Annotated in this window: 35 protein-coding genes and 1 pseudogene (1 of these 36 only partly in view); 25 read left to right on the top strand and 11 right to left on the bottom strand. The window is 68.2% G+C overall.

Going from position 1 to position 45,178, the window contains the following annotated elements; genetic code table 11:
• Positions 1-162 precede the first annotated feature (162 nt).
• The 12 genes from murB to bmt all read left to right on the top strand — a co-directional run bounded on the left by murB (position 163) and on the right by bmt (position 13,355).
• The gene (murB, locus tag DQ229_RS05305) at positions 163-1,113 is read left to right on the top strand and encodes a UDP-N-acetylmuramate dehydrogenase (protein ID WP_114965226.1); all 951 of its coding nucleotides are present in this window, start codon (positions 163-165) and stop codon (positions 1,111-1,113) included.
• 42 nt (positions 1,114-1,155) lie between these two features.
• The gene (locus DQ229_RS05300; RefSeq protein ID WP_114965225.1) at positions 1,156-2,076 is read left to right on the top strand and encodes a D-alanine--D-alanine ligase; all 921 of its coding nucleotides are present in this window, start codon (positions 1,156-1,158) and stop codon (positions 2,074-2,076) included.
• Complete coding sequence (locus DQ229_RS05295; RefSeq protein WP_114965224.1) at positions 2,064-2,981, top strand: cell division protein FtsQ/DivIB; 918 nt, start codon at positions 2,064-2,066, stop codon at positions 2,979-2,981. The genes DQ229_RS05300 and DQ229_RS05295 overlap by 13 nt, the downstream gene beginning before the upstream one ends.
• Entirely contained in the window at positions 2,978-4,312 is a 1,335-nt protein-coding gene (gene ftsA, locus DQ229_RS05290) for a cell division protein FtsA (RefSeq protein WP_114965223.1), read from the top strand. Before DQ229_RS05295 ends, ftsA begins: the two co-directional genes overlap by 4 nt.
• Positions 4,313-4,480: 168 nt before the next feature.
• Positions 4,481-6,172, top strand: coding sequence for a cell division protein FtsZ (ftsZ, locus tag DQ229_RS05285; RefSeq protein ID WP_114965222.1), 1,692 nt, complete (start codon positions 4,481-4,483; stop codon positions 6,170-6,172).
• 256 nt (positions 6,173-6,428) lie between these two features.
• Positions 6,429-7,349 (top strand): UDP-3-O-acyl-N-acetylglucosamine deacetylase, encoded by a 921-nt coding sequence (lpxC, locus tag DQ229_RS05280; RefSeq protein WP_114965221.1) that lies wholly within the window; start codon positions 6,429-6,431, stop codon positions 7,347-7,349.
• A gap of 387 nt (positions 7,350-7,736) precedes the next feature.
• On the top strand, positions 7,737-8,579 hold the full coding sequence (locus DQ229_RS05275) for an outer membrane protein assembly factor BamD (RefSeq protein WP_114965220.1): 843 nt from the start codon (positions 7,737-7,739) through the stop codon (positions 8,577-8,579).
• 75 nt (positions 8,580-8,654) lie between these two features.
• Positions 8,655-10,334, top strand: a complete 1,680-nt coding sequence (recN, locus tag DQ229_RS05270) for a DNA repair protein RecN (protein ID WP_114965219.1) — start codon at positions 8,655-8,657, stop codon at positions 10,332-10,334.
• A gap of 126 nt (positions 10,335-10,460) precedes the next feature.
• Positions 10,461-10,778: a hypothetical protein gene (locus DQ229_RS05265; RefSeq protein ID WP_114965218.1), complete on the top strand. Its 318-nt coding sequence runs from the start codon at positions 10,461-10,463 to the stop codon at positions 10,776-10,778.
• Positions 10,779-11,020: 242 nt separating this feature from the next.
• Positions 11,021-11,806, top strand: a complete 786-nt coding sequence (locus tag DQ229_RS05260; protein WP_114965217.1) for a DUF2189 domain-containing protein — start codon at positions 11,021-11,023, stop codon at positions 11,804-11,806.
• Between the two features lie 106 nt (positions 11,807-11,912).
• Positions 11,913-12,227, top strand: a complete 315-nt coding sequence (locus tag DQ229_RS05255) for a DUF1476 domain-containing protein (protein WP_114965216.1) — start codon at positions 11,913-11,915, stop codon at positions 12,225-12,227.
• Positions 12,228-12,332: 105 nt separating this feature from the next.
• A complete protein-coding gene (gene bmt / locus DQ229_RS05250; RefSeq protein WP_238380964.1) occupies positions 12,333-13,355 on the top strand; it encodes a betaine--homocysteine S-methyltransferase in 1,023 nt (340 codons plus the stop codon).
• A gap of 25 nt (positions 13,356-13,380) precedes the next feature.
• Here the strand turns inward: bmt and DQ229_RS05245 are convergent.
• Positions 13,381-14,466, bottom strand: a pseudogene (locus DQ229_RS05245) (PA0069 family radical SAM protein).
• Between the two features lie 253 nt (positions 14,467-14,719).
• On the opposite strand from DQ229_RS05245, the gene DQ229_RS05240 reads away from it, so the two are divergent.
• The 3 genes from DQ229_RS05240 to DQ229_RS05230 all read left to right on the top strand — a co-directional run bounded on the left by DQ229_RS05240 (position 14,720) and on the right by DQ229_RS05230 (position 16,327).
• Positions 14,720-15,427 carry a corrinoid protein gene (locus DQ229_RS05240; RefSeq protein WP_114965241.1) on the top strand — a complete coding sequence of 236 codons (708 nt, stop codon included), beginning with the start codon at positions 14,720-14,722 and terminating at the stop codon, positions 15,425-15,427.
• Between the two features lie 79 nt (positions 15,428-15,506).
• Positions 15,507-15,689: a hypothetical protein gene (locus DQ229_RS05235; protein WP_114965215.1), complete on the top strand. Its 183-nt coding sequence runs from the start codon at positions 15,507-15,509 to the stop codon at positions 15,687-15,689.
• Complete coding sequence (locus DQ229_RS05230; protein ID WP_114965214.1) at positions 15,689-16,327, top strand: DUF1638 domain-containing protein; 639 nt, start codon at positions 15,689-15,691, stop codon at positions 16,325-16,327. Before DQ229_RS05235 ends, DQ229_RS05230 begins: the two co-directional genes overlap by 1 nt.
• Positions 16,328-16,590: 263 nt before the next feature.
• On the opposite strand, the gene DQ229_RS05225 is transcribed toward DQ229_RS05230, so the two are convergent.
• From DQ229_RS05225 to DQ229_RS05215, 3 genes are read right to left on the bottom strand one after another with little or no spacing between them, the layout of a single operon-like run.
• Positions 16,591-18,402 carry an acetate/propionate family kinase gene (locus DQ229_RS05225; protein WP_114965240.1) on the bottom strand — a complete coding sequence of 604 codons (1,812 nt, stop codon included), beginning with the start codon at positions 18,400-18,402 and terminating at the stop codon, positions 16,591-16,593.
• Positions 18,399-21,170 carry an HAD-IC family P-type ATPase gene (locus DQ229_RS05220; protein ID WP_114965213.1) on the bottom strand — a complete coding sequence of 924 codons (2,772 nt, stop codon included), beginning with the start codon at positions 21,168-21,170 and terminating at the stop codon, positions 18,399-18,401. The genes DQ229_RS05225 and DQ229_RS05220 overlap by 4 nt, the downstream gene beginning before the upstream one ends.
• Before the next feature lie 42 nt (positions 21,171-21,212).
• Positions 21,213-21,971, bottom strand: a complete 759-nt coding sequence (locus tag DQ229_RS05215) for an SDR family NAD(P)-dependent oxidoreductase (protein WP_114965212.1) — start codon at positions 21,969-21,971, stop codon at positions 21,213-21,215.
• Between the two features lie 251 nt (positions 21,972-22,222).
• On the opposite strand from DQ229_RS05215, the gene DQ229_RS05210 reads away from it, so the two are divergent.
• The gene (locus DQ229_RS05210; RefSeq protein ID WP_114965239.1) at positions 22,223-23,002 is read left to right on the top strand and encodes a gamma-glutamyl-gamma-aminobutyrate hydrolase family protein; all 780 of its coding nucleotides are present in this window, start codon (positions 22,223-22,225) and stop codon (positions 23,000-23,002) included.
• A 427-nt stretch (positions 23,003-23,429) separates the two neighbouring features.
• On the opposite strand, the gene DQ229_RS05205 is transcribed toward DQ229_RS05210, so the two are convergent.
• Positions 23,430-24,782: an NAD(P)/FAD-dependent oxidoreductase gene (locus DQ229_RS05205; RefSeq protein WP_114965211.1), complete on the bottom strand. Its 1,353-nt coding sequence runs from the start codon at positions 24,780-24,782 to the stop codon at positions 23,430-23,432.
• A 123-nt stretch (positions 24,783-24,905) separates the two neighbouring features.
• Between DQ229_RS05205 and speB the strand changes: the two genes are divergently transcribed.
• The 5 genes from speB to DQ229_RS05180 all read left to right on the top strand — a co-directional run bounded on the left by speB (position 24,906) and on the right by DQ229_RS05180 (position 29,371).
• Complete coding sequence (gene speB, locus DQ229_RS05200; protein ID WP_114965210.1) at positions 24,906-25,880, top strand: agmatinase; 975 nt, start codon at positions 24,906-24,908, stop codon at positions 25,878-25,880.
• The gene (locus DQ229_RS05195; RefSeq protein WP_162300753.1) at positions 25,877-26,347 is read left to right on the top strand and encodes a DUF1499 domain-containing protein; all 471 of its coding nucleotides are present in this window, start codon (positions 25,877-25,879) and stop codon (positions 26,345-26,347) included. Before speB ends, DQ229_RS05195 begins: the two co-directional genes overlap by 4 nt.
• 81 nt (positions 26,348-26,428) lie before the next feature.
• On the top strand, positions 26,429-27,502 hold the full coding sequence (prfA, locus tag DQ229_RS05190) for a peptide chain release factor 1 (RefSeq protein ID WP_114965209.1): 1,074 nt from the start codon (positions 26,429-26,431) through the stop codon (positions 27,500-27,502).
• The gene (prmC, locus tag DQ229_RS05185) at positions 27,499-28,365 is read left to right on the top strand and encodes a peptide chain release factor N(5)-glutamine methyltransferase (protein WP_114965208.1); all 867 of its coding nucleotides are present in this window, start codon (positions 27,499-27,501) and stop codon (positions 28,363-28,365) included. Before prfA ends, prmC begins: the two co-directional genes overlap by 4 nt.
• Positions 28,366-28,597: 232 nt before the next feature.
• Complete coding sequence (locus DQ229_RS05180) at positions 28,598-29,371, top strand: DUF4167 domain-containing protein (protein WP_114965207.1); 774 nt, start codon at positions 28,598-28,600, stop codon at positions 29,369-29,371.
• A 255-nt stretch (positions 29,372-29,626) separates the two neighbouring features.
• Here DQ229_RS05180 and rsmA read toward each other — a convergent pair whose 3' ends face one another.
• The 6 genes from rsmA to lptF are packed head-to-tail and all read right to left on the bottom strand — an operon-like array spanning position 29,627 to position 37,159.
• The gene (rsmA, locus tag DQ229_RS05175) at positions 29,627-30,475 is read right to left on the bottom strand and encodes a 16S rRNA (adenine(1518)-N(6)/adenine(1519)-N(6))-dimethyltransferase RsmA (RefSeq protein ID WP_114965237.1); all 849 of its coding nucleotides are present in this window, start codon (positions 30,473-30,475) and stop codon (positions 29,627-29,629) included.
• A gap of 4 nt (positions 30,476-30,479) precedes the next feature.
• Complete coding sequence (pdxA, locus tag DQ229_RS05170) at positions 30,480-31,481, bottom strand: 4-hydroxythreonine-4-phosphate dehydrogenase PdxA (protein ID WP_114965236.1); 1,002 nt, start codon at positions 31,479-31,481, stop codon at positions 30,480-30,482.
• A gap of 17 nt (positions 31,482-31,498) precedes the next feature.
• Positions 31,499-32,707 (bottom strand): peptidylprolyl isomerase, encoded by a 1,209-nt coding sequence (locus DQ229_RS05165; protein ID WP_114965206.1) that lies wholly within the window; start codon positions 32,705-32,707, stop codon positions 31,499-31,501.
• 44 nt (positions 32,708-32,751) lie between these two features.
• Positions 32,752-34,896 (bottom strand): LPS-assembly protein LptD, encoded by a 2,145-nt coding sequence (locus DQ229_RS05160; protein ID WP_114965235.1) that lies wholly within the window; start codon positions 34,894-34,896, stop codon positions 32,752-32,754.
• Entirely contained in the window at positions 34,896-35,990 is a 1,095-nt protein-coding gene (lptG, locus tag DQ229_RS05155; RefSeq protein ID WP_114965234.1) for an LPS export ABC transporter permease LptG, read from the bottom strand. Before lptG ends, DQ229_RS05160 begins: the two co-directional genes overlap by 1 nt.
• The gene (lptF, locus tag DQ229_RS05150; protein ID WP_114965205.1) at positions 35,987-37,159 is read right to left on the bottom strand and encodes an LPS export ABC transporter permease LptF; all 1,173 of its coding nucleotides are present in this window, start codon (positions 37,157-37,159) and stop codon (positions 35,987-35,989) included. The genes lptG and lptF overlap by 4 nt, the downstream gene beginning before the upstream one ends.
• Positions 37,160-37,374: 215 nt before the next feature.
• Between lptF and DQ229_RS05145 the strand changes: the two genes are divergently transcribed.
• The 4 genes from DQ229_RS05145 to DQ229_RS05130 all read left to right on the top strand — a co-directional run.
• Positions 37,375-37,830 carry a DNA polymerase III subunit chi gene (locus DQ229_RS05145; protein ID WP_202909511.1) on the top strand — a complete coding sequence of 152 codons (456 nt, stop codon included), beginning with the start codon at positions 37,375-37,377 and terminating at the stop codon, positions 37,828-37,830.
• A gap of 591 nt (positions 37,831-38,421) precedes the next feature.
• The gene (locus DQ229_RS05140; protein ID WP_114965203.1) at positions 38,422-42,096 is read left to right on the top strand and encodes a vitamin B12-dependent ribonucleotide reductase; all 3,675 of its coding nucleotides are present in this window, start codon (positions 38,422-38,424) and stop codon (positions 42,094-42,096) included.
• Between the two features lie 453 nt (positions 42,097-42,549).
• Positions 42,550-43,824, top strand: a complete 1,275-nt coding sequence (locus DQ229_RS05135) for a hypothetical protein (RefSeq protein ID WP_238380963.1) — start codon at positions 42,550-42,552, stop codon at positions 43,822-43,824.
• Positions 43,821-45,178, top strand: partial view of a cytochrome P450 gene (locus DQ229_RS05130; RefSeq protein WP_114965201.1) — the 5' portion only. The gene runs 22 nt beyond the window's last position; the window shows 1,358 of its 1,380 coding nt (coding positions 1-1,358); it begins with the start codon at positions 43,821-43,823; its stop codon lies off the right edge, out of view. Before DQ229_RS05135 ends, DQ229_RS05130 begins: the two co-directional genes overlap by 4 nt.

Here is a 45,178-nt window from a genome sequence, read left to right as displayed (position 1 = left end):
GGGATCGCTGCCGACAGCATCATGACATAAATCCCAGAGACAGGGTCGGGCGCGGCCCGGGCTTGCAGCCCGTGCCAGGCCTTTGGCTGGCGTGCGCAGGGGGCAGCAGCAGGCTTCCGTCAGCGGGCTTGAGCATTGCCCGTGGCCGGAGTAACCGGGGGCATGGCACAGCGGCAGATTGATCCATCGCGAATAGCCGTGCGCGGCACGCTTACCCCCGACCGCCCGCTTGACGGGCTGACCTGGCTGCGCGTGGGCGGCCCGGCCGACTGGCTGTTCCAGCCCGCCGACGAGGACGACCTGGCTGCGTTTCTGGCGCAGCTTGACCCGCGCGTGGCGGTGTTTCCCATGGGCGTGGGATCGAACCTGATCGTGCGCGATGGCGGCATCCGGGGCGTGGTGATCCGGCTGGGGCGCGGCTTCAACGGCATCGCGGTCGAGGGCGCGCGCGTCACCGCCGGGGCGGCGGCGCTGGATGCGCATGTGGCGCGGCGGGCGGCGCAGGCCGGCGTTGATTTGACCTTCCTGCGCACCATTCCTGGCGCCATTGGCGGCGCGGTGCGGATGAACGCGGGCTGCTATGGCACCTATGTCGCCGACCGGCTGGTATCTGTCCGGGTCGTCACCCGCGCGGGCGCGGTACAGGAACTGCCCGCGCAGGCGCTCAACCTGCGTTACCGGCAAAGCGACCTGCCCGAAGGGGCGGTGATCGTGGGGGCGGTGTTCGAAGGCCCGCGCGGCGCGGCCGAGGAACTTGAGGCGCGTATGGCCGAACAACTTGCCAGGCGTGACGCCACCCAGCCGGTCAAGGCGCGCAGCGCCGGCTCGACATTCCGCAACCCGGCCGGGCGCAGCTCGACCGGGCGTGCCGATGACAGCCATGACCTCAAGGCCTGGTCGCTGATCGACGCCGCCGGGATGCGCGGCGCGCGGCGCGGGGGGGCGCAGATGTCGGAGATGCATTGCAACTTCCTGCTCAACACCGGGGGCGCGCGTGCCGCCGATCTGGAAGGCCTGGGCGAAGAGGTGATAAAAAGAGTTTTCCAACACAGCCAAATCCGGCTAGAGTGGGAAATCATGAGGGTCGGCGAACCGGCCCCGGATAACCAGTAACAGGCAGGGCCACACCAAAAAGGCCCGCATGAGGCGGCAGACGTGGGCAAGTCGGGCAGGACAGGCCCCCGCATCGCGGTACTGAAAGGCGGAGTCTCGGTCGAGCGCGAGGTTTCGCTTTCCTCCGGGCGTGAATGCGCCGGGGCGTTGCGGGAGGCGGGTTTCGACGTGATCGAGATCGACGCGGGCACGGACCTGTGCGCGCGCCTTTCCGATGTCGCGCCTGACGCTGTTTTCAACGCATTGCATGGCCGCTGGGGCGAGGATGGCTGCGTCCAGGGGCTGCTGGAATGGCTGCGCATTCCCTATACGCATTCGGGGGTTCTGGCCTCGGCGCTGGCGATGGACAAGGCCCGCGCCAAGGAGGTGTTCCGCGCCGCCGGCCTTCCGGTGGTGGAAAGCCGCATCGTCCCCGCCCGCGAAGTCGAGGCGGCCCATGCCTTGCCCCCGCCCTATGTGGTCAAACCCAATAACGAGGGCTCCTCGGTCGGCATCTATATCGTGCACGAGGCCGCCAACGCCCCGCCCAAGCTGGGCCCCGAGATGCCCGAGCAGGTGATGGTCGAGGCCTTCGCGCCGGGCCGCGAGCTGACCGTGAGCGTGATGGGCGATCGCGCGCTGACCGTCACCGATATCGTCACCGAGGGCTGGTATGACTACGCCGCGAAATACACCCCCGGCGGGTCGCGCCATGTGGTGCCGGCCGATCTGCCCGCGGCGGTTTTCGGTGCCTGCATGGACTATGCGCAGCGCGCCCATGACGCGTTGGGCTGCCGGGGGCTGACGCGCGCCGATTTCCGCTGGGACGCGGCGCGCGGGGTCGACGGGCTGGTGCTGCTTGAGGTCAACACACAGCCCGGCATGACGCCCACCTCGCTGAGCCCCGAGCAGGCGGCGCATGAGGGCATCGCCTTTCCCGATCTGTGCCGCTGGCTGGTGGAGGATGCCTCATGCAACCGTTGACGGGGCAGCATCGCGGCCATGCGGGCCAGACGGGCGCCGCGCCCGCCCGGCGCGATCCGGCGCCTAGTCGGATTGCCTATCGCCTGCACCGGCTGTGGTTGACGCCGCTCTTTCGGGCGCTTTTGCGGGTGGGGCTGCCTGCCTTCGCGCTGGTATTCGCGCTGGGGGCGGTATTCTCCGACGCCGAGCGGCGCGCGCAGGTGGTCGGCGTCTGGCAGGATCTGCGCGACGCGGTCGAGGCGCGGCCCGAGTTTCAGGTCACACGGATGGAGGTGCGCGGCGCCTCGCCCACCGTCGAGGCGGCGATGCACGCGCTGGGGCCGCAGGCGTTTCCCGTCAGTTCCTTTCACCTGGACCTGGCCGGGCTGCGCGCCGAGTTCGAGGCGCTGGATGCGGTGGCGCGCGCCGATCTGCAACTGCGTGCCGGCGGGCTTCTGGATGTGCGTATTGCCGAGCGCGAGCCGGCCATCGTCTGGCGCAGCCGCGAAGGGCTTGAACTGCTGGATGCCGAAGGGTTCCGCATCGCCCGGTTGCGCAGCCGCGCGGCGCGGGCCGATCTGCCGCTGATCGGCGGCGATGGCGCGGATGCCGCGGTGCCCGAGGCGCTGGCGCTGATCGCGGCCGCCGCGCCGCTGGGCGCGCGCGTGATCGGGCTGACGCGGATGGGCGAACGGCGCTGGGATCTGGTGCTGGACCGCGACCAGCGGGTGATGCTGCCCGAGCGCGAGCCAATCGCCGCGCTTGAGCGGGTGATCGTCCAGACCCAGACACAGGAACTGCTGGAACGCGACGTGGAGGCGGTGGACATGCGCAATCCGGCCCGCCCCACCGTGCGGCTGAGCCAGCAGGCATTGAGCGAATTGCGGCGCATCAGGGCGCTGGAACAGGGAGCACGCAACCGATGACCGATCTTTTTCGCAAGCAGCAGGCCATGCGGCAGATGCGGCGCGCGGCGATGCAGCGCGGCGTGATCGCGGTGCTGGATGTCGGCACCTCCAAGGTGGCCTGTCTGATTCTCAGGTTCGACGGGCCGGAACGCAACCGCGAGATGGATGGTGTCGGCCCGATGGCGGGGCAGTCGAGCTTTCGTGTGATCGGCGCGGCCACGACCCGCTCGCGCGGGGTGCGCTTTGGCGAGATTTCCGCCATGCAGGAGACCGAGCGCGCGGTGCGCACCGCGCTTCAGGCCGCGCAGAAGATGGCCCAGATGCGGGTCGATCATGTGATCGCCTGCTTTTCGGGGGGCGGGCCGCGGTCTTATGGGATGGCGGGCGATATCGGGATCGAGAATGTTGCGGTGGGCGAACCCGACATCGCGCGGGTGCTGGCCGCCTGCGATGTGCCCGATATCGGCACCGGCCGCGAGGTGCTGCATGCCCAGCCGGTGAATTTCACGCTCGATCACATGACCGGGCTTTCCGACCCGCGCGGCCAGATCGGCAACCGGCTGTCCTGCGACATGCACCTGCTTTCGGTGGATGAGGCGGTGATCGGCAACCTGATTCACTGCATCCGCCGTTGCGACCTGGAGCTGGCGGGGATCGCCTCCTCGGCCTATGTGTCGGGCGTTTCCAGCCTGGTCGAGGATGAACAGGAACTTGGCGCCGCCTGCATCGACCTGGGCGGCGGTGCGACCGGTGTGTCGATCTTCATCAGAAAGCACATGATCTATGCCGACAGCGTGCGCATGGGCGGCGACCATGTGACTGCCGATATCTCCAAGGGGCTTCAGGTTCCGATGGCGGTGGCCGAACGGATCAAGACCTTTTACGGCGGTGTGGTCGCCACGGGGCTGGACGACCGCGAGATGATCGAAATCGGCGGCGACTCGGGCGATTGGGAGCGTGACCGGCGCTCCGTCAGCCGCACCGAACTGATCGGAATCATGCGCCCCCGGGTCGAGGAGATCCTGGAAGAGGTGCGCGCGCGGCTCGATGCGGCCGGGTTCGATCATCTGCCCAGCCAGCAGGTGGTGCTGACCGGTGGCGGCAGCCAGATACCCGGCCTTGACGGGCTGGCGGCGCGGGTGTTGGGCCAGCAGGTGCGGCTGGGCCGGCCGTTGCGGGTGCAGGGCTTGCCACAGGCGGCCACCGGGCCGGCCTTTTCCAGCGCCGTGGGGCTGAGCCTTTTCGCCGCGCATCCGCAGGACGAGTTCTGGGATTTCGAGGCCCCGGCCGACCGCTACCCGGTGCGTTCGCTGCGCCGGGCGGTGCGCTGGTTCCGGGACAACTGGTAAACACCATATCGAGTGGGAGTCGGCAAAATGCCGCTTAATGATGAAAAAATCCTCCCATATTTTGTGGGAAAATGGTGTTTTTTTGATGACCTGAGGGGTAAGCCCCTGTAAGATGCAGGGAAAATGCGGACAACCGGCAACGTCCGGCAATTTACAGGCGGGAAAGCAATGGCACTCAATCTTATCATGACCGAGCGCGAGGAACTTACGCCGCGGATTACCGTTTTCGGTGTCGGCGGCGCCGGCGGAAACGCCGTGAACAACATGATCGAACAGAGCCTTGAAGGGGTCGAGTTCGTCGTTGCCAACACCGATGCGCAGGCGCTTCAGCAAAACCGGGCGCAGGCGCGCATCCAGATGGGCGTCAAGGTGACAGAGGGGCTGGGCGCCGGGGCGCGCGCCAGCGTCGGCGCCGCCGCGGCCGAAGAGGCGATCGAGGAAATCATCGATCACCTGGCGGGCGCGCATATGTGCTTCATCACCGCGGGCATGGGGGGCGGCACGGGCACCGGTGCGGCCCCGATCATCGCCCAGGCCGCGCGCGAACTGGGTGTGCTGACCGTGGGTGTGGTGACAAAGCCCTTCCAGTTCGAAGGCGCCAAGCGGATGCGCCAGGCCGAGGAAGGTGTCGAGGCGCTGCAGCAGGTGGTGGACACGCTGATCATCATCCCCAATCAGAACCTGTTTCGCCTGGCCAACGAAAAGACCACCTTCACCGAGGCCTTCGCCCTGGCTGACGACGTGCTGTATCAGGGCGTCAAGGGCGTGACCGACCTGATGGTGCGGCCCGGCCTGATCAATCTCGATTTCGCCGATGTGCGCGCGGTGATGGACGAGATGGGCAAGGCGATGATGGGCACCGGCGAGGCCGAGGGCGAAGAGCGCGCCATCCAGGCGGCTGAAAAGGCCATCGCCAACCCGCTGCTCGACGAGATCAGCCTGAACGGCGCGCGCGGCGTGCTCATCAACATCACCGGCGGCCATGACCTGACCCTGTTCGAGTTGGACGAGGCTGCGAACCTGATCCGCGAAAAGGTGGACCAGGATGCCAATATCATCGTTGGCTCCACACTCGACCCGACCATGGAGGGGCGGATGCGTGTCTCGGTGGTGGCCACGGGCATCGACGCCTCGCAAGTGGCGGTCGAGACCCCGGTGCCGCGCCGGCGTCTGGCCGAGCCGCTGCAACCCATGACCCTGGGTGCAGGCGATGGCGTCGCCAGTCAAGAACATGCGAACGAAGAGTTCGCCGCACCCGAAGAACCGCAGCACGAAGAAGTGGCGCAGGATGTGGCCGAGCCCACGCTGTTCGACCCGGTCGGCGAATATGACCAGGGCGCCCATCAGCAAGCCGGATACACGACAGGCGGTTACGAGACCGGCGCGCCGCCGGCCCGGCCCCGGCAGGCCGCCGATGATCTGCCGCCGCCGGCGTACAATCCGCAGCAGGCCGCACCCCGCCCCGCAGCCGCGTCGCACGAAGATGACGCTGCATCGTTTGTTGCGCCGCGCCCGCGTGCCCCCGGCGCCCCTTCGCCCGAGGCGCTGGCCCGGCTGCGCGCTGCGGTCAGCAAGGTGCCCGGCGAGGAAGGTGGGCAGCAACGCCCAGCCGCCGCGCCGGCACAGGCACCGGCTGCCGGGGGCGCTGCAGGTGACAAGTCGCGCTTTGGCATCAATTCGCTGATCAGCCGCATGACCGGGCAGGGCGGTGGAGAGGCCGCGGCAGGCGCCCGCGCCCAGCAGCCGGGATACGCACGCCAGCAGCCGCGCCTGAGCGGCCACGAGGAAGAAGACGAGGAGATGAGCGCCGAGCAGGAGCGCATTGAAATCCCCGCCTTCCTGCGCCGCCAGGCCAACTGAGCTACCCCGCGCCCGCCGTGATCGCGGCGGGTGCATCCCCTTCTCCTCCCAGGGGTTAAAGGCCGGGGTTTTGCCCCGGCTTTTTCTTTTTCATCAGGCAATTGCGCGCTGCCGGGCCGGATCGGCGGAACCTTGCCGATGTCCCGCGCCGAATGTTTCAACGAGTCGTAAAGTTTGAATTGTGGCAGGGGCACGCAGGGATTAGCTATTTGTCAAGATTTACGATTTTGGCCGTGTTGCGGCAGTGTGAGGCAAGGTGCAGACGACAATCGGATCCGCGGTTTCCTTTTCAGGTGTCGGATTGCATTCCGGCAAGCGGGTGCGCATGTCCGTGCGTCCGGCTCCGGCTGATCACGGCATTCGCTTCCGGCGCACCGATGCGGCCGGGCAGGGCGCCGAGATTGCCGCGCTCTGGAAAAATTCCCAACCCGCCGCGCTCTGCACCCGCATCGAGAATGCGCGCGGTGTCGGCGTCTCGACCATCGAGCATGTGATGGCGGCCCTTGCGGGCTGCGGCATCCACAACGCACTGGTCGAGCTGGACGGGCCGGAAGTGCCGATTCTCGACGGCAGTGCTGCGCCTTTCGTGACCAAGTTCATGGTTGCCGGGGTGCGGCGGCTTGCGGCGCCGCTGCGCGCCATCCGCCTGCGCGCCCCGGTCGAGGTGCAGGCCGGCGCCGCCTGGGCGCGGCTCGACCCGGCCGAGACGCTTGAGATTGCCTTCGCCATCGATTTCGAGGATGCCGCCATCGGCCGCCAGCAGAAATGCCTCGAGCTGAGCAACGGCGCCTTCGTTCGCGAGTTGAGCGACAGCCGCACCTTCTGCCGCCTTGGCGATGTCGAGGCAATGCGTGCGCAGGGCCTGGCCCTGGGTGGAAACTTCGAGAACGCGGTCGTGATCGATGGCGCGCGGGTGCTCAGCCCCGGCGGGTTGCGCCACCGCGACGAACCGGTGCGCCACAAGATGCTTGATGCCCTGGGCGACCTGGCCCTGGCGGGCGCGCCGCTTCTGGCGCGGTATTCCGGGCACCGGGCGGGCCATGCGCTGACCGGGGCGCTGCTGCGCGCGCTGTTCGCGCGCCCCGATGCCTGGGAAGTGGTGACGCTGGACGAGGCCGCGCTGCGCCGCCAGCCGGGCGCGGGGATCTGCGCGCAGGATCTTCTGGCCATCGCCTGATTTGCTTCTGAAAACGGGTTTTCTGACTGGTATGTGCCCGCCCGCTATGGCGTGTTGCGGCCAATCGGGTTCAGTCTTTCCCCGTCGCGCAGCGACGCGGATGCTCATGCCCGGGCAGCAAGCGGCCCGGGCGGAGTGAAAAAGATCAAACGCGACACGCTTTGGCGGCCAGCACGCCCTTTGCCGGGAACTCGGTGTATCCGATCTGACACACCGCCCCCGCCCCGTGCTCTTTGTGCAGCGGCAACAGCGCAGCCGCAACCGAATTCCGCCATCCTTGATTTGTGCTTATTGGCCTTTTGCGCACCCCGGTTTACTGTGCTAGGAGACAGGAAAAGGCACGGGGGAAACCCCGGGCATATCCGCAAGGCGATGGGGTAGAGGGACATGGCAGTGCGCAGCTTGGCGATACGCGGCGTTGGTGGGGTCATGCTGGCAGCCGTGTTGCTTGCAGGATGCGGCACCGGCAGTTCCGAGCCGGATCTCGAAGGCTTCTCGGCCGAAGAAATCTACAAGCGCGGCGAATACGAACTGGAAGCCAGCAGCAGGGGCCGCAACGCGATCCGCTATTTCTCTGAGGTCGAGCGGCTTTACCCCTATTCCGAATGGGCCAAGCGGGCGCTGATCATGCAGGCCTATGCCCATCACCGCGACCGCGATTACGAAGAGGCCCGCGCCACCGCGCAGCGGTTTATCGACATCTATCCGGGCGACGAGGATGCGGCCTATGCGCAGTATCTGCTGGCACTGTCCTATTACGACCAGATCGACCGGGTGGGCCGCGACCAGCGCCTGACCTTCCTGGCGTTGCAAGGCCTGCGCGATGTGATCGAGCGCTATCCCGATACCGAATACGCGCGCTCGGCGGTGCTGAAATTCGACCTGGCCTTCGACCATCTCGCCGCCAAGGAGATGGAGATCGGCCGTTATTACCTCAAGCAGGGGCATTACACCTCGGCGATCAACCGGTTCCGTGTTGTGGTGGAAGATTTCCAGACCTCGACGCACACGCCCGAGGCGCTGCACCGTCTGGTCGAATCCTACCTGGCGCTCGGCCTGCATGACGAGGCGCAGACGGCGGCAGCGATTCTGGGCTACAACTTCCAGGGCAACCCGTTCTATGACGACAGCTACCGCCTGCTGACCGGACAGGGGCTGGCGCCGGATGCGGCGGGCGAAGGCTGGCTGCGTGATATCTACCGTCAGGTTGTGCAGGGGCGCTGGCTCTGAGCGCCGGAATGCGGTTCTGCTGCGCCGATCACGCCGTGGCCCGAGGGCCGCGCCTGCCGAGGGGGTGAGTGCGCCATGCTGCGCGGGCTGGATATCCGCGACATGCTTATCATCGACCGGCTGGAGCTGGACTTCCGGCCGGGGTTGAACGTGCTGACCGGGGAAACCGGCGCGGGCAAGTCGATCCTGCTGGATTCGCTGGGCTTCGTGCTGGGCTGGCGCGGGCGCGCCGATCTGGTGCGCGCAGGCGCCGGGCAGGGCGAGGTGGTGGCCGAGTTCGCGCTCTCGCCCGGCCATCCGGCCCGCGAGGTGCTGCAGGAGGCCGGGCTTCCCGACAGCGACGAGCTGATCCTGCGCCGGGTCAACACGCCCGAGGGGCGCAAGACCGCCTGGGTCAATGACCGCCGCGTATCGGGCGATGTGCTTCGGCGGCTTTCCGACACACTGGTCGAGTTGCACGGCCAGCAGGATGATCGCGGGCTGCTCAACCCGCGTGGGCACAGGCAGATGCTCGATGCTTTCGCCGGGGTCGAGGCCGAGCTTGCCGCCTGCCGCGCCGCCTGGCGGCAGCAAAGCCGCGCCCGCGCCGCGCTCGACGAGGCCCGCGCGACGCTTGAACAGGCCCGCGCCGAGGAGGAATTCCTGCGCCATGCCGTGGCCGAGCTTGACGCGCTCGATCCGCGCCCCGGCGAGGAGGCCGAGCTGGACTCCCGCCGCCGCCTGATGCAGGGGGCCGAGCGCACCCGCGCCGATATCGCGCGCGCCCATGCCGCGCTGAGTGCCGAAGGGGCCGAGCGGCTGCTGGTCGATGCCATGCGCTGGCTCGAGGGCGCGGCCGAAGGGGTCGCGGGCCGGCTTGACGAGCCGGTTGCGGCCCTGGGCCGCGCGCTTGATGAGCTGGGCACGGCGCAGCAGGGGGTCGAATCCTGCATCGAGGCGCTTGAATTCGACCCTTCCGATCTGGAAGCCACCGAAGAGCGGCTTTTTGCCCTGCGCGGGCTGGCGCGCAAGCACGGGGTGCTGCCTGACGACCTGGGCGACCTGGCTGAGGATCTGCGCGCGCGGCTTGCGGCGATCGATGGCGGCGCGGACCGGATCGCCGTGCTCGAGGCCGATCTGGCGCGGGCCGAGGCCGCCTATGACAGGGCGGCGCAGGCGCTGGGGGCGGCCCGGCGCGCGGCGGCGGCGCGGCTCGATGCGGCGATGGCCGCGGAACTGGCGCCCTTGAAGATGGAGCGCGCGGTCTTCACCACCGAGATTGCCGATGGCGAGCCTGGCCCCTCGGGGCAGGACGCGGTGGCCTTCCAGGTGGCGACCAACCCGGGCGCACCGGCCAGGCCGCTCAACCGCATCGCCTCGGGCGGGGAGCTTTCGCGCTTTCTGCTGGCGCTCAAGGTCTGCCTGACCCAGCAGGCCGTGGGGCTGACCATGATCTTTGACGAAATCGACCGCGGTGTGGGCGGGGCCACCGCCGATGCGGTGGGGCGGCGACTGGCGGCGCTGGCCGATGAGGCGCAGGTGCTGGTGGTCACGCATTCGCCGCAGGTTGCCGCATTGGGCGATCATCACTGGCGGGTCGAAAAACAGGTGAGAGGGGAAGAGACGCTTTCGCGGGTCACGCCGCTTGACCGCGCGGCGCGGGTGGACGAGATCGCCCGGATGCTGGCCGGCGAGCGGGTGACGGAAGCCGCGCGCGAGGCGGCGCAGGCGTTGTTGAGCGGTTCGGCCCGCGCCCCGGCGCGCAGCACCGGCTAGGCGGCGCGGTTTTTGCGGCAGAAGGGTTTACCTGACCCGCTGCTGCGCCATACTGGAACACGAGGGCAAGAGGCCGGGCAGCGCGCCAGGGCGAGCCGGCACAAGCGACAGGAACGGAGTGATCGGATGAACAAGATTTCCCTGCTGGCAATGAGCTTTCTGCTGGCCTCTTGCGGGGCGCTCGACTGGGTGCGCCCCGGCGCGACGGGGGACACAGGGGGCAGTATCGTCAATCGCAGCGCCGCCGAACGCGCCTGCTTTGCCGCCGCGCAGGAGGCGGGCTTTGACGTGCGCCGTGTCGTCAGCAGCCGCGAAGTGCCGGGGGCGGGCGGAATCATCACCGGCCGCGATGTCATACTTCTGGTGCGCAGCGGCGCGGACGCGTTCGAGCTGCGCTGCAGCTATGCGACCGCCACGGACGAGGCCCGCATCATGGCGCTTTGAAACAGGCGCGCGGCCAGAGAGTTTCATGCCTCCGGCGGGGATACTTTAGCCAAGAAGAAGTTCAGGAAGTTAGGTTTTATCAAACGCTTGGCGCGCGAGTTTCATGTGGCGCATCAGATCCGCGCCGATGCCTGGCCGGGTCGGGCGGCGCGCCGCGAAGTGCGGTGCGTGCAATTTTCTTGCCTGCGCGCGGGGCGATCGCATAGGTTTTGCAAAAGAGCATGACAGCAGCAGAGGTTGCCATGACCGACCAGAGCCATGCCCCGCCATCCCCGATCCCCGAGATTCGCCGGGTCGGCATCGGTGATATTCGCGCCTGCCTCATGCTGGGGTGGCGCGATTTCCGCCGCGCGCCGGCCTTCGGCATCTTTTTCAGCGCCGTCTATGTGCTGGGGGGCGTCGTGCTTTACCTGGTGCTGGTCGCGACCGGGCAGACCTGGTGGCTGATTCCGCTGAGCGCGGGGTTTCCGATTCTCGCGCCTTTTGCGGCGGTGGGCCTTTACGAGGTCAGCCGGCGGCTGGAGCAGGAAGCCCCGCTCGATTTCAACGCTGTGTTCGGCGTGGTCTGGCGTCAGCGCGACCGGCAGGTGCCCTCGATGGCGGTGGTGATTCTGGTCTTCTTCATGTTCTGGGTCTTCGTGGCGCATACGATTTTCGCGTTGTTCTTCGGGATGCAGGCCTTTCGCGGATCGCTCTACGAGATGCTGTTTTCGCCCAGCGGGATGGCGATGCTGGCGGTGGGCACGGTGATCGGCGGTGCGATGGCGGCGCTGCTGTTTTCGCTCACGGTGATCAGCCTGCCCCTGCTGCTGGACAAGGAGCTGGATTTCGTGACCGCGATGATCACCTCCTTTGACGCGGTGCGGTTGAGCCCGGTGGCGATGGGCTATTGGGCGGCGACCATCGCGGTGTTGCTGTTTCTCGCCATGCTTCCGGTTTTTCTGGGGCTTTTCATCGTGTTGCCGCTGCTTGGTCATGCGACATGGCACCTTTATCGCCGGGTTCTGCCCGACGGGGAGGCCGGCTGAGCACAGCGCGCGACCGGGCGCGACCGGAAGCGGCCGGCGGGGCTTGCGGGCCGGGGCTGTCGCGGTCATATGGGAAGCAGACACACAGGATCAGCCGGAGGCCCCGATGAGCACCTTTGAAGAACGCCTGCGCGCATTCGAGAACAAGTTCGCCCATGATGCCGAGATGCAGTTCAAGGCAGTGGCGCGACGCAACAAGCGCCTGGGCCTTTGGGCGGCGGAGCTTCTGGGCAAAACGGGAGAGGCGGCCGAGGCCTACGCAATGGAAGTCATCCGCGCCGATTTCGAGGAAGCCGGGCATGAGGATGTGTTCCGCAAGGTCGCGGCCGATCTGGGGACGCGGGCGACCGAGGCCGAGATTCGCGCCAGGATGGAAGAGCTGCTGGCCGAGGCGAAAGCCGAGCTGTTCGAACACGGCTGAGCCTGAGCGCCACGCCGCGCCCTACCCCGCGCCCTGTGCGCAGGGCGCCACACCGCCGGGCCGAGGGCGCGCGCACTCCCCAGACCCGACAGGAAGCTGGCAGACATGATGGACCCGCAAGGCGCCGACCCCCTTTCACAGCTGCTTGCCAGCCGCGACTGGCTGCTGGCCGACGGGGCGACGGGCACCAATCTTTTCAATCAGGGCCTGGGCGCGGGCGACCCGCCCGAGTTCTGGAATATTGAGCGCCCGAGCGACATTGCCGCGCTTTACCGCGGCGCGGTGGAGGCGGGGAGTGACCTGTTCCTGACCAACACCTTCGGGGCCAATGCCGCGCGGCTCAGGCTGCACGGGGCGACGGCGCGGGTGGCCGAGCTCAACCGTGCCGGCGCCGAGATCGGGCGCGAGGTGGCTACCGGGGCCGGGCGGGCGGTGATCGTGGCGGGTTCCATGGGGCCGACGGGCGAGATCATGGCGCCGATGGGCACCCTGACCCAGGCGGAGGCTGTGGAGATATTCCACGAGCAGGCCGAGGCCCTGAAGGAGGGCGGCGCAGATGTGCTCTGGGTCGAGACAATCTCGGCCGGCGAGGAGTTTCGCGCCGCTTCCGAGGCCGCGCGCCTGGCCGGGATGCCCTGGTGCGGCACCATGAGCTTCGATACCGCCGGCCGCACCATGATGGGGTTGACCTCGGCCGAACTGGTGGCGCTGGTCGACAGGCTGGCGCATCCGCCGCTGGCTTTTGGCGCGAATTGCGGGGTAGGGGCCTCGGACCTGCTGCGCACCGTGCTGGGAATGACGGCGCACGCCCCTGAGCGGCCGGTCATCGCCAAGGGCAATGCCGGCATCCCCAAGTATCATGACGGGCATATCCATTACGATGGCACCCCCGCGCTGATGGCCGATTACGCCGTGCTGGCGCGCGATTGCGGCGCGCACATCATCGGCGGGTGCTGCGGCACGACGCCCGATCACCTGCGCGCCATGCGGGCCGCGCTGGAGGAGCGCGCGCGCGGCCCGCGCCCGGCGCTGGAGGCAATCACCGCCGCGCTGGGGGCGTTTTCCTCGGCATCGGATGGCACAGGCGATGATGTGCCCGCACGCCGGCCGCGCCGAAGGCGGAGCTGAAAGGCCCCGTCGCCCGGTGCCGTATTCAGAACAGGGAAAGCTGGTCGCCCTTGCGCGGCGGCGGAGCAAAGGCGGTGCGGTCAAGCGGGGCGCCGCGCCGCGAAAGGCCGTGGCGTCGACAGGCCAGGGCAAAGCGCTTTTTCAGAAGCTCGGCATGGGGGCCGGTGCCGCGCATCCGGTGCTGCCAGGCGGCGTCATAGTCTTTCCCGCCATGCATAGCGCGCAGCCGGTTCATCACCGCTACCGCGCGGCCCGGCGCGTGCCGTTCGAGCCAGTCGCGAAAAAGCGGCGCGACCTCATGCGGCAGGCGCAAAAGCGCCCAGCTTGCGCATTGCGCCCCGGCCCGCGCTGCGGCGGCCAGCAGTGCCTCCACCTCGTGATCGGTCAGCGCGGGGATCACGGGCGAGATCATGGACCGCACCGGCACGCCTTCCGCGGCCAGTGCCCGAATGGTTTGCAGCCTGCGCGCGGGCGCCGGCGCGCGCGGCTCAAGCCGGCGCGACAGGTCCGGGTCGAGCGTGGTCAACGACAGCCCCACGCGAATCAGGTCGGCCCGCGCCATCGGGGCAAGGATGTCCAGGTCCCGCTCGATCAGCGTGCCGCGGGTCAGGATCACCGCCGGGTGGCGGAAATCGCGCAGCACCTCGAGCACCTGGCGGGTGACCCGGCGCTGCGCCTCGATCGGCTGATAGGGGTCGGTCGCGGTGCCGATGACGATGGGGCGCACCCTGTAGCCCGGCGCGCGCAGTTCCTGCGCCAGCAGTTCGGGCGCGCCGGGCCGCGCGATCAGCCGGCTTTCGAAATCCAGCCCAGGTGACAGCCCCAGCCAGGCGTGGGTGGGCCGCGCATAGCAGTAGATGCAGCCGTGCTCGCAGCCGCGATAGGGGTTGAGCGATTGCTCGAACGGCAGATCGGGCGAGGCATTGCGGGTGATGACGCGGCGCGGGCGTTCCTCGGCGATTTCGGTGCGCAGGGTTTGCGCGGGTTCGGGGATGTCCCAGCCGTCGGCCTACGCCGCGCGCGTGCAGGTCTCGAACCGCCCGGTGATTGCCAGGCCCGCCCCGCGCCCGCGCGGCGCATGCCAGGGCGGCAGGTCGCTGCCCGCGTGCAGCGGGCGTGGCGGTGTGCGGCGCGGTGCCTCAGGGTCGGGGCGAGGGGTGCGACTCATGCGCCCAAATTAGAACAAGAGAAGAACATTTGCCAGAAAATCCGCCAGCCCCGCCGCGGCGCAGGGCAGCGGGCGGGCCGCGCGTCGTTGCTGGAGCGGGCGATGTCGCAATCCGCCAACCTCGGGCAGGCCGCATGACGCATTGATGCGCAGGAATCCGGGCGAGTGGCGCGCCCGGCAGGGCGGAGAAACGCGCATGTCCGACGAAGACGAAATCATCCTCTCCGATCTGCCCGATGACGAGCTTGTCCTGCAGATGCACGACGATCTTTACGACGGGCTGAAGGACGAGATCGAAGAGAGCGTGCAGATCCTGCTTGCGCGCGGCTGGGCGCCTTACCGCGTGCTGACCGAGGCGCTGGTGGCCGGCATGACCATCGTCGGCAAGGATTTCCGCGACGGGATCCTCTTCGTGCCCGAGGTGCTTCTGGCGGCCAATGCGATGAAGGGCGGGATGTTCATCCTCAAGCCGCTGCTGGCCGAAACCGGCGCGCCACGGCAGGGAAAGATGGTGATCGGCACCGTCAAGGGCGACATCCACGACATCGGCAAGAACCTGGTGGCGATGATGATGGAAGGCGCGGGGTTCGAGGTGGTCGATCTGGGCATCAACAACCCGGTCGAGAACTACCTCGAGGCGCTGGAGCGCGAGCAGCCAGATATCCTGGGCATGTCGGCGCTGCTGACCACGACCATGCCCTACATGAAGGTGGTGATCGACACGATGGTCGAAAAGGGCCTGCGCGAGGATTACATCGTGCTTGTGGGCGGCGCCCCCCTCAACGAGGAATTCGGCCGCGCCATCGGCGCCGATGCCTATTGCCGCGATGCCGCCGTGGCGGTCGAGACAGCCAAGGACTTCATCGCGCGCAAACACAACCGGCTGGGGGCGGCAGCCGGGTAAGGCGCGCGCGGTTGACGCCCGGGCCTCGCGGCGCCACTTGATGAATCGGGCGCAAACCGAACAACCGGAGAGGCCGCACATGACCCCGCGCGCACGTTTCATGCTGATGCTGGTGGCCGGGGTGATTGCCGCCGGGGCGATTACGGTCGCTCTTGGAACGGCGTTTTCGGTGAATCTCGGGGGTGACGGGGCCGCGCCGGCGCTGCTGATGGTGGTGCTGCTGGCGGCGGTGGTCGCCCTCTGGCTGCTGCGGCGGCGGTGATGCGCCCCGATGACACCACCCTGACCGAACGCGGCCTGCCCCCCGTGCAGGCGCGCGGGCGCATCCTGCTGATCGCCTGCGGGGCGCTGGCGCACGAGATCCTGGCGCTGAAGGCGGCGAATGGCTGGCACCACGTGGAACTCATGTGCCTGCCCGCCAAGCTGCACCTCTGGCCCGAGCGCATCCCCGACGCGGTCGAGGCCGCCGTCACGCGCCATCGCGACGATTTCGAGGCCATCTATGTCGTCTACGCCGATTGCGGCACCGGCGGGCTTTTGCAGGCGCGCTGCGCCGCGCTCGGAGTCGAGATGATGCCGGGGCCGCATTGCTATGCCTTCTTCGACGGAAATGCCGAATTCGCCGCCCGCGCCGAGGATGAGATGCGCGCCTTCTACCTGACCGATTTCCTGGTGCGCCAGTTCGATGCCTTCGTCTGGCGGCCGATGGGGCTGGACCGCCACCCGGAGCTGCGCGATGTCCTGTTCGGCCAGTATGAACGGCTGATCCACCTGGCCCAGACTGAGGATGCCGCGCTTGACGCCAAGGCCGCCGATTGCGCCACACGGCTGGGCCTGCGCTATGAGCGGCGCTTCACCGGCTACGGCGATCTGGCCGCGGAATTGGCCCGGCTGGGCTGAGGCGGGCGGCTGCCGGCCCCCGCGCGCGCCCGGTCGCTTCCGCAAAGGCGCGCGACACTGCGTCTTCTCTGTAAAAGAAACATCTCTGCCGGAGGCACTGGCGCAGTTTCCTTCGCACCCCGAAAACGCAGGCTTTCTCTTCTTCTTGGCAAAAATATCCTCGCCGAAGGCATGGCGCGGAACAAGGGCGAAGCCCGCCGCGCCCCCTGACCAGGCCGCCCCCCCTCGGCCCTTCGATGTCCGGTCCGCCGTCAATCGCCGCCCTAGCGTCCCGGCAGCGGCGTCGCGCCGTGCTCGGGGGCCAGCGCGCCTTCGCCTTCCACCCGGATACCGGCGGCGTTGGCCTCGTCGGTGTCGATATGCATCTCGGTGAAGGCCTTCTCCTGCACCCGCACCAGCGTGCGCGAGAATGTCAGCCCGCGGGCCGCGTCGCCAACATGCACATCGACGAAATGCCCGTCTTCGAGCCCCATTTCGCGCGCGTCCTCGGGGTTGATATGGATATGCCGCGCGGCCACGATCAGCCCGTCGGTCACGATCTGGCCCGCGGGGCCGATCAGGGTGATCTCGGGCGTGCCGTCAAGCTGGCCGCTTTCGCGCACCGGCGCATCCACCCCCAGTGCGAAACTGTCGGTGCGCGACACCTCGATCTGGGTGCGGGCACGTTCGGGGCCGAGGATCGCTACATTCTCCAGCCGCCCGCGCGGGCCCTCGATGGTGACGCGTTCGCGCGCGCAGAAGTTTCCGGGCTGGCGCAGGTCATGCGCCGGCGTCAGCTGATAGCCCGGGCCGAACAGCGCCTCGACCGCCGCGCGCGACAGATGCACATGGCGCGCCGACACGGCCACGGGCAGGGCGCGGGGCGCACGCGTGGCCGGACGGCGTTGCAGCCGGGCGGCCACCTCGCGGGCAATCATCAGCTGCTCGGCGGTCTCGGTCACGATCACCCGCACCTTGGCGCCGTAGGCCTGGATCTGCGGCGCGGCCATGCCGGAAAGGTCGATCCCCTGGTTGCGGTCATGGTCGAGCTTGAGCCCCATGAACTCCAGCCCGTCGCAGATCCGCCGCCGCATCGAGGCCGAGTTTTCACCGATGCCGCCGGTAAACACCACCGCATCCACCCCCCCCATCGCTGCTGCGTAGGCGCCGATATACTTTCGGGCGCGATAAGCATAGATGCCGATCGCAAGCTGGGCCTCGGCGCAGCCCTCTGCCGCGCGTTCCTCGACCGCGCGCATGTCTGACAGCCCGGTGAGCCCCTTCAGCCCGCTATCAGTGTAAAGCGCCTCTTCGATTTCCTCGATACCCAGGCCCAGCTGGCGGTGCAGATAGCCGAAGGCGCCCGGGTCCACATCGCCCGAGCGGCTGCCCATCACCAGCCCCTCGAGCGGGGTCATCCCCATCGAGGTATCCATGCTGTGCCCGCGGTTGATGGCGCAGACGCTGGCGCCATTGCCCAGATGCACGCTGATGATCTGCAAGTCGGAAAGCGGTGCGCCGATCTCCTGCGCGGCGCGTTCGGCCACGTATTTGTGCGAGGTGCCGTGAAACCCGTAGCGCCGCAGCCCGGCCTCGCGCCAGGCCTTGGGCACCGCATAGGTGGTGGCGCGCCTGGGGGCGGTCAGGTGAAAGGCGGTGTCAAAGACGGCCACCTGCGGCAGGTCGGGCCATTGGCCCTGCGCCAGGCGCACCGCGTGCAGATTGGCGGGGTTGTGCAGCGGCGCAAGCGGGGTCAGCGCATCGAGCCGCTCCAGCAACGCCGCGTCGATTACGGTGGCCTCGGCCAGATCCTCGCCGCCATGCACGATCCGGTGGCCCACCGCATCGGGCGCGCCAAGCCCGCGTGCCTCCAGCACGGCAGGCACATCGGCGATGGCGGCGGCGATGTCGTCCAATGGCGCGCTGTCTTCCCGCACCGGGCCATCCTCTCCGGTCAGGCACCGGGTGCAGGCGCCGTTCTCAAACCTCTCATAGCTGCCCTTGAGGATATGGCGCGCGCCCGCGGGGTGATCGGACATCTCGAACAGGCCGAACTTGAGGCTGGAGCTTCCGGCGTTGAAGACGAGGATCTTCATGCGCGCATTTCCTTCCATTTCAGGGCGGCGCGCTTGTCGCATTCAAGCACCAGCAGCACCAGCACGCCGGGTATGATGCATTGCGCGAGCTGCCAGGGGCTCAGCGCCGTGGTCCCGAACAGCACCTGCATGAAGGGCAGATAGGTGAAGGCCGATTGCAGCACCACCACCAGCCCCACCGCAATCAGAACGGCGGGGGTGCCGACGATCGCCTCGCGGGTGAAGATGCTGCCCAGCCGCTTGCGCACCGAGAAGAGGTAAAACACCTCCATCGCCACCAGCGTGTTGACCGCCATGGTGCGCGCCACCTCGATCGAGGCGCCGCCCGCCTGCGCCAGCAGGAACTGCCCGAATATTCCGGCCGAGAAGAGCAGCGAGACCAGAAACACCCGCCACAGGATATAGCGCGACAGGATCGGCGCATCGGGCTTGCGCGGCGGGCGCTGCATGACCTCGCGCTCGGGTGGCTCGAAGGCCAGGCTCATGGCCAGCGCAACCGAACTGACCATGTTGACCCATAGTATCTGCAACGGCGCGATCGGCAGCATCAGCCCGAACAGCACCGCGATCACCAGGCTGAGGCTTTCGCCCCCGTTCACCGGCAAAAGAAAGGTGATGACCTTCTTGAGGTTGCCGTAAACCGTGCGACCGCGCCGCACCGCCTCGGCGATGGAGGCGAAATTGTCGTCGGCCAGCACCAGTTCCGACGCCTCGCGCGCGGCTTCCGAGCCCTTGATGCCCATGGCGATGCCAGCATCCGCGCGCTTGAGCGCCGGGGCGTCATTGACGCCGTCGCCCGTCATGGCGACGACCGCGCCTTCGGCCTGCAATGCCTTGACCAGCCGCAGCTTGTGCTCCGGGCTGGTGCGGGCAAAGACATCGACGCGGCCGGCGGCCTCGCGCAGGGCGTCGTCGTCCATTTCCTCGATCTCGGCGCCGGTAAGCACTTCGTCGCTGTTGTGCAGCCCGATCTGGGCGGCGATGGCAGCGGCGGTGCCCTTGTGATCGCCGGTGATCATCTTCACGGCGATTCCGGCACTGTGGCAATCGGCGATGGCGTCGATCACCTCGGCGCGCGGCGGGTCCATCAGCCCGGTGAAGCCCAGAAGCGTCAGCCCGCCCTCAACATCGTCATGATCGAGGCTGTCGCCCTCGTGGCTGCGCTGTGCAAGCGCCAGCACGCGCTGGCCCTTGGCGGCGATCTCGTCGGCGCGGGCCTGCCAGTAATCGGGATCGAGCGGTTGCGGGCCATCCTCGCCCAGCTGGTTCTCGCAGCGCTCGAGCACGGCCTCGGGCGCGCCCTTGAGCAGGATCATGGCGCCGTCATCAGTGTCGCGCAGCACCGCCATGTAGCGATAGCGCGCGTCAAACGGGATGGTGGCGCGGGCGCGGCCCCGTTCGCGCCAGGGCTGGCCGGCCTTGCCCGCGAAGGCCAGCAGCGCGCCCTCCATCGGATCGCCCTCGACCCGCCACGCGCCATTGTCGTCCTCGACCCGCGAGGTGCCGTTGTCACCTGCGGTCTGCGCATCACCGTTGTCGCTGTCTTCGGGGGCGCCTTCGGCGGCCTCGTCTTCCTGGCTGCCCCGGCGCAGGCTGGCGCCGTTGCACAGCCCCGCCACGCGGCCCATCGCGGCGACCACGGGGGCGGGGTCGTTCAGGGCCGCGCCCTCGCGACTGATCTCGCCCTCGGGGGCATAGCCCTCGCCGGCGACCTCGTAGATGCCATCGGCCGTGACCAGCGTGGCGACGACCATTTCGTTGCGCGTCAGCGTCCCGGTCTTGTCGGAACAGATGGTGGAAACCGCGCCCAGCGTCTCGATCGCGGGCAGGCGGCGGATGATCGCGTTGCGCCGCGCCATCATCTGCACGCCGATGGCCAGCGTCACTGTCAGCACCGCCGGCAGCCCCTCGGGGATCGAGGCCACGAAGATCGCCACGATCACCATGAAGGCCTCGGCAAAGGCCATCTCGCGCACCAGGATGGTAAAGGCCAGGATCGCCGCCGCCGCAGCCATGATGAAGCCGGTCAGATAGCGGGCGAACTGGTGCATCTGGCGGATAAGCGGGGTGGTCAGTTGCTCGACGTCGCCGACCATGCCGCTGACGCGCCCGATCTCGGTATCGGCGCCGGTGGCCACGACAACGCCGGTGGCGGTGCCCTTGGTCAGCATCGTGCCGCTGAACATCATTGCGCCCCGGTCGCCCAGCGATGCATCGGGTTCGCTCGGATCGGTGTCCTTGTCCACCGGGACGGATTCGCCGGTCAGGATGGCCTCGTCCACGGCTGCGCCGGCCAGCTCGATCAGCCGCAGGTCGGCGGGCACCTTGTCGCCTGCCTCCATCAGCACGATATCGCCGGGCACCAGATCGGCGGCGGCAAGGGCCACACGCTCGCCATCGCGCAGCGCGGCGGCGCGCGGGGCCAGCATGTCGCGCAGGGCCTCGAGCGCGGCCTCGGCGCGGCCCTCCTGCACGAAGCCGATCAGCGTGTTGATGATGACCACCGCCATGATGACGCCGGTATCCACCCAATGGCCCAGGGCGGCGGTAATCGCCGCCGCCGCGATCAGCACGAGAATCAGGAGATTGTTGAGCTGCCGCGCCAGCCGCCTCAGCGCCGAGGGGCGTTCGGGCGCGGGCAGGCTGTTGGGGCCGTGTTCGGCCAGCCTGCGCGCGGCCTCATCGCTGCTCAGGCCCTTGGGAGTGGTCTCAATCTGCTCCAGAACCTTTTCTGCCGGTTCCGCCCAGCTTTTCTCGACAGGCTGCATGGGTGGGGCTTTCCTTGTGGCTGGCGCCTCGGCGGTGCGCGATCACTGCGCCGTGTAGGCACCATCGACCAGATGGTAACTGCCGGTGATGAAGCTTGCCCGCTCCGACAGCAGAAAGCAGACCAGCGCGGAAACCTCCTCGGGCCGCCCGATCCGGCCGATCGGGTGCAGCGCGGCAAGCCCGTCCAGCGCCTCTTGCGAGAGGTTCTTCGACAGAAGCGGTGTGTCGATGAAAGCCGGGCCGACCGCGTTCACCCGCACCCCCTTGGCGGCATATTCCATGGCCGCGGTGCGGGTCAGCCCCTGCAGCGCGTGCTTGGCCGCGACATAGGGGCTGGCATTGGCAAAGCCAACCGAGCCCAGGATCGACGAGATATTGACGATGGCGCCGCCGCCAGCGGCCAGCATCGCGGGGATCTGGTAGCGCATCCCGTAGAACACCCCGTTGAGATTCACGTCTATGACCTGTCGCCAGCCATCGAGCGGATACTCCCCCACCGGCGCCGATGGCCCGCCAATGCCGGCATTGTTCACCGCCAGGTGCAGCGCGCCGGTTTCCCTGACCGCGAAATCGGCCAGCGCCTCCATCGCGGCGGCGTCGCTGACATCGGCGGCGAAAGCCGCCGCCTTGCCGCCCGCCTGGGATATCTGGCCAGCGATTTCGCTTGCCGAGGCTTCCTCCAGGTCAGAGACGATCACATGCGCCCCGCGCGCGCCCAGCTCCAGCGCGATGGCCGCCCCGATCCCCGAGCCGCCCCCTGTGACAATGGCCGTTTTTCCCTCGAAATCGCGCTCGGGCATGGATGCCTCCCTTGAAAAATGGTTTGCGGCGTATCGTGCTTGCCGCGATGCAGCGTATCGTCAGAAAGATGGCCATGCCAAGGCCCGGTTGCAATGCGCGCCCGCACGGGAACGCCGGCGGCCCAGTGTCGCATCGCGCGCCTTGTCGCGATAGCCATGCTTTGCGGCTGAGCACGATAGCACCCTTCACCCCGTGCGGGGGAAGCTCTATGTTCATCTTTGCAAGGCGCAGCGAACACGAAGGATCCCTCATGGCGCGGCCCGTCGTCGGCATCATCGGCAACAGCTATCTGATGAATAACCAGTATCCTGCCCACGCCGGAGGCAAGATGAACAGCGAGGCGATTGCCGAGGTGGCCGGTTGCCTGCCGTTGGTGATCCCGTCCGATCCGCGGCTGGTGCAGGTGGCGGAACTGCTGGAGGTTTGCGACGGCTTCCTGTTCACCGGCGGACGCCCCAATGTCCACCCCGAGGAATACGGCGAGGCCGCGACCGAGGCCCATGGCGCGTTCGACCGCAACCGCGACGCAGTGGCGCTGCCGCTCATACGCGCCTGCGTGGAGCGCGGGCAGCCCTTCCTCGGGGTCTGCCGTGGCTTTCAGGAGGTGAACGTGGCGATGGGTGGCACGCTCTACCCCGAAATCCGCGACCTGCCGGGCCGGATGAACCACCGCATGCCCCCCGATGGCACGCTTGAAGAGAAATTCGCCCTGCGCCACGCCGTGCGCCTCACGCCGGGCGGGGTGTTTCACCGGCTGTTCGGCGCTGAAGAGGTGATGACCAACAGCCTGCATGGCCAAGGCGTCAAGACACCCGGCCGGCGCATCGTGATCGATGGCTGGGCGCCCGACGACACGCCCGAGGCGCTGTATGTGGAGGGCGCGCCGGGCTTCACCCTCGCGGTGCAGTGGCACCCCGAATACAACGCCGCCAACGATCCCGTCTCGCGCCCGCTTTTCGCTGCCTTCGGCGCGGCGGTTCATGCCTGGGCGGCGGGCGAGGCCGCCGCGCGCCCGGCGCTGACTGCCTGAGCGGGGCGTGGCCCTTGGCGCGCCCCGTTCAGGCGGTAAGCGCGGGGGCGAGATTAAACCGGTCAAACGCGACACGCCCTGGCGGGCTGCTGAAAAACGCATCCGGGCTATCAGTAACCGGGAAACTGTTCTTCGCCCCAACGTCGCCCTCCGCACGGTGAGGGCCGCGCCCGAGCCTGGGAGGGCGCTTCGTAACGCCTGTTCAGAGCGGTGCACTCAAAAGCATCAGTGTCGCCAGTGTGATGCGCGGCATCGCCAGAGCGCCCTCCCGGGGGGAGGGGAGGGCGCGGCCCGGGGCAGATCCCGGGCCAGACCTGTGGCTGGCGCGGTGCAGAACAGTTTCCCGCTTCCGCGTTTGCCGCCGGTGGTCTGGACGACTTTTCACCAGCGTGCGAGCATTGCATCGAAACCGCAACTCAACAGCCTGCTACGCTTTCCTGCCACCTTGCGCGGGCGCGGGCGCGGCGCGCACCGGGCCGTCACGTAATGCCAGCCCGGCATAGGCAAGCCGCAGCCACAGCCGGCGCAGGCGCGGCAGGGGAAAGCGGCGCGGCACCATCTGCATTAGCGCCGGCGCGGGGTTGGGCTGCCCGGCCATGGCCGCCGCAATACGTCGCCCGCCTTCGCTGGCCGGCGCCACCCCGTTTCCGTGCCAGCCAAGGGCCGCAAATAGCCCCGGCGCGCCAGGCACCTCGGCGCAGAAGGGTGCGAGGCTGCCGGTCAGGCACACCAGCCCCGACCAACGGCTTTCGGTCTCGACATGCGCCCAGGCGGGAAACAACCGCTCGAAGTGCCGCCGGGCCTCGGCCTCCAGCACGCGCAGACGGACCGGATCGGCCGAAAGCCCGCCGCGCATCCCGAACAGAAAGCGCCCGCAAGGCAGCAGGCGGAAATAGTGCAGCAGGTGGCGGCTGTCATAGGCCATCACCTGGCCAGTCCAGCCTTGCGCGGCCTGCTCCTGCGTGCTCAGGGGGCGCGTGACCATGATGCAGGAAAGCGCGGGCATGTAGCGCCCCCTCAGCCAGGGCGGCAGATCATCGGCGCTGTAGCCATTGGTGGCGACCAGCACGCGCCGCGCGTCAAGCTGGCCCTGCGGGGTCGTCAGCCGCCAACCATGCCCTGCGCGCGCAAGGCCGGTTACGGGGCTGTCGCCACAGATGCGCACCCCGGCATTCAGCGCAGCCTGCGCCAGCCCGCGCGCGTATTTCAACGGGTGCAGCGGGAACCCTTGGGGCTGGAGCACCCCGCCGTGAAAGCCGGGCGCAAACAGCCCCTCGCGGCGCAGGGCGTCGCGGTCACGCAACTGCGCGGCGGGTGCCTCGCGCTGCATCCTTGCCCAGGCGCGCGCGCTGTGCGCCAGCAGTAATTCGCCTTCGGGGCCGCGGTCGGCGTCGATGCCGTAGCGGTGCAGGTTATCGGCCACGCGGGCAATCGCGGCGTTCTGGAAATCGTGAAACGCGGCCAGCCCGTCGGCCCCGCAGCGCCGGGCGATGGCGGCATCATTCAGCTTGGTGCCGCCTGCGCAGGCAAAGCCGCCATTGCGCCCCGACGCGCCCCAGCCGGGCTGCCCGGCGTCGAGCACCATCGCGCGTGTGTCGAATCGCTCGGCCAGTTCCAGCGCGGCGTTGAGCCCGGCATAACCCGCGCCGATGATCGCCACCTCCGCCTTCTCGTGGCCGGTCAGCGGCGGGCAGGGCAGCAGCGGCGGGGCCGTGCGCGCCCAATGGCTGTCGGGCCATTGCCCGGTGTCATAGGCTTGTGCTTCATAGAGGCGTTGCATCGAGAGGGCCGCGTTGGTTGCCGGGGCTGGCCTTTCGGCCTTGCTCAGCTAATGTCTGTCGCAAGGGGGCGTCAATCGGATTGCGCCCCGACAGGCGCAACCAGACAGGGGGAGTGCAGGCGCATGGCGCTGGAATATGCCAAGGACCAGGTGGATATGGCCTTCACCCGCGAGGACCCGCGCGGCATGGCCTTCGAGAACACCTTCGGCGGGGCGGTCAGCTTTCTGCGGCGGCGATACAGCAAGGATCTGGCCGGGGCCGACCTGGCGATTCTGGGGGTGCCCTTCGATCAGGCCGTCACCAACCGCCCCGGCACAAGGCTGGGGCCGCGCGCCATCCGCGAGGCAAGCTGCCTGCAGGCTTTCGATGCGCCCTATGGCTGGGGCTACAACCCTTTCGAGCAGTTCGCCATCATCGACAATGGCGACCTGGCTTTTGACTATGCGCGCGTGGCCGAGTTTCCCGAGGCGCTGACAGCGCGGGTGCGCGGCATTCTGGGCGCGGGCGCTGCCAGCATCGCGCTGGGCGGCGATCACTACATCAGCTTTCCGATCCTGCGCGCCTATGCCGAAAAATTCGGCCCGCTCTCGCTGGTGCAGATCGATGCGCACAGCGACACCTGGCGCGACGACGACATGGCGCGGATCGACCACGGCACGATGTTCTACAAGGCGGCCAATCTGGGGCTGGTGGACCCTGCGCGTTCGGTCCAGATCGGGATTCGCACCGACAACCCCGACACGATGGGTTTCAATATCCTTGACGCGCGCACAGTGCATGAGCGCGGGCCCGCAGCCATCGCCGCGCGGGTGCGCGAGATCGTGGGCGATCACCCTGTCTACCTGACATTCGACATAGACGGGCTTGACCCGGCCTTCGCGCCCGGCACCGGCACACCTGTGTGGGGGGGGCTGAGCTCGGCGCAGGCGGCAATCCTGCTGCGCGACATGGCGGGCATCAACCTGGTGGGCGGCGATGTGGTCGAGGTCTCGCCCCCCTTTGATACCACCGGCGCCACCGCCATCGCCGCCGCCCATGTCGTGACCGAGCTGATCTGCCTGCATTTCTGGAACCGCCGCGCCGGTGTCACCGGATGATCAAGCTGGCGGTCATTCTGGCGCTGGTCGCGCTGGCGGCGGTGATGGCCTATGTGCGGCTGACCCCGTCCGACCCGGCCGTGTGGCATCTGGACCCGCGCGCCATATCCAAGCCGCAGGGCAGCAATCACTGGCTGATCCGCCCGGTGGGGGGCGATGCGCGCGCGCCCAACTTTGCCCTGCCCGCGCCTGATCTGGCGCAGGCCGTCGATGCGCTGATGCTCTCCATGCCGCGGACCGAGCGCCTTGCCGGTTCGGTCAGCGCGGGCCATATGACCTATGTGACGCGCAGCAAATGGATGGGCTTTCCCGACTACACCTCGATCCGGGTCTACAGCACCGAGGCCGGAGCGGGCCTTGCGGCCTTTGCCCGCGCGCGGTTCGGGAGGTCAGACCTGGGTGTCAACCGCGCCCGGCTCGAGGCCTTGATGCAGGCCCTGAGCGCGCTGCCCGGGGGCGATGGCTGACGCGCGGGGCAAGCGTGCCCATGTGAGACAGACCGCGCCCGTGGCTTGACGCCGTGCGGCGCTTGCGCAAGAGACAACCCCATGCTGCCCCGCGACACCCTTGAACAGATCACCCGACGCTTCCAGTTTCTGGAGGCGAAACTGGGCGAGGCCCGCAACCCGGCCCAGATCGCCGATCTGAGCCGCGAATACGCCAGCCTCAAGCCCGTGGTCGCGACTATCGGCGAATACGAGGCCGCCCGGCGCGCGCTCGATGAGGCCGAGGCGATGCTGGACGACCCCGAGCTGCGCGGCGAGCCCGATATGCGTGCCCTGGCCGAGGAAGAAGCCGAAGCCCTGCGCGCCCGCCTGCCCGAGCTTGAGCAGGCGCTTCGCCTTGCGCTTCTGCCACGCGACGCCGCCGATGAGCGCGCCGCCATTCTTGAAATCCGCCCCGGCACCGGCGGCGAGGAGGCCGCGCTCTTTGCCGCCGACCTTCTGCGGATGTATCAGCGCTATGCCGAGGCGCGCTGCTGGGAGTTCCAGGTGATCGACCTCAGCCAGACCGAGCTGGGCGGCGTGCGCGAGGCGGTCGTGCGCATCAATGGGGCAGGGGTGTTCGCGCGGCTGAAATACGAATCCGGCGTGCATCGCGTGCAGCGGGTGCCCGAAACCGAATCCGGCGGGCGCATCCATACCTCGGCGGCGACGGTGGCGGTGCTGCCCGAGGCCGAAAGCGTCGATATCAGCATCGACCCGGCCGATATCCGCATCGACACCATGCGCGCCAGCGGTGCCGGCGGGCAGCACGTGAACACCACCGATTCAGCGGTGCGGATCACCCATATCCCCACCGGCATCGTCGTCACCAGCTCGGCCAAGTCGCAGCACCAGAACCGCGCCATCGCCATGGAGGTGCTGCGCGCGCGGCTTTTCGATGCCGCCCGGCGCGACAGCACCGCCGCCCGCGCCGCCGACCGGCGTGCGCAGGTGGGCAGCGGCGACCGGTCCGAACGCATCCGCACCTACAACTTTCCGCAGGGGCGGCTTTCCGATCATCGGATCAACCTCACGCTTTATCGGCTGGATTCGGTCATGCAGGGCGACCTCGACGAGGTGATCGACGCGCTGATCGCCCATGACCAGGCCCTGAAACTCGCCGAGATGGAAGGATGAGCGCGGCGCGCGGCATTGGCGGCCCCGGCAGGGAATCCGTCGGTCAGGCCCTCGCCAGGGCAGTGGGCCGCCTGCGCGCCGCCGGGGTCGAGACGCCGGGCACCGATGCGCGGCGGCTTCTGACTGCGGCGCTGGGCATCGCGCCCGACCGGCTGACCCTGCAAATGCCCGAGCCGCTGCCGGCTGCGGCAGCCGCGCGCTTCGCGGGGTTCATCGCGGCGCGCTGCCGCCGCCAGCCAGTGGCGCAGATCCTGGGCGAGCGGCTCTTCTGGGGGCGGCGCTTTCGCGTGACGCCCGATGTGCTCGACCCGCGCCCCGATACCGAAACGCTGGTCGAGGCCGCGCTGGCCGCGCCGTTTGTCAATGTGCTCGATCTTGGCACCGGGTCGGGCTGCATCCTGATCTCGCTTCTGGCCGAACGGGCGCTGGCGCACGGGCTGGGCGTGGATATCTCGGAAGCTGCGCTCGAGATCGCGCGCGCCAATGCCGAGGCGCTGGGCGTGGCCGCGCGGGCCGAGTTCCGGAAAGGCGATTGGTGCGCCGGGCTGAGTGGCCCCTATGATCTGATCGTGTCGAACCCGCCCTATATCGCCGAGGATGAAATGCCCGCGCTCGCGCCCGAATTGCGCGTGTGGGAGCCGCGCGCCGCGCTGACCCCGGGCGGCGACGGGCTGGACGCCTATCGCCGCATTCTTGCGCAGGCACCGGCGCTGCTGTCAGCGGGCGGGCGCCTGATGGTCGAAATCGGCGCGGGGCAGGGCGACGCGGTCGCCGCGCTGTTCGAGGCCGCGGGGCTGGAAGGCGTGAAAATCCTCAAGGATATCGACGGCCGCCCGCGTGTGGTTGCCGGGCGCAAGCCGTGACCCGGGGGCAACGTCCTGGCCCGCCACACGGATTTTACAGCGAATTCCCGCACATTTATGCAGATTCCCCTTGTCACCCTGCCGGCAACATGTTTAGTCGGGTCTTGCAAGTCGAACGAAATGACCTCGTTCACTGCACTTGAAAACCGTAATAGCGATTCGGATCCCAGCCAGACCCGCGGGACGCGGAACGCTACGGTGCAATCCAGATCAAGACTGGCCAACAGCAAGCATGAGATCATCCAAATCACGTTCGCGTTCGAAATCGAACCGCCCGCGTCCGCTCGGCAATGTCATCAACCGGGTGTTTGACAGCTCGGGCCCCGATGGCAAGGTGCGCGGCACGCCGCAGCAGATCATCGACAAGTACCTGGTGCTGGCGCGCGATGCCCAGCTCGCCAATGACCGGGTGGCTGCCGAAAACTTTCTGCAGCATGCCGAGCACTATACTCGCGTCCTGGCCGAGGCCCAGGCCGAGGTGAATCGCGAGGCCGAAGCCCGGCGCGAGGCGCAGGAGGCGCAAGCCCGCCAGCAGCAGGAATCCCAGGCGCGCCGCACGACGCAGGGCCGGGGCGAGGGCGACGGTGGCGAAGGGCGCGGCGGCCACGAGGGCCGGAATGCCCGCGAAAACCGCAATGGCGACCAACGGCACACCGGCGCTGACGGCGCGCAGGGGCAGGACGCCCCCGGTGTTTCCGGCGGGAACGATAGCAAGACATCGCAAAAAGGCGCGGACGACGAGGCGCCACGGGGTTCCGCCGCCGTGATCGAGTTCGAGGCCGAGCCTGACAGCGGGCTTGTCGAAACCCCCGAAAGCCGCCGCAAGAAGCCCGCGCGCAAACCCCGCGCCGCCGGCAACGCCGCTGGCGGAGATGCCGCGGGCGATGACAGCAATACCGGGGATGACAAACCCGCGCCAAAGCGGCGCAGCCCGCGCAAGCCGAAACCCGCCCCGGAGGCCGGGCAGGAGACGCAAACGCGCAGCTCCGAAGAGCAGAACACCTGAACACCATGCACGGCGCCGGTTCTCGGATCGGGCCGGCGCTTGCGTGAAAACCGGCCGGGCCTCCTGCCCGGCCTTTTTCGTTCTCTCCGGGTCGGGAGCGGAAACTGCAGCAGGATACCAGGCCACCCCACCTGCTCCGGCTTGCACCCTCCTGCATCTTCTTGGCAAAAATATCCTCGCCGAAGGCCCGCGCCCGCCTGTCTTGCCGAAGGCATGGCAGGCGGGCGAGGTGAAACGGTTCTCTCCGGAGTTGCCTTACCCCCCCCGGCGCGGGGCCAGGATACGCGCCAGCGCGCAGAACTGTTCAAGCCCGATCTCCTCGGCCCGCGCGGTGGGGGCGATGCCGGCGGCGCGCAGCTTGTCCTCGATATCGGGGGCCAGGCCGCGCAGGCTGGCGCGCAGCATCTTTCGGCGCTGGTTGAAACCCGCCGCCACCACCCGCGACAGCACGCCTGGATCGGCGGGAAAGCGTGGCGCATTCAGCCGGGTCAGATGCACCACCGCCGAGGAAACCTTGGGCGGCGGCGTGAACGCCTCGGGCGGCAGGCGCAGCACGATCTGCGCCTGAGTGCGCCATTGCGCAAGGATCGCCAGCCGCCCATAGGCCTTGCTGCCGGGCTGCGCGACGATACGTTCCGCCACCTCGCGCTGGAACATCAGCGTCAGGCTTTCCCAGAACGGCGGCCAATCGGGCGGGGTGAGCCAGCGCACCAGAAGCTCGGTGCCTACATTATAGGGCAGGTTGGAGACCACGCGGATCGGGGGCGTCAGATGCGCCAGCGGGTCGATCTGCAATGCGTCGCCCTCGATCACCTGCAGCCGGCCCGGCCAGGCGGCGGCGATCTCGGCCAGCGCGGGCAGGCAGCGTTTGTCTTTCTCGATCGCCAGCACCCGCCGCGCGCCGCTGGCCAGCAGCCCCCGCGTCAGCCCCCCGGGGCCGGGGCCGACCTCCAGCACGTCGCAGGCGCTCAGATCCCCCGCCGCGCGCGCGATGCGCGCCGTCAGGTTGAGGTCGAGCAGGAAGTTCTGGCCAAGGCTCTTGCGCGCGGCCAGCCCGTGGGTGGCGATCACCTCGCGCAGGGGGGGCAGGCTGTCGATGCTCATGGCGTCACGCGGCCCCACCGGCCTGCTGCGCGCGCCGCGCGGCAAGCCCGGCGCCCAGGCGCAGCGCGGCGATCAGGCTGGACGGGTCGGCCAGGCCCTGGCCCGCAATATCGAGCGCGGTGCCGTGATCGGGCGAGGTGCGGATGAACGGCAGCCCCAGCGTCACATTCACCCCGCCGGCGAAATCGAGCGTCTTGATCGGGATCAGCGCCTGATCGTGATACATGCAGACCGCCACGTCATATTGCGCGCGTGCCTCGGCGTGAAACATCGTGTCTGCCGCCAGCGGGCCGCGCAGGGCAAACCCTTCGGCGCGCAACTCGTCCAGCACCGGGGCGATCAGGTCCAGCTCTTCGCGGCCCATATGCCCGCCTTCGCCGGCATGCGGGTTCAGCCCGCTCACCGCGATGCGCGGGGCCGGCAGGCCGAAATCGCCGATCAGGGCGGCATGGGTGAGCCGCAGGGTGCGGCGCAGCAGGTCGGCGCTCAGCCGTGCCGGCACCTCGGCCAGCGGGATATGGATGGTCACCGGCACGACCCGCAGCGCCGCGCAGGCCAGCATCATCACCACGTGATCCACCCCCGCCAGATGGGCCAGGTATTCGGTATGGCCGGGAAAGGCAAAGTCCGCGCCCTCCTGCAGGGCCTGCTTGCTGATAGGGGCGGTGACAATGCCGCCAGCCTTGCCCGCCTGCACCAGCGCGGTGGCACGCGCGATCACTTCGACAACGGCGGCGGCGTTCGCGGGATCGGGCCGGCCGGGCCGCGCGGGGGCCGGAAAATCATGCCGTAGGACGGGCAGTATATCCGGCGCCACCGCTGCCGCCGCGCCGGGGTTGGCAATCTCGGCCCAGGCCGTGCCGGCTGGCAGGTGCGCGGGGTCGCCTATCAGGAAAAACGGCACCTCCTGGCCCAGGGCGCGCCGCGCCTTGGCGGCAATCTCGGGGCCGATGCCGGCCGGTTCGCCGCAGGTCAGGGCAAGAGGGGCGGATGGCGGCGCGGGCATGTCATTGTGCGCCGCGTTCACGGCTGGCGGATATGCGCCTGTGCGCGCAGTTCCTCCAGATAGCCCTGCGCCATGGCGTTGACGCGGCGGTTGACGATCTGGTCGCCCATCTGGGCCCGGCCCGGCCGCAGCTCGGCCACCGGGGTGCGCGCGCAGAGCATCAGCACCACAGCTGCGTCACCCTGGCGCAGATTGGCCGAAATCTCGCCTGCGTCCAGCCGCGCCAGTTCAAGCGCGACATCGGGGGCCAGTTCGGGCACGGTCACCTGCTGCAGCGAGAACCGCTCCTCCGGTTGCGAGGGCACCAGCCCGGCCAGATCGCGGCAGGTGTCGGCATTGGCGCGCAGCCGGGCGATCTCAGTGGCGGCCTGTTCGCTGCCTGCGCCGGGCACCAGCACGCGCGCATATTCCACGCTGACCTGTGCGGGTGCGAGGGTCTCAACCCGGTCGATGGCGCGCAGCTGGAACAGGATCACCGCCTCGCCGGTGCGGATCGGTTCGGCCACCTGTCCGGGCCGCAACTGCAGCAGCACCGGCTGGAGCGATTCGGGCAGGTTCCCGAGTTCGATCCAGTCGAGCCGCCCGCCATTGGCCGCCGTGTCGGAGACCGAAAAGCGCCGCGCGGCATCGGAAAAGGCATCAAAGCTGGTCAGTTGCATGATCTGGGGGACCAGTTCGCGCGTCTGCTCGGCGAATTCGGGAATGTCGGGCAGGATGATCTCGGACAACAGCAGCCGTACGCCGCCGCGGAACGCGATGGTCGAAAGTGCGCGGTCGATTTCGGCCTCCGTCACATCGACGCGGCCGCCAAAGCGACGGCGGATCACCTCGCGCCAGGAAATGCCGGCATGGACGAAGTCACGGAAGCTTTCGGGGTAGATCCCCACCTCGCCGATGGCCTGGACGAATTCCTCGGTGTCCATCTCGACCCGCCCGGCAAACTCGGCCATGCCTTCGGCCACCTGCTCGGCGGTGGGCTGGATGCCCATGCGCTCGGCCGCCATGAGTTGCAGCCGCTCTTCGGTCAGGCGATTCAGCGCCTCTTCCTCAAGGTCGCCGGGGGTGTTGAACAGCGAAAGAAACAGCGCGCGCTGTTCCACCTCGAACTGCGTGATCGCCCGGTCATTAATGATGAGCCGCGGCTCGAACGGGTTCTGCGCGCTGGCCGGCAGGGCCGGAGCAACCGCGAGGCACAGAAGGGCGAAGAAAGTTGTCAGGCGCTTCATATGGTCCGTTCCGCTCGTTCGTTTGGCTGGCCGTTTCCGGCCTGTCACTGGGCGCAGGCCCGCGCGGGGCCGGAGGGTTGGCTGCCGAAACCTAGCAGATCGACCGACAGTCCGAAATCCGTGCGCGCGCTCACACTAGTCGAGGAAGCGAAGCGACGCGAGAGGGAAACATCCACCAGCAAGCATTCGTTGCGAAACTGCGCCCCCAGCCCGATACGCGCCGCCTGCCTCGCGTCGATATCATAACGCCAGTCGGCAAGGGCGGTCCAGTTCGGCGTGACCTGCCAGGCGGCGTCGAGGTTCCATTCGGTGCTGCGGCTGTTGCGGTTCTCGTCCGGGTCAGCGGTGAGGTGGGTGAGTGAACTGGTCAGGTCGAGCCCCTCGCGCGAAAGCCCCACGCGCAGCTCGTTCTTGCGCAGCGCGCCGTCAGGTTCGATCACCGCGCGTGCCAGCAGCGAAAGCCCCTGGGCCGACTCGAACTGCACCGCGGCCAGCCAGTCGGAGCGCCGGCCATCCAGGCCCGACAGGTCGCTGAACTGCCGCGGCCCGCGCGGCCGCAGGATGCGGCCCACCGTGGCCCCAAGCGACCAGCCGGCCGGATCGAACCGCGTCCAGCTCACGCCGAGATTGGCGCGATTGCCGCTTTCGCGTGCGTCAAACCCCGGATAGCGGTGCAGCGCAAACAGACTGGCCTCGTCGAATTCGGCAAGCCGGCTGACTTCGTTGGGCACCTTGTGCCGCCGGCGCGGTGCCCAGACAAGCTGCGCCACCGGCTCGATCACATGGCGCGCGCCGCCGGCGCTTGCACCCACCCAGGGCCAGCGCAGTTCCAGCGCGGCAGCGGGGGTGGTGCGGGTGATGCCCGAGGGGAAGTCGTCATCCTGCCGGATCGCGAAACGGTCTACCTGCACCTCGCCCAGGGCCGCGGCCAGCACGCCGCCGGGCAGCACCCAGTCGCGCCGCCAGTCGGCGCGCAGGCTGGCGCGTGTCATGTCGCGCCCGTGGCCGAGGCCGGCGGTGGCATCGTCCGACTGGCGGTAGGCCGCCAGCAGATCGAAGCTCAGCCGTGCCACGCCGCCCAGGCCGGGAGGGGCGAAGCGCTGCTCGTGGCGCAGGTCGATCACGCGTTGCGGCAGCCGCGCGTTCGAAACCCCGTCTGTCAGCGTGCGGAAATGGGTGATCCGCGCGCGGCTGAAACTGTCGCGCCGCAGACGGCTGGCAAAAAGCGTGCTTTCCAGTGTGGCGGCCGAGGTGATGCCGTAATCGTCCAGATAGGTGCGGTCGCTCGCGGCCTCGATGTCGAAGCCCAGCGTGATATCGCCGGCCATCTGCCAGCGCCCGGTGCCGAACAGATAGCCCCGCGTCCTGCCCGGCCTGATCCTGTCGCGGGTGAGCGCGCCGGTCAGCGTCATGTTGCCGCTCTGGAACGCCTGCCGGTAACGCGCGCCGAAGGTGAAACTGCGCCCCGTCGTGATCCGGGGCGTGATCGTCAGGTCGCGATCGGGTGCGAGCGCGATGAAATAGGGGATCGAAATGCCGGTGCCCAGCGTGCCGCCCGAGGAAAGCGCGGGCGCCAGAAAGCCGGTGGCGCGCTCGACCGTGGGATCGGGCAGGCGCAGGCGCGGAATATGAACCAGCGGCACCCCCATCACCCGGAATTGCGCCTGCTCGAAATGGATCTGCCGGGTCTCGGAATCATGTGTGATGCGCGCGGCGCGGATTTCCCACAAGGGTGTCGGGTTCTCGGCGCAGACCTGGCAGGACGAGGCCACGCTGTCAGTCAGTTGCGTATAACGCCCGCCGATGCGCGCCACCTCGCGCGAGGCCATCTGAAGCCGCCGGTCCAGCACCACGCGGGCGCTGCGCAGCAGCCCGTCATGCAGATCGTCCGACAATTCGGCGGAATCGGCCAGCAGCAGGAAATCGCCCCCTTCCTGGCTGAGCGTGATCGGCCCTTCGATCTCGAGCCGGTTCTGCGCCCGGCTGTAGGTGATGCGCCCGGCCCGCAGGAGGGCGCCGTCATAGAGCACCTCGACATTGCCTTCGGCGATAAGCCTGTCATCGGCCTCGATCGACAGGCTGTCGGCCACCAGCGTCGCCATTCCTGCGCCTTGCGCCGCAGCGGGGCCGGCGGGCTGCCACATGAGCAGCGCCACAAGGGCCAGGGCCAGGGCGAGCAGGCGCGGCATCATCCCTCCTCCAGGTGCAGCAACAACGCGAGGGCCAGCAACAGCGCAACCGCCGGCGGGCTCCAGGCAGCCAGCGCGACAGGTATCTGTCCGTTCTCGCCCAACACCTGCGCAAGGTTCCGCAGGAAAAAGGCGGCGAAACCGCACAATAGCGCGGCGAGCACGAGCATTCCCCGGTTTCCGGCACGAAAATGGCGCATGGTGAAACCGGCCCCCACCAGCACCATTGCCATCAGGAACAAGGGCAAGGCAAGCTCCATCTGCAGCCAGACACGGTGCTCACGCGCCGAAAGCCCGGCACGGTCGAGCGCGGCGATGAAGCCCGGCATGTCCCAGATCGCGATCGAACCGGGGGCGGCGAAACTCTCGCGGATGCGCGCCGCGCTCAGGCCGGTGGGCAGCTCCAGGGTCTCGTGAACAGTGGCGTTGCGCTCAGGGTTGGGTGTTTCGAGCGGCCATGACTTCGCATCGCGCAGCAGCCAGTTTCCGGGGGTCAGTTCGGCCTCGCGCGCCTCGATCCGGGTGACGGGGCCGCGCGCGTGGTCGAAGCCCAGCATCGTGACATTGTGCAGCAGCGTTCCGGCGCGCTCGGCGCGGCTGGCGCTGATCACCCGCTGGCCCTCGGCCCAGCCTTCGCGCAGCCACAACCCGTCGCGCCCGATCGTCATGATATGGTCGTCGACCCCCTGGATGCGGGCCTGGCGCAGCTCGTACTGGGTCGAGGTCACGGCGACGATCGGGTTGAACACCGCCACCGCCAGCACCCCCAGCACCAGCGCGACCGCCGTCGGCGCGGCCACCACATGCAGCGCCGAGCGCCCCGCCGCGCGGGTCACGACCAGTTCCGAGCTGCGCGCCAGCCCCACGAACAGGGCCAGCGTGGCCAGCATGGTGACCAGCGGCAGCACCTCGTAGATCGCGCCGGGCAGATGCAGGGCGGAAAGCCGCGCCGCCTCGGCCATGCCGATGCCGCGACCGGCGTGCTGGCGCAGATGCTCGACGATGTCGATCAGGAACAGGATGCCCACCATCACCCCCAGCACGATGCCGAAGGCATTGAGGAACTTGCGCGCCATGTAGCGGCTGAGAATCATGCGCCGCCCCCGCTTTCTGCCCGGCCTGGCCAGCGGATCGGCCACAGGGACGCCCGAAGGGACGGACCGCGCCGGCGCCGCGCGCGCCCCGCGAACCAGATCATGCCGCCCGCCGCCGCGAAGCCTGCCAGGGGCGGGAGATAGACCAGAAGCGCCAGGCCCGCGTTGCGGCCCACGATCCCCGTCACCACTGTATGCAGAAGCTGCATCAGGATCACCACGGCCACCGCCCCCAGCACCTGCCGCCAGAAGCCGAGCCTGCTGAAGGCGCCGAGGATCAGCGCGGCAAAGCCGATCAGCGCGGCCGCGGGCACCATCAGCGGCTGGGCAAAGCGGGTGTGGAGCTCGAGTTGGGCATCGGCCGGGTCGGCGCGGGCGGCCTCGAGCCCGGCCTCGTCGAGCGCCATGAGCGCCGGCGTGGACAGTTCGCGCAGACCAAGCCGCATTGGCCCGTCGGTGCCCACCAGCGCAAGCAGGTCGTGGGAGAGCGTGTCGAAGGATGTGATCGCAAGCCGCTGCCCGGGGCTTTGCAGGGTCTGGGCCATGCCGTCAATCATCAGCAGCTGCGGCCCCGATTCGGCCCGCACCAGCAGCGCCTGGCGCGCGGTATACATGGTGTGGATGGCGCCCTCGCGGGCGTCGCTGAGGAACACATCCTCGAGAATGCCGTCCTGCGTGATCTCGCGGATATAGAGCGTCACCCCCGGCGCGGGAAAGAGAAAGGCACCTTCGGTCAGCAGCCGCGCGGTGATGTTCTCGGCGATCTCGGCGCGGCGCTCGACAAGCTGGGCGCGGCTGGCGGGCACCAGGTAATGCAGCAGCGCCGCCATCATCAGCGCCACCACAAGCCCGAACACCAGCACCGGCCGCGCCAGCCGCATCCCCGAAAGCCCGGTGGCCTGCATTACCACGAACTCGCTTTCGCTGACCATGCGGTTGGTGGCGTAGACCGAGGCGACAAACGCCGCGACCGGCAGCACCAGCCGCATCACATTGGGCAGCGTGAGCGCGGTGAATTCGAGAAATACGCGCGCCGACTGGCCATCGGCGATGAGCGAGTCGAACAGCGAAACCGCCCGGTTGACCCAGTAGACGGAAATCAGCACCAGCGCGAAAAAGCCGAACATGACCAGCATCTGCGACAGCACGTATCTGTCGAATCTGGTCAATGTCCTGTCACCCCCTGCGGCCGCTCGTGGCCGAGACTAGAGCATCGGAGAAAAGTGTTAAACTGCAATCTGGCAAAGCCGGGTCCGCGCGGCTAGGTTGTTCCGGGCAAGGCCGGTGGCCGGCGTTTGCGCCTCGGGGCGGGACGAGTCGCCGGCGGCAAGCGGCGGATGCCTTCGGCGAGGATATTTTTATCACAGTGAAGGGCAGGGGCTCTGTGGCCGATGCGCTGTTCTATCATCTGACGCGGTCTCCGGTGGAGCAGCTTCTGCCGGTGCTGCTGGAGAAGTCGCGGGCGGCGGGCTGGCGCGTGGTGGTGCGCGGCGCCGACCCGGCGCGGATGCAGTGGCTGGACGAACGCCTGTGGCTGGGGCCGGAGGAAGGATTCGTGCCGCACGGGTTGGCGGGCGGGCCGCATGACGCGCTTCAGCCCGTTCTGCTGACCTGCGGGCGCGACATTCCCAATGCCGCCGAATGCCTGATCTCGATCGACGGGGCGGAGGTGTTGCCCGGGGAGGCCGCGGCGCTGACACGGGTTGCCGTGCTGTTCGACGGGGCGGATGCGGATGCGGTTGCCCGGGCGCGGGGGCAGTGGAAGGCACTGAGCGGCGCGGGGCTTGCCGCGCAATACTGGAGTGAGGCCGAGGGCCGCTGGCGCAAGGAGCGTGGCTAGCGGCCTCTGCTGGCGCGATTTTCAACGAGCTAAAGTGAAACATGGCGCAAATGTGGCGCCGCAATGGCCGAATCTGGGCGCCCCACATGCTTGGCGCGCGCCGGGCGCAAGCCGGGCATAGCGCGAGAATTTAAGGCAGGCTCACAGCTTGTCCGAGTAACCCCCTGCGGTTGCGCGGGCTTTGCGGATTGCTGCGCGTGCAAGGCGCCGCGTTGCGCTGTCGCCTCCGAATCGAGCATCCGTGCGTCAAGCGAAAAAACCTGCTCCAGGGCTAAATATTCCGTTGACCGGAGCCGCATAAATACGCCACTTTGTGTGGACCGGCAGGCGCGACACAATATGTGGTGCCCGCCCCGAAAGCAGAAAGCGCAAGCGAGACGGGTTCCTCAGCGGGGCCTTCTGGCGCCGCCCGGGAAGCCCGGGCGGGCAGTAAAGATTTGTGTCTGGTTTCGGAGTGTCACGGCGCGAGTCGCGCGCGGCAGAATCCGGCCCGGAGAGGCCGGGCGGCGCCGCGGCATCGTAGGGAAATCAGGCCCTAAGGGGCGCGTGTAAAAAAGCCCGAAGGGGCGCGTTAAAAAAGGACTGGGGCAGATGAGGATCGAACGCAAGTTCACCGCCGACGGCCAGGACGCATATGCGGCCATCGAATTCACCACCACGGTTTCGGAGATTCGCAACCCCGACGGCACCGTCGTGTTCCGCAACGATGCGGTCGAGGTGCCGGCGAGTTGGAGCCAGGTGGCCTCGGATGTGCTGGCGCAGAAGTATTTCCGCAAGGCGGGCGTAGCGGCGCGGCTCAAGCGCGTCAAGGAAAAGGGCGTGCCGGAATTCCTGTGGCGCTCGGTGCCGGACGAGGCGGCGCTGGCGGAACTGCCCGAGGATCGGCGCTATGGCGGCGAGACCTCGGCCAGGCAGGTGTTCGACCGGCTGGCCGGCGCCTGGGCCTATTGGGGCTGGAAGGGCGGCTATTTCACCACCGAGGCCGATGCGCGCGCCTATTTCGACGAGATGCGCGTGATGCTGGCGCGGCAGATGGCGGCGCCGAACAGCCCGCAATGGTTCAACACCGGCCTGCACTGGGCCTATGGTATCGACGGACCCGGGCAGGGCCATTTCTATGTCGATCCCGCGACCGGCAAGCTGACGCGTTCGAAATCAGCCTATGAACACCCGCAGCCGCATGCCTGTTTCATCCAGTCGGTCAGCGACGACCTGGTGAACGAGGGCGGCATCATGGACCTCTGGGTGCGTGAGGCGCGGCTGTTCAAGTATGGCTCGGGCACGGGCACCAACTTTTCCAGCCTGCGCGGCGAGGGCGAGAAGCTTTCGGGCGGCGGCAAGTCCAGCGGCCTGATGGGATTCCTGAAGATCGGCGACCGCGCGGCGGGCGCGATCAAGTCGGGCGGCACCACGCGGCGCGCGGCCAAGATGGTGATCTGCGACATGGATCACCCCGATATCGAGCAGTTCATCAACTGGAAGGTGATCGAGGAGCAGAAGGTGGCCAGCCTTGTCGCCGGCTCCAAGGCGCATGAGCTGCGCCTCAACGACATCTTCGCGGCGATCAAGTCCTGGGACGGGTCGATGGAGGACGCCACCGATCCGGCGAAGAATGGCGCGCTGAAGGCGGCTGTGAAAGCCGCCAAGAAGGCGATGATCCCCGAAACCTATGTCGGGCGGATTCTTCAGTATGCCCGGCAAGGCTACACCTCGATCGAATTCCCCACCTATGACACAGATTGGGATTCGGAAGCCTATGTCACGGTTTCGGGGCAGAACTCGAACAACTCGGTGCGGGTGACGGATGCGTTCCTCAAGGCAGTGCGCGACGATGCCGACTGGGAGCTGATCCGCCGCACCGATGGCGAGGTGGCCAAGGTGGTGAAGGCGCGCGAGCTTTGGGAGCAGGTCGGCCATGCCGCCTGGGCCTGTGCCGATCCGGGCATCCAGTTCCACGACACGGTCAATGCCTGGCACACCTGCCCGGCGGACGGGGCAATCCGCGGCTCGAACCCGTGTTCGGAATACATGTTCCTCGACGATACCGCCTGCAACCTGGCGTCGATGAACCTGCTGACCTTCTATCGCGACGGCAAGTTCGACGCCGAGGGCTATGTCCATGCCACGCGGCTGTGGACGGTCACGCTGGAGATCAGCGTGGCGATGGCGCAGTTCCCCTCGAAGGAGATCGCGCAGCGGTCCTATGAGTTCCGCACGCTGGGGCTGGGATACGCCAATATCGGCGGGCTGCTGATGAGCATGGGGCTGGGATACGACTCGGACGAGGGGCGCGCGCTGTGCGGCGCGCTCACCGCGCTGATGACCGGCGTGAGCTATGCCACCTCGGCCGAAATGGCGGGCGAGCTGGGGCCGTTCCCCGGTTACGCGAAGAACAGTGCGCACATGCTGCGGGTGATCCGCAATCACCGCCGCGCGGCGCAGGGCATGGCCAGGGGCTATGAGGAACTGGCGGTCAAGCCGGTGCCGCTGGATGCCGCCAACTGCCCCGACGCCACGCTGGTCGAGATGGCCCGCGCCGCCTGGGACGAGGCGCTGAGCCTTGGCGAGGCGCATGGCTATCGCAACGCGCAGGCCACGGTGATCGCCCCCACCGGCACCATCGGACTGGTGATGGATTGCGACACCACCGGGATCGAGCCGGATTTCGCGCTGGTCAAGTTCAAGAAGCTCGCCGGCGGGGGGTATTTCAAGATCATCAACCGCTCGGTGCCCGCGGCGCTGGCCAAGCTGGGCTATTCCGAGGCCCAGATCGGCGAGATCACCGCCCACGCGGTGGGGCATGGTTCCCTGGGCAATGCGCCGGGCATCAACCACACGGCATTGATCGGGCACGGGTTCGGCGAGGCGGAAATCGCCAAGGTCGAGGCGGCGCTGCCTTCGGCCTTCGATATCCGCTTTGTCTTCAACCAGTGGACCCTGGGCGAGAGCTTCTGTCGGGAAGCCCTTGGTATTCCTTCAGAAAAGCTCAACGATCCGAGCTTTGACCTGCTGCGGCACCTGGGCTTCAGCAAGGCCCAGATCGAGGCTGCAAACGATCATGTCTGCGGCACCATGACGCTGGAAGGCGCGCCACATCTCAGCCCGGAACACTACAGCGTGTTCGATTGCGCCAACCCCTGCGGCAAGAAGGGCAAGCGCTATCTGAGCGTGGACAGCCATATCTACATGATGGCCGCGGCGCAGAGCTTCATCTCGGGGGCGATCTCCAAGACCATCAACATGCCCAATTCGGCCGGCATCGCCGATACGCTGGCGGCCTATGAGCTGAGCCATTCGCTGGGCATCAAGGCCAACGCGCTCTATCGCGACGGCTCCAAGCTGAGCCAGCCGCTGGCGTCAGCCCTGGTCGAGGATGACGACGAGGCCGCCGAAACCATGGAAAGCGGCACCCCGCAGGAAAAGGCGCAGGTGCTGGCCGAGAAGTTTGTCGAGAAGCTGGTGATCAAGGAGGTCATCCGCCGCGACCGCGAGAAGCTGCCCCAACGGCGCAAGGGCTATACCCAGAAGGCCATTGTCGGCGGCCACAAGGTCTATCTGCGCACCGGCGAATATGAGGACGGCAAGCTGGGCGAGATCTTCATCGACATGCACAAGGAAGGCGCGGGCTTCCGGGCGATGATGAACAACTTCGCCATCGCCGTGTCGGTGGGCCTGCAATACGGCGTGCCGCTGGAGGAGTTCGTCGATGCCTTCACCTTCACCAAATTCGAACCCGCGGGCATGGTGCAGGGCAATGACTCGATCAAGAACGCCACATCGATCCTCGACTACATCTTCCGCGAACTGGCGGTGAGCTATCTCGACCGCACCGACCTGGCCCATGTGAAGCCCGAAGGCGCCGCCTTCGATGATCTGGGCGGCGGCGAACGGGAAGGGCAGCGCAATGTCGGGGACGTAACCGAGGATGCCGCCAGCCGCGGGCTGGAAGTGCTGCGGCAGATCAGCTCGACCGGCTATCTGCGCAAGCGCCTGCCGCAGGAACTGGTGGTGCTGCAAGGCGGCGAGGCCACGGCCCGCGCGATCGCGCCCGAGACGACCACGCCCGGCGGCACCGCACGGCTGGAAAGCGTGGACGTGGCTGTGCGCGCCGAGAGCGTGAACGTGGAGCCGATGAACGCCCGCTCGCGCGCCCGGATGCAGGGCTACGAGGGCGACCCCTGCGGCGAATGCGGCAACTACACGCTGGTGCGCAACGGCACCTGCATGAAGTGCAACACCTGCGGCGGCACCAGCGGGTGTAGCTGAGAAGGCAAGCGCGCGCCGGCCTCGGGCGCGCCCGCACATCACGAACACCGCCCCCCGGCAAGGGGGCGGCACGCACCGGCGAAGAAGAAACTGTCGGGCAGACAAGACTTGGCCCGGATGCCAGCGTGCATCCGGGCGTTTTCTTTTCCGGGTGTCGTGACGGCGGCGCGATGTGATCGGCTGGCACCGCAAGTGGCAGAATCCGGATGCCTGCGGCGCGGATATTTGTCCACAGTGAATATCCGGGCGCGCGCCCCTCCCTTCACTGTGATGAAAATATCCGCGCCGCAGGCCCCCGCCGGCCAGAGGGCGCCCGGCGAGAAAGGTTCCGAGAGGCGTTCGGCGGAGTCTCGAGGCGCGCGGATGGCGCCGGGCCGGGATTTGTCGCGGCGCCGGGCCAAAAGAGCGATGAATTCCGGCAGGAACTGCTTTAGCCTGTGCCCCGTGCAAGTCATGCGGGATCAGAGGCAGATGGGCGAAGGCCGGGCCAGGCAGGTGCAGCGCAGGCGGGTGTTCTACATCCCCGGTTATGATCCGTTCCCGCCGCGCCGCTACCGCGAGCTTTACCGCAGCGAGGCCGCCCGGCAGGCCGCGATTTCCGGCCATGAGATCCGCATCGCCGCCAAATCCGGCAAGGATGGCCCCTATGGCTGGCATGTCACGGCCCGGATCGAGGGCGGCGAAACCGAGACCGATGTCGCGATCCTGATCTGGGCCGACATCGTGCGCGATTCGATGCGGCGGGGGGTGCTGGCCACCTATCTGCTGCTGGCGCGCACCTTCTGGATCTACCTCTCCACGGGGGTGATGGGGCGGCTGTTTCGGCTGCGGCGCGGGCCGGTCATCACCGCGATGTATCCGGTGGTGATGCTGCTGGGCCAGCTTGGGCTGGCGTTGCTGGCGGCGGCGCTGGTGGGGCGGGGGCTGGCCTGGCTGGCGGCGCCGCAGGGCGCGGGGCTGGCGCCCTGGCTGCCCTGGTGGCCCGCGCGGCTGGCGGGGCTTGCGGTGGTGCCGCCGGTGCTGTGGTGGTTCCGCGCGCTCGACCGCCGGTTCTATGCCCATTATCTGCTGCATGATTTCGCATTCACCGCCCAGCATTACGGGGAATCCCCGCCCGCGCTCGAGGCGCGCATGTCCGAGTTCGCCAGGCAGGTTTCCGTCGCGCTCGACTCGGAGGTAGACGAGGTGCTGGTGGTGGGCCATTCCTCGGGCGCACATCTGGGGGTTTCGGTGCTGGCCGATGTCTTGCGCGCGCGCGGCGGGCGGCCGGGGCGCGCGGCGCTGGGGTTTCTCACCCTGGGCCAGGCTGTGCCGATGCAAAGTTTCCTGCCGCGCGCCACAAGGCTGCGCGAGGACCTGCATTATCTGGCGCAAAGCGAGGCGCTGGCCTGGATCGACGTCTCCGCGCCGGGCGATGGCTGCTGCTATGCACTGTGCGATCCGGTGTCGGTCAGCGGTGTGGCACCTGCGGGCAAGCGCTGGCCGCTGGTGATCTCGGCCGCGTTCAGCCAGACCCTGCGCCCCGAGACCTGGGCGCGGCTCAAGCGGCGCTATTTCCGGCTGCATTTCCAGTATCTCTGCGCTTTCGACAACCCTGGCGATTATGATTATTTCGCAATCACCGCCGGGCCGTGCACCCTGGCCGAGCGCTTTGCCGGGCGCCGCCCCTCGTCCAGCCGCAAGGAGGCGGTGCTCAGCCCCCATACCACGCGCGAGGCCACCGCATGAACGCGCCGACCCCGCCCCGGCCCGTCTCGCGCCCCGAGAAGGTTTCGCTCTGGCGTTACATGCGGATGTTTCGGCGTGATATCCTCTCGGCCCAGCCCGAGAAGCTCTATCGCGCCTGGATGGCAGAGTTCCGCACGCCGTTTTTCCGCTCGTTCCTGTGCAACGACCCCTCGCTGGTGCGGCTGGTGCTGCAGGAGCGGCCTGACGATTTCCCCAAATCCGACCGTATCCGCGAGGGGCTTGCGCCGTTGCTGGGCGAGTCGGTCTTCGTCACCAATGGCGCGCAGTGGAAGCGGCAACGCCGGATCATCGACCCGGCCTTCGAGGGGGGGCGGCTGCACGAGACATTTCCCGCCATGCTGGCGGCGGGGCAATCGGCAGTGGCACGGCTGGAGGCGCGGCTGGCGGCGGGCGATGCCAAGGTCGAGATCGAGGAATCCATGAGCCACGCGGCGGCCGATGTGATCTTTCGCACGCTGTTTTCCATCCCCATCGAGCACGAGGTCGCGTCCGAGGTCTTTGCCCAGTTCCGCGCGCATCAGCGCACCCAACCGATCCTGAACCTCGCGGCGTTCGTGCGTCTGCCGCGCTGGCTGCCGCGGCTGCACCGCCGTGCCACGTTGCGCACCGCGCGCCGCATCCGTGCCCTGATCACCCGCCTGACCCGTGAGCGCGCGCAAGAGATCGCCGCAGGCCGCGCACCCGACGACCTCGCCACCAAGATCATGACCACGCGCGACCCTGAAACCGGGCAGCTTTTCGAAACCGGCGAGATGGTCGATCAGGTGGCGATCTTCTTTCTGGCCGGGCATGAAACCAGCGCCTCGGCGCTGTCCTGGGCGCTTTATCTGCTGGCCACCGACCCGCAGGCGCAGGCGCGCGCCGCCGCCGAGGCCCGCGCCGTGGCGGGCGACGGTGCCCCCGGATTTGCCGATGTGGCGCGGCTGAAATTCATCCGCAACGTGTTTCGCGAGGCGCTGCGCCTCTATCCGCCGGTGCCCATGATGGTGCGCGAGGCGGCGCGCGCCGAGTGTTTCCGAGAGCGCGCGGTGCCGGAGGGCGCGCAGGTGGTGCTCAGCCCCTGGCATCTGCATCGGCACAATCGCATCTGGACCGCGCCCGACGCGTTCGATCCCGACAGATGGGACAGCGAGGAAACCCGCCGCTGCGCGCGCCAGGCGTATATCCCGTTTTCTGCCGGGCCGAGGGTGTGCACCGGGGCGGGGTTTGCGATGATTGAGGGGGTCTTGTTGCTGGCCCTGCTGCTGCGGGCCTTTCGTTTTGTCCCTGCCCCCGAGCGGGTGCCGGTGCCTGAGGCGCATCTGACCGTGCGTGCGCGCGATGGCATCTGGCT

The organism is Alkalilacustris brevis, assembly GCF_003350345.1.
In the GTDB taxonomy this organism is placed as follows: Bacteria; Pseudomonadota; Alphaproteobacteria; order Rhodobacterales; family Rhodobacteraceae; genus Alkalilacustris; species Alkalilacustris brevis.
The sequence above is the reverse complement of the archived record's forward strand: the minus strand, read 5'-3'. Positions and strand labels throughout refer to the sequence as shown.

Excerpts from the sequence above, each read along its gene's own strand:
- murB (WP_114965226.1), top strand. The coding sequence starts at position 163 with ATGGCACAGCGGCAGATTGATCCATCGCGAATAGCCGTGCGCGGCACG.
- DQ229_RS05295 (WP_114965224.1), top strand. The coding sequence starts at position 2,064 with ATGCAACCGTTGACGGGGCAGCATCGCGGCCATGCGGGCCAGACGGGC.
- ftsA (WP_114965223.1), top strand. The coding sequence starts at position 2,978 with ATGACCGATCTTTTTCGCAAGCAGCAGGCCATGCGGCAGATGCGGCGC.
- ftsZ (WP_114965222.1), top strand. The coding sequence starts at position 4,481 with ATGGCACTCAATCTTATCATGACCGAGCGCGAGGAACTTACGCCGCGG.
- DQ229_RS05275 (WP_114965220.1), top strand. The coding sequence starts at position 7,737 with ATGGCAGTGCGCAGCTTGGCGATACGCGGCGTTGGTGGGGTCATGCTG.
- recN (WP_114965219.1), top strand. The coding sequence starts at position 8,655 with ATGCTGCGCGGGCTGGATATCCGCGACATGCTTATCATCGACCGGCTG.
- DQ229_RS05265 (WP_114965218.1), top strand. The coding sequence starts at position 10,461 with ATGAACAAGATTTCCCTGCTGGCAATGAGCTTTCTGCTGGCCTCTTGC.
- DQ229_RS05260 (WP_114965217.1), top strand. The coding sequence starts at position 11,021 with ATGACCGACCAGAGCCATGCCCCGCCATCCCCGATCCCCGAGATTCGC.
- DQ229_RS05255 (WP_114965216.1), top strand. The coding sequence starts at position 11,913 with ATGAGCACCTTTGAAGAACGCCTGCGCGCATTCGAGAACAAGTTCGCC.
- bmt (WP_238380964.1), top strand. The coding sequence starts at position 12,333 with ATGATGGACCCGCAAGGCGCCGACCCCCTTTCACAGCTGCTTGCCAGC.
- DQ229_RS05240 (WP_114965241.1), top strand. The coding sequence starts at position 14,720 with ATGTCCGACGAAGACGAAATCATCCTCTCCGATCTGCCCGATGACGAG.
- DQ229_RS05235 (WP_114965215.1), top strand. The coding sequence starts at position 15,507 with ATGACCCCGCGCGCACGTTTCATGCTGATGCTGGTGGCCGGGGTGATT.
- DQ229_RS05230 (WP_114965214.1), top strand. The coding sequence starts at position 15,689 with ATGCGCCCCGATGACACCACCCTGACCGAACGCGGCCTGCCCCCCGTG.
- DQ229_RS05225 (WP_114965240.1), bottom strand. The coding sequence starts at position 18,402 with ATGAAGATCCTCGTCTTCAACGCCGGAAGCTCCAGCCTCAAGTTCGGC.
- DQ229_RS05220 (WP_114965213.1), bottom strand. The coding sequence starts at position 21,170 with ATGCAGCCTGTCGAGAAAAGCTGGGCGGAACCGGCAGAAAAGGTTCTG.
- DQ229_RS05215 (WP_114965212.1), bottom strand. The coding sequence starts at position 21,971 with ATGCCCGAGCGCGATTTCGAGGGAAAAACGGCCATTGTCACAGGGGGC.
- DQ229_RS05210 (WP_114965239.1), top strand. The coding sequence starts at position 22,223 with ATGGCGCGGCCCGTCGTCGGCATCATCGGCAACAGCTATCTGATGAAT.
- DQ229_RS05205 (WP_114965211.1), bottom strand. The coding sequence starts at position 24,782 with ATGCAACGCCTCTATGAAGCACAAGCCTATGACACCGGGCAATGGCCC.
- speB (WP_114965210.1), top strand. The coding sequence starts at position 24,906 with ATGGCGCTGGAATATGCCAAGGACCAGGTGGATATGGCCTTCACCCGC.
- DQ229_RS05195 (WP_162300753.1), top strand. The coding sequence starts at position 25,877 with ATGATCAAGCTGGCGGTCATTCTGGCGCTGGTCGCGCTGGCGGCGGTG.
- prfA (WP_114965209.1), top strand. The coding sequence starts at position 26,429 with ATGCTGCCCCGCGACACCCTTGAACAGATCACCCGACGCTTCCAGTTT.
- prmC (WP_114965208.1), top strand. The coding sequence starts at position 27,499 with ATGAGCGCGGCGCGCGGCATTGGCGGCCCCGGCAGGGAATCCGTCGGT.
- DQ229_RS05180 (WP_114965207.1), top strand. The coding sequence starts at position 28,598 with ATGAGATCATCCAAATCACGTTCGCGTTCGAAATCGAACCGCCCGCGT.
- rsmA (WP_114965237.1), bottom strand. The coding sequence starts at position 30,475 with ATGAGCATCGACAGCCTGCCCCCCCTGCGCGAGGTGATCGCCACCCAC.
- pdxA (WP_114965236.1), bottom strand. The coding sequence starts at position 31,481 with ATGCCCGCGCCGCCATCCGCCCCTCTTGCCCTGACCTGCGGCGAACCG.
- DQ229_RS05165 (WP_114965206.1), bottom strand. The coding sequence starts at position 32,707 with ATGAAGCGCCTGACAACTTTCTTCGCCCTTCTGTGCCTCGCGGTTGCT.
- DQ229_RS05160 (WP_114965235.1), bottom strand. The coding sequence starts at position 34,896 with ATGCCGCGCCTGCTCGCCCTGGCCCTGGCCCTTGTGGCGCTGCTCATG.
- lptG (WP_114965234.1), bottom strand. The coding sequence starts at position 35,990 with ATGATTCTCAGCCGCTACATGGCGCGCAAGTTCCTCAATGCCTTCGGC.
- DQ229_RS05140 (WP_114965203.1), top strand. The coding sequence starts at position 38,422 with ATGAGGATCGAACGCAAGTTCACCGCCGACGGCCAGGACGCATATGCG.
- DQ229_RS05135 (WP_238380963.1), top strand. The coding sequence starts at position 42,550 with ATGCGGGATCAGAGGCAGATGGGCGAAGGCCGGGCCAGGCAGGTGCAG.